The sequence below is a fragment of the Brevibacterium sp. FME37 genome, assembly GCF_014897485.1.
Taxonomy (GTDB): Bacteria; Actinomycetota; Actinomycetes; order Actinomycetales; family Brevibacteriaceae; genus Brevibacterium.
The window spans coordinates 1-57275 of record NZ_JABUYE010000014.1 but is presented as its reverse complement, the minus strand read 5'-3'; the positions used below and the strand labels follow the sequence as shown (position 1 = coordinate 57275).

At 63.1% G+C, this 57275-nt stretch carries 54 protein-coding genes, 1 tRNA gene and 1 riboswitch (1 of these 56 running past the window's edge); of the genes, 38 read left to right on the top strand and 17 right to left on the bottom strand.

Annotation, left to right across the window (positions count from 1 at the left end; genetic code table 11):
• The 4 genes from INT29_RS15270 to INT29_RS15255 form a co-directional block, all read right to left on the bottom strand.
• On the bottom strand, window positions 1–1224 hold the 5' portion of the coding sequence (locus tag INT29_RS15270; protein WP_193072218.1) for an ABC transporter ATP-binding protein. 273 nt of this gene lie to the left of the window's left edge; only the first 1224 of its 1497 coding nucleotides appear in the window; it begins with the start codon at window positions 1222–1224; its stop codon lies off the left edge, out of view.
• On the bottom strand, window positions 1224–1853 hold the full coding sequence (locus INT29_RS15265) for an ECF transporter S component (RefSeq protein ID WP_101570555.1): 630 nt from the start codon (window positions 1851–1853) through the stop codon (window positions 1224–1226). The genes INT29_RS15270 and INT29_RS15265 overlap by 1 nt, the downstream gene beginning before the upstream one ends.
• A gap of 23 nt (window positions 1854–1876) precedes the next feature.
• A riboswitch (TPP riboswitch) is annotated at window positions 1877–1985 on the bottom strand.
• 26 nt (window positions 1986–2011) lie between these two features.
• A complete protein-coding gene (locus INT29_RS15260) occupies window positions 2012–2920 on the bottom strand; it encodes a universal stress protein (protein ID WP_193072216.1) in 909 nt (302 codons plus the stop codon).
• A gap of 118 nt (window positions 2921–3038) precedes the next feature.
• Window positions 3039–3578 (bottom strand): DUF4916 domain-containing protein, encoded by a 540-nt coding sequence (locus INT29_RS15255; RefSeq protein ID WP_096162138.1) that lies wholly within the window; start codon window positions 3576–3578, stop codon window positions 3039–3041.
• Between the two features lie 202 nt (window positions 3579–3780).
• On the opposite strand from INT29_RS15255, the gene INT29_RS15250 reads away from it, so the two are divergent.
• From INT29_RS15250 to glpK, 8 genes are all read left to right on the top strand, one after another.
• The gene (locus INT29_RS15250) at window positions 3781–5277 is read left to right on the top strand and encodes an MmgE/PrpD family protein (RefSeq protein WP_101570550.1); all 1497 of its coding nucleotides are present in this window, start codon (window positions 3781–3783) and stop codon (window positions 5275–5277) included.
• Complete coding sequence (gene prpB / locus INT29_RS15245; protein ID WP_101570549.1) at window positions 5277–6182, top strand: methylisocitrate lyase; 906 nt, start codon at window positions 5277–5279, stop codon at window positions 6180–6182. The genes INT29_RS15250 and prpB overlap by 1 nt, the downstream gene beginning before the upstream one ends.
• Window positions 6179–7300 (top strand): bifunctional 2-methylcitrate synthase/citrate synthase, encoded by a 1122-nt coding sequence (locus tag INT29_RS15240; RefSeq protein WP_193072214.1) that lies wholly within the window; start codon window positions 6179–6181, stop codon window positions 7298–7300. Before prpB ends, INT29_RS15240 begins: the two co-directional genes overlap by 4 nt.
• Window positions 7301–7326: 26 nt before the next feature.
• Entirely contained in the window at window positions 7327–8118 is a 792-nt protein-coding gene (locus INT29_RS15235) for an enoyl-CoA hydratase/isomerase family protein (protein WP_101570545.1), read from the top strand.
• A 22-nt stretch (window positions 8119–8140) separates the two neighbouring features.
• Window positions 8141–9106, top strand: a complete 966-nt coding sequence (locus INT29_RS15230) for a Ppx/GppA phosphatase family protein (RefSeq protein WP_193072212.1) — start codon at window positions 8141–8143, stop codon at window positions 9104–9106.
• A gap of 143 nt (window positions 9107–9249) precedes the next feature.
• Window positions 9250–10971, top strand: coding sequence for a glycerol-3-phosphate dehydrogenase/oxidase (locus INT29_RS15225; protein ID WP_193072210.1), 1722 nt, complete (start codon window positions 9250–9252; stop codon window positions 10969–10971).
• 38 nt (window positions 10972–11009) lie between these two features.
• Complete coding sequence (locus INT29_RS15220; protein ID WP_101570539.1) at window positions 11010–11732, top strand: MIP/aquaporin family protein; 723 nt, start codon at window positions 11010–11012, stop codon at window positions 11730–11732.
• Between the two features lie 83 nt (window positions 11733–11815).
• Entirely contained in the window at window positions 11816–13348 is a 1533-nt protein-coding gene (gene glpK, locus INT29_RS15215; protein WP_193072208.1) for a glycerol kinase GlpK, read from the top strand.
• A gap of 35 nt (window positions 13349–13383) precedes the next feature.
• On the opposite strand, the gene INT29_RS15210 is transcribed toward glpK, so the two are convergent.
• Window positions 13384–13947, bottom strand: a complete 564-nt coding sequence (locus INT29_RS15210; protein ID WP_193072206.1) for a GNAT family N-acetyltransferase — start codon at window positions 13945–13947, stop codon at window positions 13384–13386.
• 74 nt (window positions 13948–14021) lie between these two features.
• Between INT29_RS15210 and INT29_RS15205 the strand changes: the two genes are divergently transcribed.
• The gene (locus INT29_RS15205) at window positions 14022–15035 is read left to right on the top strand and encodes a sugar phosphate isomerase/epimerase family protein (protein WP_193072204.1); all 1014 of its coding nucleotides are present in this window, start codon (window positions 14022–14024) and stop codon (window positions 15033–15035) included.
• 55 nt (window positions 15036–15090) lie between these two features.
• A complete protein-coding gene (gene proC, locus INT29_RS15200; protein ID WP_193072202.1) occupies window positions 15091–15927 on the top strand; it encodes a pyrroline-5-carboxylate reductase in 837 nt (278 codons plus the stop codon).
• A 6-nt stretch (window positions 15928–15933) separates the two neighbouring features.
• On the opposite strand, the gene INT29_RS15195 is transcribed toward proC, so the two are convergent.
• Complete coding sequence (locus tag INT29_RS15195) at window positions 15934–16815, bottom strand: helix-turn-helix transcriptional regulator (protein ID WP_193072200.1); 882 nt, start codon at window positions 16813–16815, stop codon at window positions 15934–15936.
• A 111-nt stretch (window positions 16816–16926) separates the two neighbouring features.
• On the opposite strand from INT29_RS15195, the gene INT29_RS15190 reads away from it, so the two are divergent.
• From INT29_RS15190 to INT29_RS15175, 4 genes are all read left to right on the top strand, one after another.
• A complete protein-coding gene (locus INT29_RS15190) occupies window positions 16927–17268 on the top strand; it encodes a DUF485 domain-containing protein (protein WP_101570527.1) in 342 nt (113 codons plus the stop codon).
• Window positions 17265–18911: a cation acetate symporter gene (locus INT29_RS15185; protein WP_180958929.1), complete on the top strand. Its 1647-nt coding sequence runs from the start codon at window positions 17265–17267 to the stop codon at window positions 18909–18911. The genes INT29_RS15190 and INT29_RS15185 overlap by 4 nt, the downstream gene beginning before the upstream one ends.
• A 215-nt stretch (window positions 18912–19126) precedes the next feature.
• Window positions 19127–19197 (top strand) — tRNA-Gly (locus INT29_RS15180).
• A 127-nt stretch (window positions 19198–19324) separates the two neighbouring features.
• A complete protein-coding gene (locus INT29_RS15175; protein ID WP_193072198.1) occupies window positions 19325–20050 on the top strand; it encodes a hypothetical protein in 726 nt (241 codons plus the stop codon).
• A gap of 35 nt (window positions 20051–20085) precedes the next feature.
• Here INT29_RS15175 and INT29_RS15170 read toward each other — a convergent pair whose 3' ends face one another.
• Together INT29_RS15170 and INT29_RS15165 are read right to left on the bottom strand one after the other, a co-directional pair.
• Window positions 20086–20748 (bottom strand): potassium channel family protein, encoded by a 663-nt coding sequence (locus tag INT29_RS15170; protein ID WP_193072196.1) that lies wholly within the window; start codon window positions 20746–20748, stop codon window positions 20086–20088.
• Window positions 20741–22159, bottom strand: coding sequence for a TrkH family potassium uptake protein (locus tag INT29_RS15165; protein ID WP_226830866.1), 1419 nt, complete (start codon window positions 22157–22159; stop codon window positions 20741–20743). Before INT29_RS15165 ends, INT29_RS15170 begins: the two co-directional genes overlap by 8 nt.
• Window positions 22160–22209: 50 nt before the next feature.
• Between INT29_RS15165 and INT29_RS15160 the strand changes: the two genes are divergently transcribed.
• From INT29_RS15160 to ccsB, 14 genes are all read left to right on the top strand, one after another.
• On the top strand, window positions 22210–23415 hold the full coding sequence (locus tag INT29_RS15160) for an acetoin utilization protein AcuC (RefSeq protein WP_193072277.1): 1206 nt from the start codon (window positions 22210–22212) through the stop codon (window positions 23413–23415).
• A 149-nt stretch (window positions 23416–23564) separates the two neighbouring features.
• Entirely contained in the window at window positions 23565–23663 is a 99-nt protein-coding gene (locus INT29_RS15155) for a 30S ribosomal protein bS22 (RefSeq protein ID WP_009882927.1), read from the top strand.
• A gap of 75 nt (window positions 23664–23738) precedes the next feature.
• Window positions 23739–23984: a glutaredoxin family protein gene (locus INT29_RS15150; protein ID WP_193072194.1), complete on the top strand. Its 246-nt coding sequence runs from the start codon at window positions 23739–23741 to the stop codon at window positions 23982–23984.
• 27 nt (window positions 23985–24011) lie between these two features.
• Window positions 24012–24707 carry a redox-sensing transcriptional repressor Rex gene (locus tag INT29_RS15145; protein WP_101570513.1) on the top strand — a complete coding sequence of 232 codons (696 nt, stop codon included), beginning with the start codon at window positions 24012–24014 and terminating at the stop codon, window positions 24705–24707.
• Complete coding sequence (gene hemA / locus INT29_RS15140) at window positions 24704–27181, top strand: glutamyl-tRNA reductase (RefSeq protein ID WP_193072192.1); 2478 nt, start codon at window positions 24704–24706, stop codon at window positions 27179–27181. The genes INT29_RS15145 and hemA overlap by 4 nt, the downstream gene beginning before the upstream one ends.
• Window positions 27178–28770: a uroporphyrinogen-III synthase gene (locus INT29_RS15135; RefSeq protein ID WP_193072190.1), complete on the top strand. Its 1593-nt coding sequence runs from the start codon at window positions 27178–27180 to the stop codon at window positions 28768–28770. The genes hemA and INT29_RS15135 overlap by 4 nt, the downstream gene beginning before the upstream one ends.
• A 1-nt stretch (window position 28771) precedes the next feature.
• Window positions 28772–29776 (top strand): porphobilinogen synthase, encoded by a 1005-nt coding sequence (gene hemB / locus INT29_RS15130; RefSeq protein WP_193072182.1) that lies wholly within the window; start codon window positions 28772–28774, stop codon window positions 29774–29776.
• Window positions 29776–30291 (top strand): MarR family winged helix-turn-helix transcriptional regulator, encoded by a 516-nt coding sequence (locus tag INT29_RS15125; RefSeq protein WP_193072179.1) that lies wholly within the window; start codon window positions 29776–29778, stop codon window positions 30289–30291. The genes hemB and INT29_RS15125 overlap by 1 nt, the downstream gene beginning before the upstream one ends.
• Before the next feature lie 100 nt (window positions 30292–30391).
• Window positions 30392–31729: a glutamate-1-semialdehyde 2,1-aminomutase gene (gene hemL / locus INT29_RS15120; protein ID WP_193072177.1), complete on the top strand. Its 1338-nt coding sequence runs from the start codon at window positions 30392–30394 to the stop codon at window positions 31727–31729.
• The gene (locus tag INT29_RS15115) at window positions 31729–32370 is read left to right on the top strand and encodes a histidine phosphatase family protein (protein WP_101570503.1); all 642 of its coding nucleotides are present in this window, start codon (window positions 31729–31731) and stop codon (window positions 32368–32370) included. Before hemL ends, INT29_RS15115 begins: the two co-directional genes overlap by 1 nt.
• Window positions 32367–32960, top strand: a complete 594-nt coding sequence (locus INT29_RS15110) for a TlpA family protein disulfide reductase (protein WP_193072175.1) — start codon at window positions 32367–32369, stop codon at window positions 32958–32960. The genes INT29_RS15115 and INT29_RS15110 overlap by 4 nt, the downstream gene beginning before the upstream one ends.
• A 5-nt stretch (window positions 32961–32965) precedes the next feature.
• A complete protein-coding gene (locus INT29_RS15105) occupies window positions 32966–33721 on the top strand; it encodes a cytochrome c biogenesis CcdA family protein (RefSeq protein ID WP_193072275.1) in 756 nt (251 codons plus the stop codon).
• A complete protein-coding gene (locus INT29_RS15100; protein ID WP_193072173.1) occupies window positions 33721–35337 on the top strand; it encodes a cytochrome c biogenesis protein ResB in 1617 nt (538 codons plus the stop codon). Before INT29_RS15105 ends, INT29_RS15100 begins: the two co-directional genes overlap by 1 nt.
• Before the next feature lie 122 nt (window positions 35338–35459).
• Window positions 35460–36467 (top strand): c-type cytochrome biogenesis protein CcsB, encoded by a 1008-nt coding sequence (ccsB, locus tag INT29_RS15095; RefSeq protein WP_193072171.1) that lies wholly within the window; start codon window positions 35460–35462, stop codon window positions 36465–36467.
• A 526-nt stretch (window positions 36468–36993) separates the two neighbouring features.
• Here ccsB and INT29_RS15090 read toward each other — a convergent pair.
• Window positions 36994–37425 carry a PLD nuclease N-terminal domain-containing protein gene (locus INT29_RS15090; RefSeq protein WP_193072169.1) on the bottom strand — a complete coding sequence of 144 codons (432 nt, stop codon included), beginning with the start codon at window positions 37423–37425 and terminating at the stop codon, window positions 36994–36996.
• 84 nt (window positions 37426–37509) lie between these two features.
• On the opposite strand from INT29_RS15090, the gene INT29_RS15085 reads away from it, so the two are divergent.
• The gene (locus INT29_RS15085; protein WP_101570498.1) at window positions 37510–37791 is read left to right on the top strand and encodes a DUF4229 domain-containing protein; all 282 of its coding nucleotides are present in this window, start codon (window positions 37510–37512) and stop codon (window positions 37789–37791) included.
• A gap of 6 nt (window positions 37792–37797) precedes the next feature.
• On the opposite strand, the gene INT29_RS15080 is transcribed toward INT29_RS15085, so the two are convergent.
• The 3 genes from INT29_RS15080 to INT29_RS15070 all read right to left on the bottom strand — a co-directional run bounded on the left by INT29_RS15080 (window position 37798) and on the right by INT29_RS15070 (window position 41003).
• The gene (locus INT29_RS15080) at window positions 37798–38730 is read right to left on the bottom strand and encodes a 1,4-dihydroxy-2-naphthoate polyprenyltransferase (protein ID WP_193072167.1); all 933 of its coding nucleotides are present in this window, start codon (window positions 38728–38730) and stop codon (window positions 37798–37800) included.
• A gap of 83 nt (window positions 38731–38813) precedes the next feature.
• Window positions 38814–40073 carry an AMP-binding protein gene (locus tag INT29_RS15075; RefSeq protein WP_193072165.1) on the bottom strand — a complete coding sequence of 420 codons (1260 nt, stop codon included), beginning with the start codon at window positions 40071–40073 and terminating at the stop codon, window positions 38814–38816.
• A gap of 12 nt (window positions 40074–40085) precedes the next feature.
• Entirely contained in the window at window positions 40086–41003 is a 918-nt protein-coding gene (locus INT29_RS15070; protein WP_193072163.1) for a 1,4-dihydroxy-2-naphthoyl-CoA synthase, read from the bottom strand.
• A 44-nt stretch (window positions 41004–41047) separates the two neighbouring features.
• On the opposite strand from INT29_RS15070, the gene INT29_RS15065 reads away from it, so the two are divergent.
• Window positions 41048–42157, top strand: a complete 1110-nt coding sequence (locus INT29_RS15065; RefSeq protein ID WP_193072161.1) for an o-succinylbenzoate synthase — start codon at window positions 41048–41050, stop codon at window positions 42155–42157.
• 29 nt (window positions 42158–42186) lie between these two features.
• Here INT29_RS15065 and INT29_RS15060 read toward each other — a convergent pair whose 3' ends face one another.
• The gene (locus INT29_RS15060; RefSeq protein WP_101570493.1) at window positions 42187–42909 is read right to left on the bottom strand and encodes a hypothetical protein; all 723 of its coding nucleotides are present in this window, start codon (window positions 42907–42909) and stop codon (window positions 42187–42189) included.
• A gap of 23 nt (window positions 42910–42932) precedes the next feature.
• Window positions 42933–44543 carry an alpha/beta hydrolase gene (locus INT29_RS15055; RefSeq protein ID WP_193072159.1) on the bottom strand — a complete coding sequence of 537 codons (1611 nt, stop codon included), beginning with the start codon at window positions 44541–44543 and terminating at the stop codon, window positions 42933–42935.
• 59 nt (window positions 44544–44602) lie between these two features.
• Between INT29_RS15055 and menD the strand changes: the two genes are divergently transcribed.
• Window positions 44603–46393 carry a 2-succinyl-5-enolpyruvyl-6-hydroxy-3-cyclohexene-1-carboxylic-acid synthase gene (gene menD, locus INT29_RS15050; protein ID WP_226830864.1) on the top strand — a complete coding sequence of 597 codons (1791 nt, stop codon included), beginning with the start codon at window positions 44603–44605 and terminating at the stop codon, window positions 46391–46393.
• A gap of 113 nt (window positions 46394–46506) precedes the next feature.
• Here the strand turns inward: menD and INT29_RS15045 are convergent, their stop codons facing one another.
• Both INT29_RS15045 and INT29_RS15040 read right to left on the bottom strand, forming a co-directional pair.
• Complete coding sequence (locus tag INT29_RS15045) at window positions 46507–47955, bottom strand: HNH endonuclease (protein WP_193072155.1); 1449 nt, start codon at window positions 47953–47955, stop codon at window positions 46507–46509.
• A gap of 91 nt (window positions 47956–48046) precedes the next feature.
• On the bottom strand, window positions 48047–49417 hold the full coding sequence (locus INT29_RS15040) for an isochorismate synthase MenF (RefSeq protein WP_101570489.1): 1371 nt from the start codon (window positions 49415–49417) through the stop codon (window positions 48047–48049).
• Between the two features lie 171 nt (window positions 49418–49588).
• Between INT29_RS15040 and INT29_RS15035 the strand changes: the two genes are divergently transcribed.
• The 7 genes from INT29_RS15035 (at window position 49589) to INT29_RS15005 (ending at window position 56147) form a co-directional block, all read left to right on the top strand.
• Window positions 49589–50281 carry a demethylmenaquinone methyltransferase gene (locus tag INT29_RS15035; RefSeq protein WP_101570488.1) on the top strand — a complete coding sequence of 231 codons (693 nt, stop codon included), beginning with the start codon at window positions 49589–49591 and terminating at the stop codon, window positions 50279–50281.
• The gene (locus tag INT29_RS15030; protein WP_193072153.1) at window positions 50278–51579 is read left to right on the top strand and encodes a geranylgeranyl reductase family protein; all 1302 of its coding nucleotides are present in this window, start codon (window positions 50278–50280) and stop codon (window positions 51577–51579) included. Before INT29_RS15035 ends, INT29_RS15030 begins: the two co-directional genes overlap by 4 nt.
• A gap of 29 nt (window positions 51580–51608) precedes the next feature.
• Entirely contained in the window at window positions 51609–52634 is a 1026-nt protein-coding gene (locus INT29_RS15025; protein ID WP_226830863.1) for a polyprenyl synthetase family protein, read from the top strand.
• 33 nt (window positions 52635–52667) lie between these two features.
• On the top strand, window positions 52668–53774 hold the full coding sequence (locus INT29_RS15020; RefSeq protein ID WP_193072151.1) for a permease: 1107 nt from the start codon (window positions 52668–52670) through the stop codon (window positions 53772–53774).
• A gap of 115 nt (window positions 53775–53889) precedes the next feature.
• Window positions 53890–54687, top strand: a complete 798-nt coding sequence (locus INT29_RS15015; protein ID WP_319020919.1) for a transporter substrate-binding domain-containing protein — start codon at window positions 53890–53892, stop codon at window positions 54685–54687.
• 69 nt (window positions 54688–54756) lie between these two features.
• Complete coding sequence (locus INT29_RS15010; RefSeq protein WP_101570484.1) at window positions 54757–55422, top strand: amino acid ABC transporter permease; 666 nt, start codon at window positions 54757–54759, stop codon at window positions 55420–55422.
• Window positions 55422–56147: an amino acid ABC transporter ATP-binding protein gene (locus INT29_RS15005; RefSeq protein ID WP_226830862.1), complete on the top strand. Its 726-nt coding sequence runs from the start codon at window positions 55422–55424 to the stop codon at window positions 56145–56147. The genes INT29_RS15010 and INT29_RS15005 overlap by 1 nt, the downstream gene beginning before the upstream one ends.
• Before the next feature lie 10 nt (window positions 56148–56157).
• Here INT29_RS15005 and rarD read toward each other — a convergent pair whose 3' ends face one another.
• On the bottom strand, window positions 56158–57072 hold the full coding sequence (gene rarD, locus INT29_RS15000) for an EamA family transporter RarD (protein WP_319020918.1): 915 nt from the start codon (window positions 57070–57072) through the stop codon (window positions 56158–56160).
• Between the last annotated feature and the right edge of the window lie 203 nt (window positions 57073–57275).

The following is a 57275-nucleotide window of genomic DNA, read 5'->3' as shown; positions in this document are numbered from 1 at the left end:
ACCACCGGAGAGCCCCTGCGGATGTGCATCAGCGAGACTTTCAAGGCCCAGCGCCTGCAGCAGTTCGGCGACACGCTCCTCAACCTGGACCGCTGACCATCCGGCCAGACGCGGACCCAGCGCCAGCTCCTCGGCGACGCTGGAGCGCAGGAACTGATGCTCAGGCTCCTGGAACACCATCCCAATGCGAGGAGCCAGGAGTGCTGAGGGCCAGCGGAAGGGCCTGGCATGCTTGGCCCCGGAGCGTAGGGAACCCAACGCATTGACCTCGCCACCGAACTCGGGAATGAGGCCGGCCAGGGTCAGTGCCAGCGTTGATTTTCCGGCACCATTGGCGCCGATGATGCCCACTGCTTCACCTGTACGGATGGACAGATCGAGGCCAGCCGCGGCCGCAGCCTTCGCCCGCGGACGAGCAACGTCGAGTCGTTCGGTCCTGAGGACGAGGTCGCCGTCCGGCCTGGATTCGGTGCGCAACGGTCCCGCACGCCCAGGCACCCAGATTCCACACTCAATCAGCGCCTCTGCGAGTTCCGGATCACCGAAGACCAGCCTCGGCGGGCCTTGTGTGAGCAGACCATCTGGGCCCAGGACGATCACGGTGTCCACATGATCGAGCCACAGATCGACCCGGTGTTCGACGATGATCATCGTCGCCGAGGTGGCCGCCTGGGTGCCGAGGACAGCATCACGAACGGAGACGGCCGAGTCCGGATCGATGTTCGCAGTCGGCTCGTCGAGGATGATCACCTGCGGTGCCATGGCATGGATTCCGGCCAGCGCCAGCCGCTGCTTCTGACCTCCGGACAGGGCCGCGGTGGGATGGTCGTGGGGCAGATCGAGGCCCAAGGCCGCCAGCGAAGTGGAGATCCGGTCTTCGATGACATCAGCGGGCAGCCCCAGATTCTCCATGCCGAAGGCGACATCGTCACCGGCGCGGGAGAAGATCACCTGCGAATCGGGATCCTGCAGAACCAGCCCGGCATCACCTCGGCGAGGGTCGGGTGGCCGGTCACCGATGCGCAGCTGGCCGGTGGCCTCACCGGACTCGGCAGGCAGAACCCCGGCGATCGCATGTAAGAGAGTGGTCTTGCCGGCCCCGGAGGGACCGAGCAGAAGCACCTTCTCACCCGCATCGATGCGCAGATCGAGCGGGCCCACCGCAGGTTCGTCACGATCTGCATGGCGCCACGAAAACCCCTGGGCGCGAATCGGCAGAGCCATCAGCGCAGGCGGCCGGAGGCGAAGGAGGACAGTGCCCCGGTCTTCGCGATCGCACGGTAGGCGAACCACGCGCCGATGCCGGAGATGACGACGCCGGAGATGATTGCGCACACCGTGTAGGCCGCCTGGAAGCCGAACTGCCATTCGGCGTTGTACATGATGTTCTCGCTCACGGACATGAACGCGGCCGCCAGCAATCCGGCCAGGCTCGTGACCCACAGATTGAACTTCCGATAGCCGAAGGCGGCGAAGATGAGCTCGGCGCCGAGGCCCTGGACGAGCCCGGAGAGCAGGACGGTGGCTCCGAAGTGGGAACCGAGGACCGCTTCGACGATGGCGGCGATCAGCTCGCACAGAAGGGCGGCACCTGGTTTGCGGATGATGGCCCCGGCCAGTGGACCGGCGAGAACCCACAGGCCGGCGATGAGGCCGATCGAGGGTGGAAAGGCCTGGAACCCGAGTTCGAGGACCTTCCAACTCAGGGCCAAGACCCAGAAGATGAGTCCGACGCCGATTCCGAGCACAGCGGTGACGACGTAGTCGACGACCCTCCACTGCTTCGACGCCGGTGCTTGGGAATAGGCTCGTGCGGTCTTCGCAGTGGATTGCGGCGCGGTTGTTTCTGGCATTGTGCCTCCTCATATCAAGGAGGGGTAGAAGAGTCTCGACTTCCTTCGGCGGTGCTAGCCGCATCAGGTTCGAGGGTCTGCAGCTTCATCTGCACTCTCAGCACCCATTTCGGCGCTCCCCTGTCGTGGCAACCACTGTACAGCAGGTAGGACGGGACTCAGCTCGGGACGACCATGACCGGACCCTCGGCATGGTGGAGGACTCTGCGTGAGGTGGAACCCAGAATGGCGCTTCGGATTGCTCCGCGGCCGCGAGTGCCCAGGACGGTCAGCTGCGCGGTCCGCGAGGCTTCGCCGAGCACCTCTGCAGGATCTCCGGTCGGCACCGTTGCACTCACTCGCAGATCGGTGAACTGCTGTGTCACCGTCGCGACCTCGGTCTCAAGCGCGGTCTCGAGCTCCAATCTTCTTCGGCCGGTGACCTCGGAGCTCAGCTCGAGCTCGGGATACCAGTAGAGCCATTCATCTCCAGAGGGCAGGACGGAGACGATCTCGAGGGCTGCTCCTCGTGAAGCAGCCACCTCGGCTGCGCTGAACATGGCCATCCGGCCGAACTCGGAGCCATCGACGGCGACGACGACCGCACCTGAATTCGAATCTGAGTGGTGGCCGGGAATGACTATCGTCGGGCAGTGCGAGTGCGCGGGCAGAGCCGTGGACACCGAACCGAGGATCCGTCCCATGAACCCGCCGCGACCGCGTGACCCCACGACAACCGTCCGGGCGTGAGCGCTCAGGTCTCGCAGGACGCCGGCGGCATCGCCTTCTTGGGCGCGGTAGGAGACAGGGCCCGGGTGGGCGCTCAGCTGCTCGGCCGCCTCGGTGAGGGTCTTCTCGACTCCTCGGTGCGCAGCTTCGAGCTCATTGTGCTCTGGCATGGACGCAATGTTCGGATAGATCATCGTGGGCACGGTGTAGGCGGAGACCACGGTGAGCGCGATGCGGCGGCGGGCGGCTTCGGCTGCTCCGTATTCGAGTGCGCGTACGGCGAGTTCTGAGCCGTCGTATCCGACGAGGATTCCGAGTTTCGTCGATGTCTGTTCAGGTGAGAGCTTCTCGGCAGTCATAGCAGACCTCCCAAAGGGGGCCGACGCTACCCTGACGAGGACGATGGCCCCGATCATCAGAACCGTTCTGGTCAGGACTATTCTACCAAGATTCTTCTACGGAATGTAGAGGAAAGCCTCAGATCGCGAAGCCCATATGGGCAAGCGCGTAGCGGAGGATGTGCTCCTGTCCGTGGCACATCTCGCCGACGATATCGGAGCGCAGAGTCTCTTCCGGGGTCAGCCAGTCGAGGCTCAGTGCATCGGCGCGGGGAGTGCACTCACCGCGGACTTCGAGGATGAAGCACATCGAGATCGCATGTTGGCGAGGGTCGTGGAGGAGCGAGGATCCCTCGGTGGGGAAGTACTCGGCGATGTGGAAGGGTGCGATCGCGGGCGGAATCACCGGCAGCGCCATCGGGCCGAGGTCGTTCTCCGCGTGGCGCATCAGCGCCGCACGGATGCTCTCATGAAAGCGAATGCGTCCGCCGACGACCTCTCGGCCCAGGGTTCCGTCGTCCAGGCTGCGCAGCAGCAGCCCGATCCGTTCGACGTCTCCGGACTCGCCCACCCGGACAGGGATCGCGTTGACATAGGGGATGGGCAGTCGCCGTCGCAGCTGAGCGAACTCGGCATCATCGAACCAGTTCTCGTCGAAGTCCAGAGCAGTGCGCGTCATGGCTCAATTGTGTCACAGTTCACCGGCGCGCTCGAGAGTTCCGATGGGTGGGACCGGGTGGTGGTTCTTCGTTGGAGTCGGGTAAAGTATCTTGATGTCGAGATAAAATTCTGGCCAGACCGTGACAGTGAAGTGACGTAGCCTACAGTTGTGTCAGCCACTGACAGACCTGAACGGTCAAGGATGTTTGAAGGGGTTAACCATGATCAATCATGAAGTCCGTACGCACAAGAGCTCAGAGAACCTGGCTCGCGAAGACCAACTCGCCTGGAAGATCGCCGAGGTCGCATCAGACCCGACTCCAGTGGATTCAGAGGTCACCGAAATGGTGATCAACCGCGTCATCGACAACGCCTCGGTGGCCGCAGCCTCGGTGCGCCGCTCGGCTCCGCTGCACGCACGCGAACAGGCGCAGACCCACCCGTACTCACCTGGTGCCACCGTCTTCGGTCTGCCCCTGGGTGAGCACTTCTCCCCGGAATGGGCAGCCTGGGCCAATGGAGTCGCCGTTCGTGAACTCGACTTCCATGACACCTTCCTCGCCGCCGAGTACTCACACCCCGGCGACAACATTCCACCGGTTCTCGCAGTCGCCCAGCACAAGGGCATCAGCGGCAAGGACCTCATCAACGGCATCGCGACCGGATACGAGATCCAGGTCGACCTGGTCAAGGGAATGTGCCTGCACGAGCACAAGATCGACCACGTCGCCCACCTCGGCCCATCTGCGGCTGCCGGTATCGGCGCCATGCTCGGCCTCGACACCGAGGTCACCTTCCAGGCGATCCAGCAGGCGCTGCACGTGACCACCGCGACCCGTCAGTCCCGCAAGGGCGAGATCTCGTCGTGGAAGGCACACGCCCCCGCATTCGCCGGCAAGATGGCTGTCGAATCAGTCGACCGTGCCATGCGCGGTGAGGGCGCACCCAACCCGATCTACGAAGGTGAAGACGGCTTCATCGCCTGGATCCTCTCCGGACCCGAGGCTCGATACACCATCCCTCTGCCAGGTGCAGGCGAAGCCAAGCGCGCGATCCTCGACACCTACACCAAGGAGCACTCGGCCGAGTACCAGGCGCAGGCGCTCATCGACCTCGCCCGCAAGCTCGGTGGCGAGATCGAGGATCTGAGCAAGATCAAGCGCATCGTCATCCACACCTCGCACCACACGCACAACGTCATCGGCACCGGCGCGAACGATCCGCAGAAGATGGATCCCAAGGCCAGCCGCGAGACCCTTGACCACTCGATCATGTACATCTTCGCTGTGGCTATGGAAGACCAGGGCTGGCACCACGAGCACTCCTACGCTCCCGAGCGTGCCGGACGTCCCGAAACGGTCCAGCTGTGGCACAAGATCGAGACCACCGAAGACAAGGAATGGACTCGCCGCTACCACTCGATCGATCCCAATGAGAAGGCCTTCGGCGGCCGCGTGGAGATCGAATTCGAAGACGGTTCGACTCTCGTCGACGAGATCGCAGTGGCCGACGCGCACCCCTTCGGTGCTCGTCCCTTCGCCCGCGCGAACTACGTCGAGAAGTTCAAGACCCTGTCCGAAGGCGTCCTCACCGGTGCCGAACAGACTCGCTTCCTCGACCTGGCCGAGAACCTCGAGAACCTCGACGCCAAGGGCGTGGCTGAGCTCAGCTTCACCGTTGACGGACTCGAGCACACCGGTTCGAAGGGCATCTTCTGATGTTGGGGGCAACCGCAACCCCGGCCGAGCGTCGGAAGAAGTTCCGTGAGCTCCTCGCCGGTGACCAGATCGTCCAGTTCCCCGGAGCCATCAACCCGATCAACGCTCAGATCATCGAGCAGACCGGGTTCGAGGGTGTCTACATCTCCGGCGGTGCCTTCTCCGCAGCCATGGGCCTGCCCGATATCGGACTCACCACGCTCACCGAGGTGGCCGATCACGGACGCAACATCGCCCGGGTGACGAACCTGCCGACCTTCATCGACGCCGACACCGGCTGGGGCGAGGCCATGAACGTGGCGCGCACCATCCAGGAATTCGAAGACGCCGGAATCTCGGGGATGCACCTCGAGGATCAGGTGAACCCGAAGCGCTGCGGCCACCTCGACGGCAAAGAGGTTGTCACCGCTGCCGAGATGTCCAAACGCATCGCCGCTGCGGTCAAGGGGCGCCGGGACGAGAACTTCGTCATCAGCGCCCGCACCGACTCCCGCGCAGGCGAAGGTCTCGACGCGGCGATCGATCGCGCGAAGGCCTATGTCGACGCGGGTGCGGACCTGATCTTCCCCGAAGCCATGCGCGATCTCGGCGAATTCGAGAAATTCGCAAGCAGCGTGGATGTTCCGATTTTGGCGAACATGACAGAATTCGGAAAGAGCGAACTGTTCACGACCGAGCAGTTGGCGAACGTCGGAGTGAAAATCGTGATCTACCCGGTCACAACTCTGCGTCTCGCCATGGGTGCGATCAAATCGGGCCTGCAGACCATTCGCGACCAGGGCACCCAGGTGGACCTGCTCGAGGGAATGCAGACTCGTGCGGACCTGTACGACACGATCGACTACGCTGCGTACAACGATTTTGATGCAGCCGTATTCAACTTTTCACAGGAGGGTCACAAGTGACCGAAGAAATCAAGAAGGGCCTCGCCGGCGTCGTCGTCGACACCACGGCCGTTTCGAAGGTAGTCCAGGAAACGAACTCGCTCACCTACCGCGGGTACCCCGTGCAGGAACTCGCTGCACAGCGCAACTTCGAAGACGTCGCCTACCTGATCTGGAACGGTGGACTTCCGAACCAGGCTCAGCTCGACGAGTTCAAGGCCCGCGAGCGTTCACAGCGCAAGATCGACGACAAGCTGATCCAGCTCATCCTCGATCTGCCCAAGGACTGCCACCCGATGCACGTGGTGCAGACGGCAGTGTCCTACCTCGGTGCCGTCGACCCTGAAGCAGACGTCGAAGGTGAAGAGGCCAACTTGGCCAAGGCCGAGCGTCTCTACGCGCAGCTGCCCACGATTGTGGCCGTCGACCACCGTCGCCGTCACGGCCTGGACCCGGTCGCTCCGACCGAGGACCTCGACTACGCCGCGAACTTCTTCAAGATGGTCTTCGACGAGGTTCCCGACGAAGCGGTCTTGCGCTGCTTCGACATCTCGATGATCCTCTACGCAGAGCACTCGTTCAACGCCTCGACGTTCACCACCCGCGTCATCACCTCGACTACGGCCGACCTGTATTCGGCAGTCGCCGGTGGCGTCGGCGCCCTCAAGGGCCCCCTGCACGGTGGCGCCAATGAGGCAGTCATGGCGATGCTCGAAGAGGTCGGCACCGCCGATAAAGCTGCGGAATGGATCGACAATGCTCTGGCCAACAAGGCCAAGATCATGGGCTTCGGTCACCGTGTCTACAAGAACGGCGACTCGCGCGTGCCGACCATGCGCAAGGCCTTCGAGAACATGGTCGCGGCCAAGGGCGCAACCGATCTCCTCGACCTCTACAACGCATTCGAAGAGGACTTCGTCGGACGCAAGGGCATCTACCCGAACCTCGACTACCCCTCAGGTCCGGCGTACCACCTGATGGGCTTCGACACCGATCAGTTCACACCCATGTTCGTCATGGCCCGCATCACCGGCTGGACCGCTCACATCATGGAGCAGCAGGCCAACAACGCTCTGATCCGTCCGCTGAGCGCCTACGACGGTCACGATCAGCGCGAGGTTCCCGAAAACCGGGGCTGAATCGCTACAGCTGAAAGGCTACGCACATGACCGTTGACGGCACATACCGTCCGGTCGATCTCGAGGGTTTCGACTTCACCGTCGCAGGTGGAGTCGGAACCCTCGTCATTGATCGGCCCGAAAAACGCAACGCTATCTCCCGTCCGATGTGGCGGGCGCTGCCTGACATCATCGCCGGCATCGATGCCGATGACTCCATCGGGGCGCTGGTGATCACAGGTGCGGCCGGGCATTTCTCCGCCGGGTCCGACATCGCAGACCTGAACGTCGCCCTCGCCGACTTCTGGGAACTCAATTCGACCGCCGAGGCGGCCGTTGCCAATTCCCGGACGACGACGATCGCTGCCATCACCGGCAACTGCGTGGGAGGCGGCACCGAGATCGCGGCAGCCTGCGACATCCGCATCGCCGCCCCCGGTTCGATCTTCGGTGTCACAGCCGCGAAGCTCGGCCTCGTCTACCCACCGGGACCGACACGTCGCCTGGCCACCGTGCTCGGAGACTCCTGGGCCAGGTACCTGCTGGTCACCGCCTCGATCATCACGTTCGAGACGATGCGCGAGCTCGGATTCTTCCATGAGGTCACCGAGACTCCGCTGGCCGCAGCACAGACGATGGGCGAGAAGATCGTCGGACTCTCCCGACTGTCCCAGATCGGGTCGAAGGCGGTCCTGGCCGGCGAACTCGGAGAGACCGTCAACCCACCGCAGTGGCTCGACGAGGCGTACCGGGAGGAGATCGCCGCGGGACAGAAGGCGTTCTTCGCCAAACGCGCGCCCGAGTTCGGCTTCGCTGCAACGGATTGGTCAGCCGAGTGATATCTGGCGCTAAACTGATCGAATGCGCCTAGCAGTCCTCGATATCGGGTCCAACAGCGTCCACCTCCTCGTGGTCGACGCTCATGTCGGTGCCCCGCCCTTGCCGGCCACCTCCCACAAAGAGGTCCTGCGCCTCGCCGAGTACCTCGGTGATGACGGGATGATCGATGCCGTCGGTCAGCAGCGACTGCACAACTTCATCGCCGAGGCGGTGGAGATCGCCGAAGACCAAGGATCGGAGCAGATCCTGGCCTTCGCCACCTCGGCGATCAGGGACGCACCGAACGGTGCCGAAGTCATCGACGCGATCAATTCGCAGCTCGGCGTCACCCTCAACGTGATGTCGGGCAAGGACGAAGCCCGCGTGACGTTCCTCGCGATCAGACGCTGGTTCGGCTGGTCGGCAGGGAAGATCCTGCTGCTCGACATCGGCGGCGGCTCGCTCGAGATCGCCGCCGGCCAGGACGAATACCCCGAAGCAGCCGTGTCCGTGCCCCTGGGCGCAGGACGCACCTACTCCGACTTCCTCTCCGATCCTCTGCCCAGTGCCGAGGACATCCACAGTCTGCAGAAGTATGCCCGGTCGCAGATCGGGCGCATCGCAGGCAAGATCAACCGAGTGGGCACCTCCGACCAGGTGGTGGGCTCATCGAAGACATTCCGTTCGCTGGCACGGATCGCCGGTGCGGCGCCCAGCGGCGACGGCATCTACGCCCCACGCAAACTCTTCCGCCGCGACCTCGCCGGAATCATCGAGACGCTGTCGTCCCGGACGCCTGAAGAACGCGCCACGCTGCCCGGGGTCTCCCAGGCTCGGGCTGGTCAGATCCTCGCCGGCGCCATCGTCGCCGATGCAGCCTTCGCCATCTTCGACGTCAACGTCATGAGCATCTCCCCATGGGCACTGCGCGAAGGCATCATCATGCGCAAACTCGACCTGCTCGACTCCGCAGAGACCTCCTCGGCGATGCGAGTGGAACTGGTCTGAGCACTTTCGCTTCTGTCCGTTGTGTTTCCCTTCTGCGCATTGCCTGTTAGATTTTTCCTAACTGCCGTGCACAGGCCACATGCCGAATCCCGGGCATGATAATGGTGGGAACGCACACGCTCTGAGAAGGAAACGAACTGTCAATGCGAACTGGCGAGCTGTCCCCATCGTTCCGCGATGAAGCCCTGCACACACTTGAGAACACCACTGCCGACAATCCGCTCGACGTCTTCGTCGTGGGTGGAGGCGTCACCGGAGCGGGCTCCGCATTCGATGCGGCTACCCGCGGACTGAAGGTCGGCGTCGTCGATGCGAAGGACTGGGCCTCGGGCACATCCTCACGGTCCTCGAAACTTATGCACGGTGGTCTGCGCTACCTCGAGATGCTCGACTTCAAACTCGTGGCCGAAGCATTGAAGGAACGAGACCTCCTCCTCCAGCACACGGCCCCGCACCTGGTCGAACCCGTCGCTTTCGTCTTCCCCTTCGAACACCGTCTCATCGACCGGGCCTTCATCGGCTCCGGCGTCCTGCTCTACGACACGATGGCGACCAGGCCAGGCCGCAAACGCGCGCTGCCGATGCACCGACATCTGGGCAAGAAGGCCCTGAGCGCTCACTTCCCCGGCCTGGCCGATGAGGCTGCGGTCGGTGCCCTCGAATATTACGATGCGAAGGTCGATGACGCCCGATTCGTCATGACCCTCGTCCGCTCCGCTGTGGGCTACGGCGCTGCCGCAGCCAACCACGTGTCCGTCATCGGCTACCTTCACGACGGGGACCGAGTCTCCGGCGTCCGCGCACGCGATGAGATGACCGGTCGCGAGTTCGACATCCATTCCCGCCGCACGATCCTCGCCGGGGGTGTCTGGACCGAGGAGCAGCAGGACCTGGCCAAGGCCGATGCCGGCCTCAAAGTGCTGGCTTCCAAGGGCGTGCACATCACGGTCGATCAGGACAAGATCAAGGCCGATCCCGGCACCGGCATCATCTCGAAGACGGAGAAGTCCGTGCTCTTCGTGATCCCATGGGAAGGGTACTGGGTCATCGGCACCACCGACACCCCCTGGGACCAAGACGTCGACTCGCCGGTGGCCAACTCCGACGACATCGACTACTTGCTCAAGCACGCGAACGCGATCCTCACGGAGAAGCTGACTCGCAACGACGTCATCGGCGTCTACTCCGGACTCCGGCCGCTGCTCCAACCCGTGGTCAAGGAGGGCCAGGCCTCGACGAAGGTCTCCCGGGAGCACACGGTGATGGAGGTCGAGCCCGCGCTGGCCGCGATCGCCGGCGGCAAATTCACGACCTACCGTGTGATGGCCGAGGACGCCGTCGACTTCGTCCTCGGAGACGATGCGAAAGACCGGCGTTCACTGACCGAATCGGTTCCGCTGCTCGGCGCTCAGGGCGTCGGTGCTGTGCGACGCGGTCAGGCCGGCATCGCTGAGAAGTACGGCTGGGACGAGGAGCGGGTCAAGAGGCTCATCCGCCGCTACGGCACTCTGCTCGAGGCGATCCTCGACCTCGTCGACGAGGATCCCGACTTGGGTCGTCCGCTGCCTGGAGCCGACCGCTACCTGCGCGTCGAAGCACACTACGCGGCGTCCTCGGAAGGTGCCGTTCACCTCGGCGACATTCTCGAGCGCCGGATGCGGCTCAACTACGAGATCAAGGATCGGGGCAAGGCAGCCGCCGAGGCGGTCGCCGCTATCGTCGCCCCGATCCTCGGATGGGACGCGGAGCGAGAAGCGAACGAAATCGCGGACTTCAACAGGCACGTCGAAGCACAGATCGCTGCGGAGTCCACCCACGACGATGCTGCGGCTGCGGCACTCGTCGAAGAATCCCTGAAACCTTAATACCCGCAAGCAAGACAAACAATAGGAGTTTGTGAGATATGGGTACTATATTCCTCTATGAGATCGGCGGCACCGCCATGCTCATGCTGCTCGGCGTCGGAGTTGTCGCCAACGTGGTGTTGGGCAAGACGAAGGGCAACGGGGGAGGCTGGCTCCTCATCTCGTTCGGCTGGGGCCTCGCGGTCTTCGCCGGTGTCTTCGTCGCCTACAAGACCGGTGCGCATCTCAACCCGGCAGTGACCCTCGGCATCTGGTCCAGCGGAGCTGGAGAATACGCCGACGGCATCCCAGTGACCTTCGGAAACACCGTCGCCTACTTGGCCGCTGAGATGATCGGTGCCATGATCGGTGCCTTCCTCGCCTGGGCCGTGTACAAGAAGCACTACGACGAGGAGAAGGAAGCCGGCAACATCCTCGGCACCTTCTCCACCGGTCCGGAGATCCGCAGCTACGGCTGGAACTTCGTCACCGAGGTCATCGCCACCTTCGTCCTCGTCTTCGTGATCCTGCTCTTCGGTGGCACCCCGGACAAACTGGGACCATTGGCTGTTGCCCTCATCGTCGTCGCCATCGGCGCTTCACTGGGCGGACCCACCGGCTATGCGATCAACCCGGCCCGTGACCTCGGACCTCGTATCGTCCACGCCCTGCTGCCGATCCCGAACAAGGGCGGATCTGACTGGGCGTACTCGTGGGTACCGATCGCCGGACCGCTGACGGGAGCGATCCTTGCCGGCCTGCTGTCCCGCGCCTTCACCTAAGGTCAGCGGCCGTATAAGGCTAGTAGAACTTCGCCAGAACAGAATCACCTGTCAACCAGCACAACCTCGACATAGGAGTCAGAATGAGTCAGGAAAAGTTCATCCTCGCCGTCGATCAGGGCACCACCTCCTCGCGGGCCATCATCTTCAACCATGACGGGCAGGTCGTGTCCTCGGGCCAGCTCGAGCACGAACAGATCTTCCCCCGTGCCGGCTGGGTCGAACACGACCCGATGGAGATCATCCGCAACACGAACGAAGCCATCGGCCAGGCCCTGACCCGTGCCGACATCAACCGCCACCAGCTCGAAGGCGTCGGCATCACGAACCAGCGTGAGACCACGGTCATCTGGAACAAGAACACCGGTAAGCCCGTCTACAACGCGATCGTCTGGCAGGACACCAGAACTCAGAAGATCTGCGACGAACTCGCCGGCGACGAAGGCCCCGACAAGTACAAGGACCGCGTCGGCCTGCCCCTGGCCACCTACTTCGCTGGACCGAAGGCCAAATGGATCTTCGACAACGTCGACGGAGTCAAAGAGTCCGCCGAAGCCGGTGAACTGCTCTTCGGCACCATGGACACCTGGGTTCTCTGGAACCTCACCGGCGGCGTCAACGGCGGAGTCCACGTCACCGACGTCACGAACGCCTCGCGCACGATGCTTATGAACGTCAAGAGCCTTGACTGGAACGAGGAGATCGCCGGCGAGATGGGCATTCCCGTCTCGATGCTGCCGGAGATCAAATCCTGCTCGGAGGTGTACGGCTACGGAGCCAAGAACGGCCTCATCATCGACACTCCGGTCTGCGGCATTCTCGGTGACCAGCAGGCGGCGACCTTCGGCCAGGCTTGCTTCGAGACGGGCCAGGCCAAGAACACCTACGGCACCGGCAACTTCATGCTGATCAACACGGGCACCGAGCCTGTGGCCAGCAAGAACGGTCTGCTGACGACGGTGGCCTACAAGATCGGCGACGACGATGCGGTCTACGCACTCGAAGGCTCCATCGCCGTTACAGGTTCCCTCGTGCAGTGGCTGCGCGACAACCTCGGAATCATCTCCGATGCCCCCGAAGTGGAAACTCTGGCGAAGCAGGTCGAAGACAACGGCGGCTGCTACATCGTGCCGGCCTTCTCCGGGCTCTTCGCCCCGCACTGGGAGTCCGACGCCCGTGGCGTGATGGTGGGTCTGACCCGCTACGTCAACAAGAACCACATAGCTCGCGCGGCTCTCGAATCGGTGGCGTTCCAGTCCCGCGAGGTCCTCGACGCGATGGACCTCGACTCGGGTGTCGCACTCACCGAGCTCAAGGTCGACGGCGGCATGGTCGCCAACGAAACGCTCATGCAGTTCCAGGCCGACATCCTCGGCGTGCCCGTCATCCGTCCCGAGGTCGTCGAGACCACGGCTCTCGGTGCGGCCTATGCAGCGGGCATCGCGGTGAAGTTCTGGAACGGCGAGGAAGATGTGAAGGCCAACTGGCGTGAGGGCAAACGCTGGCAGCCGTCGATGGACGGTGACAAAGTCGATCGCGTCTACCGGCTGTGGAACAAGGCCGTCGAGAAGTCGAAGACTTGGGTAGACGAGGACGTCGAAGAACTCTACGGCTGACCTTCAGCCGAGTTCGAACCTCGCCGAGGTCGGCCTCAGCCGAGGTCGATCGTGTACATGCGCTCTGGCACCGCCGGGGACACTCCGTCGAAGACGTGGGTGATCTCCGTGCGGTGCCAGCCGTGTTTGGCATAGAACCGCATCGCCCGGTCGTTGCCTTCGGCGACCATGAGATAGGCGCGGGTGAAGCCCAGATTCCGCAGCTCGTCCTCCAAAGCGTGGAGGAGAACGGCGCCGGCACCGGTGCCGAACGCGTCTGGATGGAGGTTGATCGCAGCCAGCTGCCCCAGCCCAGAGCTGTCGGGGAGCCCGCCGAGCACCTCGGCGGTGTCCCGGGGCGGGCAGACCCCACCGAAACCTAGAATTCGGTCCTCGAGGGACGGGTCGTGGACCTCAGGTAACACGACCAATGACGACATCTGATTCGCTTCGGCGCTGAGGTTCTTCGACCACCTGTCGGTCTGTCGGTCAAGGTCGAGGGAGTCAAGAACCTCATCGGACATGATGCCGCGGTAGGTCGCCTGCCAGGCTGCGATGTGGACTGCGGCAATCTGGGCGGCATCATCGACGCGGGCCCGGCGAGCTTCGAAATCGGCCATTGATCCAGCTTAGCGCCCTCGGGGCTTATGCTTTCTGAGGGAATATGGAATCTTCGAGGACTAAACTGGGTGAGATGAGCAGGGCGAAACGGTCGAAGTCAGCACGCAAGGTGTACACCGCGAAGAATTCCGCGCGGTCCAATTCCCGACGCCACCGGGAGTACTTCGACAGCCACGAAGTCTATGATCACGAGACCCAGCACAGTTCGGAACACCGGATCCGGGTCGGACTCTCCAGCTCCTCGGTGTCGCCGATGACCGTGGCCGAGACTTTCGCTCAGGCAGCCAAGCACGGCTACGACGGTGTCGAGATCATGGTCACCCACAATGCCGAAACACGCGATATCGACCTCATCAACGGCCTCGCCGCGGAGACGGGACTCGAGGTCATGTCGCTGCACGCACCGACCCTGCTGTTCCTGCCCCGTGTCCTGCACAAAGACCACTGGGAGAAGCTGCGCATCACCGCCAACCTCGCCAAGGCCGTCGGTGCGAAGACCGTGGTCCTGCACCCGCCGTTCAGGTGGCAGGGAGAGTACGCGCTGGGCTTCGTCGACGGGGTGCGGCAGGTATCGGAGGAGACTGGGGTCGTCCTCGCGGTGGAGAACATGTACCCCTGGCGGGCAGGCGTGCGCGAGATCCTCGTCTACTATCCCGACTGGAACCCCCTCGATGAGGACTACGACGCCCTCACCTTCGATTTCTCCCACGCCTCGACAGCGGGAATGAACGCCCTTGAGACCGTTTCGGAGATCTTCGACAGACTCCGCCACGTCCACCTCACCGACGGTTCCGGATCGCTCAAGGACGAACACCTCATCCCCGGTGCGGGCACCATGCCTGTGGCCGAGACCCTGCAACATCTGGCCAAGCATGATTGGGCCGGCGACGTCGTCGTCGAAGTCAACACACGCTTCGTGACGAAGAAATCCACCCGCGAACAGATGCTCGCCGACTCCCTCGCCTTCGCCCGCACCCACCTGGGGCTGGAAGCCGAAGATGGCCATCGCAACTCCTTGAGCCACGTGCACACGAGTGAGATACGCGTCAGCGATGCACCTGCGAGCGATGACAACTCGAATTCCTGAACGCACAACGAACACCTGCACGAGCACCAACCGAACATAGAAAGGCAGGTCTGATTTGGCCTCCATCGCCTCCATCGGCACAGGAAACATGGGCACGGCACTGATCAAGGGGATCTTGAGCGCCGACGAGAAGCTCGAGGTTCGCGCGACGACCAATTCGGCCGCCTCGGCGAAGCGACTCGCTGAGGACCTCCCGAACGCCACCGTCACCTCGCTGGAAGACGATGCCGAGGCCAACAGCAAGGCCGCCGATGGTGCGGACTTCGTCTTCCTCGGCGTCAAACCGTGGATGATGGCCGAGACACTGCGGGACCTGGCCCCGAGCCTGAACTCGACCACCGTGCTCGTCTCGATGGCGGCCGGCGTCGCGATGACCGACTTGGCCACGCTGGCTCCGCAGAACCCGATCGTGCGGATCATGCCCAACACCCCCAGCTCCATCGGGCACGGCGTCATCGCACTGGCACCCTCTGCCGAGGTGGACGAGACCACAGTGGACACACTGCGGACCCTGCTCTCGGGTGCCGGTCTCGTCGTGGCCCTGGACGAATCCGAGATCCCCGCCATGACCGGAATCTCCGGCTCGGGAGTGGCCTACTTCTTCCTCCTCGCCGAGACGATGATCGCCGCCGGCGTGAAGATGGGGCTGAACGAGGAGACCGCTAAGCAGATGGTCGTGGCCACCGCGGACGGAGCCGGTCGGCTCCTGACTGAGAACCCGGACCCGAGCGCACAGCGTCAGGCAGTGAGCAGCAAGGGCGGAACCACACTGGCCGGACTGCAGGCCTTCCTCGACGCAGGACTCTTCGACACCGCCGAGGCGGCTGTGCAGGCTGCAGGCAACCGCTCGCTTGAAATGGAGAAGGAGAACTCCGAAGTCATCAACGGCTGAGGAGCATCACGGCAGGGCCCCTGCCGACCTCGCGACGGACACCGCCTCGTGCCGGGTTCCGGCCGAGAGTTTGACCATGGCCGTGTTCAGGTAGGACTTTACGGTCGACTCCCGCAGACCCAGCGCTTCGGCGATCCGGGCATTCGACCATCCCAGCGCCACATGCGAAAGGATGTCGGTCTCCCTGGGGGAGAGGCTGACGGAGGGCGCCGGGTTCGGGAACAGATCCGAATTGTGGCCGGAGAGGATATCGGCCAGTCGATTCTCCACAACGGTCAGTCGCTGCCGCATCTCATCCTCATCGACCCCTGAGCGGATCGAGCGCAGTTCCGCATAGGTGCGGCGCAGAGCCTCCCTGCTCGAGGACTCGAGGTCGGAATACAGACGTTCCGGCTCCACGGGTTCCTCGGGCGGACGGGGCTGACCGAGCCGACCCAGATCCACCGACAACTGCCTGACGCGTTTGACCAGGTCACTCGTCTGCGGGGCCGCCGCATCGTAGTTCTTGCGGTGACCGCAGTAGATCATCCCCGTGACGTCACCGCCGCGCAGGGTCGGCACAGCGATGAGAACCTGGATCCCCTCGCCGAGGACCTGTTCGTCATAGTGGTGGGTGATAAAGGGATCGAGTCCGTAGTCTTTGGTCAGCTGCGGGGTGCCTTCGGTCAGCGCCCGTCCACCGAGTCCACGTCCGGTGCTGACGATGAGCGAGGACAGACGATCTTTGGCGCCTCCGGCCACCGCTTGCACGCAGACCTCACCCTCTTCGACCATGCCGCCGAAGACGACGTCACCGGTCCCGCTCCGATGTAGGGAGTCGATGGCCTCGACATAGAGTCGACGAGATTCGGCCTTGAGAGCCCGAGATTCCTTGGCTTTGACATCCATGTGAACAAGCTACCAACTTTCGGTGGTATTCCCCAGCGCCAGCTGAGAGTTAGTTTGAGGGTGTGTGATTCAGACCACTGATGCTCGACGCACGTTTCGAATGGAGAAGCAATGACCGATCCCGTGAGTACTCGGGTCGATTTCCTCGCCGAAGAGGAGAATCCCGATTTCAAAGCACTTAAGCGTAAAAGGTTCTCAGTGGTGATACCGCTGTCGATCGGATTCATGGCGTGGTACTTCTTCTACGTCATCCTCAGCACCTACGCGCACGATTTCATGTCCACAAAGGTCATAGGTGAGATCAACCTCGGGCTGATCCTCGGACTCCTGCAGTTCGTGACGACCTTTGCGATCACGATGTTCTACGTCTCGTTCGCAAACAAGAAGCTCGATCCGCCAGCATCGGCGATCCGTGAACGACTCCAGCAGCAGTCGGAAGGAACCACCCCATGAGCGCCATCGCCATCGGAGACCTGTTCGCCTCCGGCCTCGATAAAGTGTCCCAAGGCGTAACCGAGGTCGAGAACAACCCGATCCTCAACATCACGATCTTCGCAGCCTTCGTCGCGGTGACGATGTTCATCGTTCTGCGGGCCAGCAAGAACAACAAATCCGCCTCCGACTACTATGCGGGCGGTCGATCCTTCACCGGGCCACAGAACGGATTCGCGATCTCGGGCGACTATCTGTCCGCTGCTTCCTTCCTCGGCATCTGCGGAGCCATCGCGGTCAACGGCTACGACGGCTTCCTGTACTCCATCGGCTTCCTCGTCGCCTGGCTCGTCGCCCTGCTCATCGTGGCAGAGCTGATGCGCAACACCGGTAAGTTCACGATGGCTGACGTCCTCTCGTTCCGCCTCAAACAGCGCCCCGTGCGCATGGCCGCTGCGCTCTCAACCCTGGCAGTGTGCTTCTTCTACCTCCTGGCACAGATGGCCGGAGCAGGTGGCCTCGTGTCGTTGCTGATGGGCATCGACGGCAAGGTCGGCCAATCTCTCGTCATCGCCGTCGTCGGTGCTCTCATGATCATCTACGTGCTGGTCGGAGGCATGAAGGGAACCACCTGGGTCCAGATCGTCAAGGCGATCCTGCTGATCCTCGGAGCCTTCGCCATGACCATCTGGGTGCTCGCGCTCAACGGGTTCAACCTCTCGACGCTGCTTGCTTCAGCTGTTGAGAGCTCAAGCGTGGGAGAGGAGATCCTCAGTCCCGGTCAGCAGTACGGTGAGAACCCGCTGGACTTCATTTCCCTGGCCCTGGCCCTGGTGCTCGGCACCGCTGGCCTGCCACACGTCCTGATGCGCTTCTACACGGTGCCCTCGGCGAAGGAAGCTCGTCGTTCGGTAGTCTGGGCGATCTGGCTCATCGGCGCCTTCTACCTGTTCACCCTCATCCTCGGATACGGTGCGGCAGCACTCGTCGGTTCCGACGCGATTGAGAATGCACCGGGCGGAGTGAATTCCGCGGCACCGCTGCTGGCGCTCCACCTCGGCGGGCCCATCCTCATGGGCTTCATCTCGGCAGTGGCCTTCGCCACGATCCTCGCGGTGGTCGCCGGTCTCGCAATCACTGCGGCCGCGTCCTTCGCTCACGACATCTATGCGAGCGTCATCAAGAAGGGCAAGGTCGAAGACACCGAAGCCGAGGTCAAGATCGCGCGTCGCACGGTCGTCGTCATCGGTGCCGTCGCCATCATCGGCGGCATCGGAGTGCAAGGGCAGAACATCGCCTTCCTCGTGGCGCTCGCCTTCGCCGTCGCTGCCAGTGCGAACCTCCCGACGATCATCTACTCGCTGTTCTGGAAGCGCTTCACCACTCGCGGAGCGGTGTGGTCGATCTACGGCGGTCTGGGATCGGCGCTGGTGCTGATCGCGTTCTCGCCAGTCGTATCCGGTTCCGAGACGGCAATGATCCCGGGAGCCGACTTCGTGCTCTTCCCACTGTCCAACCCTGGAATCATCTCGATCCCACTCGGCTTCATCCTCGGCTGGATCGCGTCGATCACCGACAAGACCGTTGAGAACCCCGAGCTGGCAGCAGAGATGTCAGTCCGGGCCCACACCGGCTTCGGAGCAGAGGAGGCTGTCGAACACTGAGTATGGCGGCGTAAGCACGCCGTATGAGAGATATTCTTCTGAGGGGGTGGCTTCGGCCGCCCCCTCAGTCGTTGGTGCTGGCGCCCCTGCACATGCTGTGTGGCACCACCGTGTAAGAACCACATGCGAGACGATATACACTGGGGGAGTCGCCGGCAGAAACTGGCCTCCGGCGGATCATCTGCGCTGGTGAGAGCGAGTTGCGGTGACGATATGCGGGCGTAGCTTAATGGTAGAGCCTCGGCTTCCCAAGCCGATGACGCGGGTTCGATTCCCGTCGCCCGCTCTCTGTGACGTGTCGCGGCACCGGCCCGGCAATGCGTTGCCTGCTCTCTTATGGAAACTGCGCGGCCCGGCTGGTCCATCCGCGACATCCGGCGTTCGTGTCAGTGCCCGAAAGTACGCTGTCTCCCATGATGGTCAATGACGATGAGCAGTTCTTTCGCGTTGCGCGAATGCATTCAGAACTTACCGGCCTCGACTCGCAGCTTGAATCGATCGAGCGCAGGCATGCCGTCGGTGTGGCGGTGACTCGGCTGGAAATGAGCCTGCCGATAGAAGCCGAGGACCGCACCGCCCTTGAGGAAGAGGCGAGCGAGCTTCGAGCACGTGCCGCCGAACTCCAGCACGAACGAACCGCAGTGCAATGGCAGATGGTTCCTGAGTTTCTCACGCTGGTCGAGCTCGAGTTCTCACGGCTCGATTCGATCATCGGTCCCAGCGGCTGGGCCGACCTGCCCGAGCGGTGCTCTGACACTCTGGAGACTGTGACCCGGTCGTTCGTGGACCGACTGACCAATGCTGTCGACCAATGGAACCACGTCGGTGAGACCCTCACACAGTTCTCGTCGGGACTGCCAGTGACTGACAGCCAGCGGTCGACTCACGACGCAGACGCGTCAGCCGATTCGATTGCCACACGTATCGGTCCCAATGAACGCGGCAACTATCAAGGAATCGAAGTCGGCGGACGATCGGTGGAATTGGTCAGCAGACGTCGGGAGGCCGAGGGGTTCCTGGCCGGACTTGAGACCAGATTCCACGCCTTGATGAGCGAGGTCCGCACCCAGCTGCAGAGACAGGACGACAGCTCAACGGAAGTCGAACTCGAGCTCTCCTCAGCGCACGAGCGCCTTTGAAAGTCCGGCATAAGCCCGCCCTACGGCCGCCCGCCCTACGGCCGCCCGGCGAAGCGGCCCAGCAGCTCTACATGGCCGGCGACGATGAGGAGGTCCTGCTTCCCCACGCGCGTTGTAGGTTCGGCGTAGGTGAAGTCGCGGCCGGGGCTCTTGATGCCCACGATGGTGACCCCGTACTTGTCACGAACACCCGACTCGCTGAGGGTGAAGCCCTGAATCTCACGCGGTGGCCGCATCTTCACGACCGCAAAGTGGCCTTCGTCGAATTCGATGTACTCCATCATCCGCGAGCTCACCAGGTGCGCCACGCGTCGGCCGGCATCCGACTCGGGGTAGAGCACATGGTGGGCGCCGATGCGGTGGAGGATCTTGCCGTGCGAAGGGGAGATGGCCTTCGCCCACACCTGCCCCACGCCCAGATCGACGAGGTTGGCCGTCGTCAGCACGCTGTCTTCGATCGAGGTGCCGATGCCGACCACGGCCGTGGAGAAGTCACCTGCGCCCACCTGCCGCAGAGCATCGATGTTCGTAGCATCGGCCTCGACGACGTGGGTGAGCTTTCCGCTCCAGTCCTTGACCAGCTCGGCACTGTGCTCGATCGCCATGACCTCACGACCCAGCTTCGCCAGGGTGGCAGCGGTCGACGACCCGAAGCGTCCGAGTCCGATGACCAGGATTGAGGTGTGTTCGTTAGCCAACGACGGGCCTTTCTTCGGGATAGCGGTACAGGCGCACCGAGTCCTGCATGGACAGGGCTGCCGCCAGTGTAATCGTACCGAGACGACCGATGAGCATGATCACGGACAGACAGTACAGACCCGCATCATTGACAGTCGCTGACACCCCGGAGCTCAATCCGACCGTGCCGAAGGCCGAGATCACCTCGAACAGCACCTTGTCCAAGGGCTGGGCGCTGATCTGGAGCATCGTCAGAGAACCGATGAAGACGATGATCGCGCCGGTGAGCAGAACCGAGATCGAAAGCTTGATCGTCGATGAGGTCAGCCGTCGTCCGAAGACGTGCACGTCCTGCAGGCCGCGGGCCTCGGCGAACGCGGCAAGCACCAGCACAGCCACGGTCGTGACCTTGATGCCGCCGGCCGTCGACGACGAGCCGCCTCCGATGAACATCATCAGGTCCATGAGCAGGTGCGAGGACTGATTCATGTCCGCGATGTCAATGGTCGAGAACCCGCCCGAACGCGGCATCACCGCCATGAACAGGATCTCGACGAACGTGTGGCCCGCGTTCTTGTCACCCAGAGTGTCCGGGTTGGCTGATTCGAAGATGAGGAGGAACAGGAGGCCGATAGCCAAGACCGCGGTTGTCGTAGTCAACGTCAGCTTCGTGTGCAGATCCCACTTCTTCGGGTGGTTCCACTGGATCGCGATCATGAGGACGACGGGGAAGCCCAGGGCGCCGACGAAGACTCCGAGCATGAGCAGCGAGAGGATCCACGGGTCGGACGCGAAATAGGCACCGCCGCCGGGGTGGATGGTGAAGCCCGCGTTGTTGAACGACGAGATCGAGTAGAACACCGAGTACCACGCCGCATCGCCGATGCTCTCCCCACGAATGAGGAACCGGGGGAACATCAGCACAGCAAGAATCGACTCGGCGGTGAAGATGGTGATGACGACGGTCTTCAGCAGTGTGCCGACCTGACCCAGATTGAGCGCCGAGGTGGCCTGCTGGGCGATGAGGCGCTGCCTGACTCCCAGCCTCCGCGAGACCGCCATGCCCAGCACCGAGGCGAGAGTGAGGATGCCCAGGCCGCCGACCTGGATGCCGGCAGTGATGACCGAAATCCCGAAGTCAGACCAGTAGTTCTCCGTCACCACCGGAGTCAGTCCGGTCACGCAGACAGAGGAGACAGCTACGAACACGGCATTGGCAATGTGCTGGGCCTGCGACACCGAACCGGGGTCGCGCATGCTCGCCGGCAGCATCAGGATGATCGCGAAGAATGCCACCACAGCAATGAATGAGCCGATCGCCAGTCGTGCAGGCGAGGCGACGGCGAGGTCGTCGACGAAGTCGCGGACCCATCGACCCGGGCGCAGGAGCAGGTCGAGACGCTGCGTGGAGTTCTTGGACACAAGATCCATGGTAGATCCCGCAGCATGCGAATCTCCGTAGGTGAGCCGTGCCATATAGCATGGTCTTCATGGCCGATAGCGATGTGTATGTCGTCTGGGACGATGCGGTGACCGGATACAACTTCGGTCCCAGCCATCCCATGCACCCCCTCAGACTTGATCTGACTGCGAAACTGGCCATGGACTTCGGCCTCTTCGACGCCGAGAACGTCCACGTCCACGGCGTGGGCGAGGTCGAAGAGGACACGTTGGCGAACCTCCACGACGCGGACTTCATCGCGGCGGTGAAGAAGGTCGGCGACGGAACCGGTCTGAGCGACGAGGAAGCCGAGAAGTTCGGCATCGGCACCGAAGACGTTCCCGGATTCGAAAACATGCATGCCGCCTCGGCGATGCTGTTCCAGGGTTCGGTCGACTCGGCGCGGGCGATCATCTCCGGCGATTACCGCCACGCCGTGAACTTCACCGGCGGGATGCACCATGCGATGCCCGATCACGCGAGCGGATTCTGCGTGTACAACGACATCGCCGGATCCGTCACAGAATTCCTCAATGCAGGATACGAACGCATCGCTTACATCGACCTCGACGCCCACCACGGCGACGGTGTGGAGAAATTCTTCTGGGACGATCCGCGCGTGCTCACGATCTCGATGCACGAATCGGGGAAGTTCCTGTTTCCCGGCTCCGGCTATCCCGCCGACATCGGCGGACTGCGCGCGGCCGCCTCGGCGGCGAACATCGCGCTGCCGCCGCGCACACTCGACGCGGACTGGCTGCGTGCCTTCGACGCCGTGATCCCCGCGATCATCGGCGGATTCGAACCGCAGATCATCGTCTCCCAGCACGGCTGCGACGGACACCGCAGCGACCCGCTGACGCACATGCGTCTGAGTGTCGACGCGATGAGAGTGGCCACCGAATGGGTGCGGGACCTCGCCGCCGAACACACGGACGGAAAATGGCTGGCGACCGGGGGAGGGGGCTACGCGATCATCGACGTGGTGCCTCGCGTCTGGACCAACGTGCTTGCGATCTCCGCAGGACTCGACATCGACCCCGGCGCCCGCATTCCCGGCCGTTGGGCCCACTATGCGCAGACGAAGACCGGGCGGGAAGCGCCACTGTCGATGACCGATGGCTTCGACGGCTCATTCACCCGCTGGACGAACGGTTTCGACCCCGAATCCGAACTCGACCGTGCCGTGATGGGCACTCGAAAGAGCCTGTTCCCATTCTTCGGGCTCGACGCCTACTTCGACTGAAGCCCGCGTCCTCGGGGATCATGGAAGCGACGCTGTGGATCTGGACACAGTTTTGGGAAAGCAGAGGCCCAAGCGATAGAATTGCACGGTTAGTTCAAAGGGTGGGCACCAGATGTTCACCTCCACCGACGATTACAAGGGGTACCCGCGTGGGCTCAGTCATCAAGAAGCGCCGCAAGCGTATGTCAAAGAAGAAGCACCGTAAGCAGCTTCGTAAGACACGCCACCAGCGTCGCAACAAGAAGTAAGACCGGCAGCGGTCCTACGCCCCCGCTCGAATTCGAATTCGGCGGGGTTTGTTGTCGCCCGATGAGGAGTGTGCAGTGGTCACATTGACCTTCCTGACACGCGCCGACTGCCACCTGTGCGAAACCGCCAGGGATGCCATCGCCGAGGCTGTGGCCGGCAGGGACGTAAGCGTGAGTGAAATCGACATCGACACCGATGACGATCTTGCCGGACAGTACGGCTGGGATGTCCCGGTCGTGTTGCTCAACGGTCGGCAGCACAGTTTCCATCGGGTCGATTCGGACCGGCTGTCCAAGGCCATTGAGGCTTTGGGCGCATGAGATCGATTGAAGGAGTGACGCGTTTTCGTGGGCGAGATTCTGTCCGCCAACAGCATTGAGGGTGTCGTCCGCAAGGACGTCCCCGAACGCGTCATCTCCCGACTCCCGATCTATCTGCAGACGGTTGAGACGATCGCCGCAACAGGCCAGTCAACGATCTCTTCGGAGGCGTTGGCGGCCCGCAGTGGTGTGTCGTCATCGATTCTGCGCAAGGACCTGTCCCAGCTGGGACGCTCTGGTCGGCGCGGAGTCGGATACTCCTGCGAGGACCTCGCCTCGACTCTGCGCACCTTCCTCGGTCTCGACCGGGCGCGCACCGTTGCCATCATCGGCGCCGGTCGGCTGGGCTCAGCTCTGGCCGATTACGCAGGATTCAAACGCCGCGGACTCTCACTCACCGCAATCTTCGACACCGATGAGGCCAAGATCGGAACCGTGATCGGCACTCTTCCGGTCTCCGACCTCACCGAACTTGCCACCTGGCCCGAGGGCATCGACCTCGTGGTCATGGCAGTACCAGCATCCGCGGCACCAGCTGCGGCACGCATCGCCGCTGAGGCAGGCGTGCGCGGCATCCTGAACTTCGCACCCACCGTGCTCGACGCCCCGGATTCTATTCGTGTGCATCAAGTCGATCTGGCCAGTGAGCTGCAAGTACTCGCATACTATTCGGCGCTTGATTCGGCACCGCTCAACCCAGGTTTTGAGGAGCACAGGAATTGACTCTCTTGGTTCTCGGCATTTCCCATCAGTCGGCACCGATCGACATGTTGGACGCTCTCGCATTCGGCGCCGGTGAGGTAGGAGCATTACGCACCGACGCATTGGCCGGAGACAATGTGGAGGGACTCGCGGTTCTCTCGACGTGCAACCGCCTTGAGCTCATCGCCGACGTCACCGCCTTCCACGGAGGCCTCGCCGACTTGGGCAATGCCCTCGTGTCCTCCATCGACAAAGAATGGCAGGACATCGCTGGGCACTTCTACGCCCACTACGACACCCAGGCCATGGAGCATCTGCTCAAGGTCTCCTGCGGTCTCGACTCAATGGCGATCGGCGAAGCCCAGATCCTGGGTCAGCTGCGCGCGACATTCACCGAGTCGCTTTCGGCCGGGGCACTGACCTCCGACCTCTCCCATGCCCTGCAACAGGCCCTGCGAGTGGGCAAACGGGCCCACTCGGAGACCGGCCTCGACGAAGTTGCACGCTCTCTTTTCAGCGCCGCACTCGAAGGCGCCCAGGCGCACATCGGATCCCTGCGCGCAGCGAACGCGTTGGTCATCGGCGCCGGTGCCATGTCCGGACTGGTCGTGTCGGGCCTGCACAAGGAGGGCGTAGCTCAGACCACGGTGCTCAACAGGACGGTGGACAAGGCAGAGCGCCTCGTCGCCGAGGTGGGCGGACGCGCCCGCGAACTGACCTCCCGGATCCTGGCCGAGGAGATCGCCGACGCCGATCTCATCGTCTCCTGCACCGGTGCCCGCGAAGTCGTCGTCACCCGCGAAGACATCCAGGCCGGTCTGTCGCAGAACCCCAAGGGTGCGGCGAACAAGGCATTCGTCGACCTCGCCCTGCCGCACGACATCGATCCGTCGGTGCGCGAGTTCGAGCACGTGGCACTGTTCGGTCTCGGCGAGATCCGGACCATGCTCACCAGTTCCGCGAACCAGCGGGACACCGCGGTCGTCGAAACTGTCGAAGCGGTGCGCGCGATCATCGCGGAGGAGCTGACCAAACTCGAGTCCGGTGCCAAGGAACGATCGGTCGCCCCCACCGTCACGGCACTGCGCACCCACGCCAAGGACGTGCTCGCCGCTGAGACGAAGCGTCTGGAGAAGAAGATCGGTGCCGAGGTTGACGACAAGGCCTTCGCCGAGATCCGCAAGTCCCTGCACCGAGTGGCAGAGAAGCTCATCCACACGCCGACGGTCAAGGTCAAGGAACTGGCCGTCACCAACTCGGACATCGACTACGCGCAGGCGCTCATGCAGCTCTTCGACTTGCCGACGAACAAGGTCGCCCACTCGATCACGAAGCCGGAGACCAAGGTGGCCACGGCCTCCAGCGCGAATCACGTCGAAGCCGACGGTGTGCGGCCGGTGGCCGACCATACCCTCGACATCGTCGAACCCGAGCACTACTCCGGTCGCACGATCCGCCTGGGCACGCGCCGCTCGAAGCTGGCACGTTCCCAGTCCACAGCGATCGCCCACCAGCTCGCGGCATTGACCGGCTGGCGCATTGAGATCGTCGAGGTCGTGACCGAAGGCGATGTCAACATGTCGCCGCTGACCGGTTTCGGCGGCACAGGCGTCTTCGTCTCCGCCGTCCGTCAGGCCCTGCACCAGGGCAAGATCGATATTGCCGTGCACTCGCTCAAGGACCTGCCCACCACTCCGGAGGCGGGTATCCAAATGGCCGCCATCCCACCGCGGGTCGATCCTGCCGATGTCCTCATCGGCCGTGACGGTCTGAGCTTCGCACAGCTGCCGGCCGGCAGCGTCGTGGGCACCGGATCGCCACGTCGTGCCGTGCAGCTGCGTGCAGCAAGACCCGATATCGAGGTCCGCGGAGTGCGCGGAAACGTCGACACCCGCATCGCACATGTTCGCGACGGACGACTCGACGCCGTCGTTCTGGCCGCAGCCGGAGTCCGTCGCATCGGCCGCTTGGCCGAGGCCACCGATTCCCTCGACTTCACCACGATGCTCCCTGCCCCGGGTCAGGGAGCCTTGGCTATTGAGACAAGGGGCGCCGACAGCCCTTATGCCCTCGACAACGAGGTCATGGCTGCCGACGCCGAGGTCCGCGATCAGCTCAAGCAGCTCCACGATGAGACCACCGACCTGGCCGTGACCTGCGAGAGGGCGATCCTGTCCCGCGCAGAGGCAGGCTGCTCGGCCCCCATCGGTGCGCTGGCCACGATCGAGGGCTCGGAATTCGTCGTCGAAGCCGTCATGGCCGATGATGACGGAAACCTCGCCCGCACCAGGCAGAGCGCCCCACTGCCCGTGACTCCAGATGTGGATCTGGGCTCGAGCAGTGCCAACCAACTGTCGATCACCGGCAAGGAGCTGGCTCGGCTGGCCGACGAACTCGGCACCGCAGCGGCAGAGAACCTGCTGGGGCAGCTCGGCATCGATCCCGCGCAGTCCGCGGATCACCTCACCCCTGTCAAAGTCCAGGAGCAGGTATGACAACAGGCCAGGTCCAGCCCCGACGTCTTCTGCCCGCCTCACCTCGCGTCGTCTTCATCGGCAGCGGTCCCGGTGAGTCGGGTCTGATGACGATCCGGGGCGCCGACATCCTCGCGAACGCCGAGATCGTCGTCTACGACACCCACGTCCATTCGGAGATCGTCACCGCCTACGTGCCTCAGGCCACGGAGATCATCGAAGCCGCTCAGCTCGGTGCGACCGCCTCCACGCGGGGGCGCAAGCTCGCCGAACTGGCACGCCCAGACAAGACCGTCGTGCGGTTGAGCTCCGATGACGGAATCATCTTCACCCCGACCACGGCCGAAGCCGCCGTGTGCCGCAAGGCCGACGTCGAGGTTGAGATCGTCCCCGGCGTCGGACTCTCTGCAGCCACCTCGGCGTTCACAGGCACCGCGCTGACGACGAACCGTGTGCGCTCTGTCCGGTTCATCGAGGCCGGCCCGCAGACACATGTCGACGTGTCCCGGCACCGCAACACCACCCATGTGCTCACAGGCACCACGTCCGACCACGAACAGGCGATCCGCTCCCTGCTCGACGACGGTTGGGACGAGGGCACGAAGGTGCTCCTGGGATGGGGCATCTCCACGACCGATCAGACGAGCGTGGAGACCACGTTGGGGCAGGCCCTGACAATGGCACAGACCGGCGGAGATCGTATGGTGGTCATCATGGGACAGGGTGTGGAATCACGAGGCGAACTCAGCTGGTTCGAGACCAAACCGCTCTTCGGCTGGCAGGTCCTCATCCCGCGGACGAAGGAACAGGGCACTTCCACCGCCGAGGCGCTGGGTGAGCTGGGTGCTGTGGGCACAGTTGTCCCCACCATCGCCGTCCAACCCCCGCGCACTCCGACTCAGATGGAGAAGGCGATCCGTGGCCTCGTCGACGGATCCTACGAATGGGTCGGCTTCACCTCCGTCAACGCTGTCCGCGCAGTGCGCATGTGGTTCGAGGACTTCGGCCTCGATTCCCGTTCGCTCTCCGGCGTCAAGGTTGCCGCCGTCGGCGGCCGCACCGCTGCCGCACTCATCGACTGGGGCATCACCCCCGACCTCGTTCCCGACGGCGAACACTCGGCACGCGGCCTGGCCGCAGCCTGGCCGGACTACGTCGACGACATCGACCCCATGAACACAGTCCTGCTGCCGCGCGCCGACATCGCCACCGAGGTGCTCGTCGCCGGACTGCTAGAGAAGGGCTGGGACCCGGACGACGTCACGGCCTACCGGACTGTGCGGGCTTCACCGCCTCCCGCTCCCATCAGGGAAGCCATCAAGGCTGGAGACTTCGACGCATTCCTCTTCACCTCTTCATCCACGGTGCGCAACCTCGTCGGGATCGCCGGAAAGCCTGCAGCCACCTCGGTGATCTGCTGCATCGGACCGGCCACGGCGAACACCGCGGCCGAGCACGGACTGCGTGTCGACGTCCTTGCCGAGGAAGCCAACCTCACCTCACTCATCGACGGATTGGTCGAATTCGCGATGTCCTCACGCGAGGACGACTTGGCGGCGGGAACCACCCCGACGCGCCCCAGCCAGAAGCGTCGCAGAAAGAAGGCCTGACATGACATTGGTCCCTGGAACTGTTCGGCCCCGTCGTCTGCGGACGACTCCGGCCCTGCGTCGGCTTGTCTCGGAGACGCGCCTGGACCCGGCCGATCTCATCCTGCCCATGTTCGTCAAGGAGACCCTGAGCGAACCGGCGCCTCTGAACTCCATGCCCGGAGTCGTCCAGCACACCCTGGACTCACTGCTCGAGGCGGCCAATGAGGCTGTGGACTCCGGAGTCGGCGGGCTGATGCTCTTCGGAATTCCGGAACACAAGGACAATGAGGGTTCTCAGGCCAATGATCCCGAGGGCATCCTCAACCGCGCATTGACGCTGCTGCGGGACAACCTCGGCGATACGACGGTCATCATGGCCGATCTGTGCCTCGACGAGTTCACCTCCCACGGACACTGCGGAGTCCTAGATTCCGAGGGCGGCGTCGATAACGACGCAACGTTGGAGCGCTACGCCGCTATGGCTGTGGCGCAGGCCAAGGCCGGAGCCCACGTGGTGGGACTCTCCGGAATGATGGACGGACAGGTTGGCGCCTGCCGGGAGGCTTTGGACCTCGAGGGCTTCATCGACGTCGTCGTGATGGCCTACTCCGCAAAATACGCCTCCGCGTTCTTCGGACCTTTCCGCGAGGCCGTGGATTCGGAGCTCCAGGGCGACCGGAAGACCTACCAGCAGGACCCCGCGAACGGTCGTGAGGCCATGCGTGAACTCGACCTCGACCTGGCCGAAGGTGCCGACATCGTCATGGTCAAGCCCGGACTGCCCTATCTCGATGTCCTCGCCGAGGTGGCCTGTGAGTCACCGGTGCCCGTGTGGGCATACCAGGTGTCGGGGGAGTACGCGATGATCGAGTTCGCGGCCGCGGCCGGAGCCATTGAACGCGAACGCGCGATCGACGAATCACTCATCGCCTTCAAGCGTGCCGGTGCCGACGCTATCCTCACCTACTGGGCCACAGAAGTTGCGCAGCGACTCAACTCAGACACACCAGGCGGGGCACACTGATGAGCGAGCCACGTTGGCTGAGCGAACCTGATCAGAAGGCCTGGAGAAGCTATCTCACCGGTTCACAGCTGCTGACGGTGCAGCTGGACAAGGAGCTGCGGGACAGTCACGGAATCGGCCTGCCCGAATACGAGATCATGGTCCGGCTGAGCGAACATGAAGACCGGACGATGCGGATGGCTCTGCTCGCGATGGACACGACCATGTCACGCTCCCGTCTGACCCACAGCGTGGCCCGGATGGAGAAGAAGGGGCTCCTCGAGCGCTTCTCGATCGCCGAAGACGGACGCGGAGTCAACTGCCAGATGACCGAGGCTGGCTGGAATCTCCTCGTCACCATGGCACCCTCGCATGTGGAAAGCGTCCGCGATCACCTCGTCGATCTGCTCGACCCGGAGGAGATGGCGACGCTGGGACGTGTCTTCGGCAAGGTCACGGCTCATATGCGTGAGATCGGGAAGGGACCAGTGGATACACCACCGATCGATTCCGAACCTTCGACCCCTGGCAGCTGACCGGACCCCTTCCACCTGAGCACGACCTGCGCGGCCGAGCGAACCGACTCTACTAATATCTGAACCGACCATCGATCCGGCGACTTCTTCAGGAGAACCCATGAAACACGAGACTGCGAAGTCGGCCGCGCTGTTCGAGCGCGCCGAACATGTCATCCCCGGTGGAGTGAACTCCCCGGTGCGGGCCTTCAAAGCCGTCGGAGGCACCCCGCGCTTCATCACCTCGGCGACCGGAGCCTGGCTGCGCGATGCCGATGGCAACGACTATATCGACCTCATCGGTTCGTGGGGGCCCATGATTATGGGCCACTCCCGACCCGAGGTGGTTGCCGCTGTGCAGGAAGCCGCCGTCAAGGGCTTCTCATTCGGAACCCCGTCGACCGGTGAGGTCGAACTCGCCGAGGAGATCGTCGCCCGCGTCGAACCCGTCGAACAGGTGCGGCTCGTGTCTTCGGGCACCGAGGCGACCATGAGCGCCATCCGGCTGGCCCGTGGATACACAGGCCGGGCGAAGATCGTGAAGTTCGCCGGCTGCTACCACGGGCACGTCGACGCGCTTCTGGCCCAAGCCGGATCCGGTCTGGCCACCTTCTCCCTTCCCGATACCCCGGGCGTGACCGGTGCCCAGGCTTCGGACACGATCGTCGTCGACTACAACGACGCGGCCGGCCTGGAGGCGGTCTTTAACGAACACGGTGATGAGATCGCCTGCGTCATCACAGAAGCCAGCCCCGGAAACATGGGCGTCGTGCCTCCCCGAGACGGCTTCACCAACACCATCCGCCGCCTGACCAAGGCCCACGGAGCACTGATGATCAGCGATGAGGTGATGACCGGCTTCCGCGTCTCGGCCGCGGGCTGGTACGGCCATGAAGCTGAAACACTCGGTTACCCGGATGGACCTGCCGACCTGTTCACATTCGGCAAGGTCATGGGCGGCGGCTTCCCGGCCGCGGCCTTCGGCGGACGAGCCGACGTGATGGAGCATCTGGCACCGACGGGCCCGGTGTACCAGGCGGGAACCCTGTCCGGAAACCCCGTGGCCACCGCCGCCGGACTGACTACACTCCAACTGACAACAGAACTCGATGTGTACTCACACATCTCACGCGCCGCGGACATTCTGCGGCCCGCAGTCGCTGCCAGCCTCGAGGCCGAAGGGGTCGAGCACACCATCCAGTCTGCGAACTCGATGTTCTCCGTCTTCTTCACCGACCGTGAGGTCACCAACTACGACGATGCCAAGACGCAGAACGTCGACCGTTACTCTGCGTTCTTCAATTCGATGCTCGAGTCGGGCATCCACATGCCGCCGAGCGCCTTCGAAGCCTGGTTCCTGTCCTACGCACACACCGATGAGATCCTCGATCGGATCGTCTCGGCACTGCCTGCCGCAGCCAAGGCCGCAGCCGGTGTGCCCAACGCGCAGGGGAACTGATGACGAAGATCCACCTGGTCAGGCATGGGGAGGTCGACAACCCCGAGGGAATCCTCTATGGTCGGTTGCCGAACTTCGGTCTGACCGACCGTGGTCATGAGATGGCCCGTCGCGTCGGCGAGCACTTCGCCGCCGCCTCGGTGACCCCGGACGAACTCGTGTGCTCCCCGCTGCTGCGGGCACAGCAGACGATCACCCCGCTGCGTGAGCGACTGGACATGCCGGTCTTCACCGATGACCGTGTGATCGAGGCCGCGAACTCCTTCGAAGGGCAGAAGGTCAACGCCCGACGCATGGCCGAGCCGCGCAACCTGGTGCGTCTGTACAACCCGCTGACCCCGTCCTGGGGTGAACCCTACAAACAGATCGTGCTGCGGATGCAGGCAGCCATGGCCAGCCTGCGTGCCAAGCTCGACAAGCACGGGCTCGAGGCCGAGGGAGTCATCGTCTCCCACCAGCTTCCGATCTGGATGACACGCCTGGCGGGGGAACACCGTTCGCTCGTCCATGACCCGCGGAGACGGGAATGTGACCTGGCTTCTATCACCAGTTTCACATTCGAATCGTCCACACTTGTATCCGTGAGTTACGAGAGCATCTGTGCAGATCTGCAGCCAAAGCAATCGGTGGCCGGAGCATGAATGCCCGCAATCCGCTGAACCGCCGCACCCTCCTGACCGGCCTGATCGCCGGCACCGCTGTGGTGCTCAGCGCCTGCAGCGAAAATGACGAACTGGCCGATCAGGCCGGGTCCGATCAAGGATATGTGTCCGGGTCCGGTGTCGTGTCACAGGTGGCCAAGGACAAGAGGGGCGACCCACTCGAGCTCAGCTTCGAGACACTCGACGGAAAGTCGATGTCGCTGGCCGGCCTTCGACCCACGCCGGTCGTCATCAACCTCTGGTACGCGGCCTGCCCGCCGTGCCGGAAGGAAGCCCCGGCCCTGAAATCCCTGTCCGAGGAATTCGGCGACGAGGTTCAGTTCCTCGGCGTCAACGTCCGCGACCAGGAGGCCGCTGCCAACGCCTTCGTCTCGAACTACCAGGTGCCCTACGCCAACATGCTCGACACCAACGGAGACATGGTGGCTCTGCTCTCGGGAGTCCTCCCGCCGCAGGCCACACCCTCGACCGTCGTACTCGATGCGAAGGGCCGTGCCGCGGCCCGAGTCGTCGGAGAGGTCGATGAGTCGACGCTCAAGGGCCTCATCGAGGACGTGCAGGCGGAGTGAGTGGAATCGGGGCGGACTTCGCCCAAACGGTTCTCGACGGGCCGCTGCTTCTGGCCGCCGGCGCGGCCGCACTGGCCGGACTCGTCTCCTTCGTCTCACCCTGCGTACTCCCGTTGGTCCCCGGCTACGTCGGCTATGTCACGGGACTGAGCGGATCCTCGCTCAAGGACAAAGAATCTTGGCGGGTGGTCGTCGGGATCGCGTTGTTCGTCCTCGGATTCACCGTCGTCTTCGTTCTGCTGGGAACCGGTTTCTCGGCCCTCGGCGCACTGTTCTCACAGTGGCAGGGCGTGCTCATCAGGATCCTCGGCGTCATCGTCATCATCGCCGGTTTCGTCTTCATGGGCGGTTTCGGACTGCTCCAGAGGGAACACCGGATCCGGGCCCGGCCCAAGGCGGGACTGTGGGGTGCGCCCGTGCTCGGCGCGACCTTCGCACTCGGCTGGGCACCATGTGTCGGACCGACCCTCTCAGCTGTTCTGTCGATGTCGGTGAGCTTCGGCGGCGACGGAGCCATCTGGCGCGGCGCGATTCTGGCATTCGTGTACTGCCTGGGACTGGGCATCCCGTTCATCCTCCTGGCAGTGGCGATCCACAAAGGCGCCGGACGGCTGACCTGGGTGCGCAGACACCAGGCGGCAATCGTCCGTGCCGGCGGCATCATGCTCATCGTGTTGGGCGTTCTCATGGCCTCCGGGCTGTGGAACGCGTGGATGACCTCTCTGCAGGGTCTGATCTATGATTTCGAAGTGGTGATCTAGTGGCGAAGAAGACCGCCGACAAACAGGCTGTGACGCAGCCGCAGCTGGGATTCATCGGCATGTGCCGGTGGGCTTGGCGTCAGCTGACGACGATGCGGGTGGCTCTGATCCTCCTCCTCGTTCTCGCCATGGCCGCAATCCCAGGTTCCCTGTTGCCTCAGCGCATCCAGGACCCGGGCCGGGTCACCACGTTCCTCGAATCCAATGGCGCCTGGGGCCAGTTCCTCGACACGATCCAGATGTTCGACGTGTACTCCTCGATCTGGTTCTCCGCGATCTATCTGCTGCTGATGATCTCGCTCATCGGCTGCGTGATTCCACGCTCGGCCCAGCATTGGAAGGCCATGCGTTCGGCCCCTCCAAAGGCGCCGAGGCGGTTGGGTCGGATGCCCGGATACGAAACCTTCGCCTCGGCGACCGGATCTGCCGAATCCCGCGAAGCCGCGGATCAGGACTTCCTCACCACCGCTCAGGCTCGGCTCAAAAGGCTCGGCTACCGCACGGTGCGCCACGATGACCATGTGTCTGCCGAACGCGGCTACCTGCGCGAGACCGGCAACCTGGTCTTCCATATCGCACTCCTCGTTGCCACCCTGACGATGGCGATCGGATCCCTGTTCGGCTACCAGGGCCAGCGCATCCTCGTCGAGGGGGAGACTTTCACGAACTCACTGGTCGCCTACGACTCATTCGAGCCCGGCTCCTATTACAACGCGGACTACTTGCCGGACTTCCGGCTCAAACTCGACAGCTTCGAATCCACCTTCGACGATGAGGCCCCTGGCAGCCAATTCGGTCAGCCCCGCACCTTCGACGCAAAAGTGACGGCCACCGCGGACGGGAAGAGCGAGAAGCACACGCTGCGCGTCAATGAGCCCGTGCGCGTAGGCGGAACGGGCGTCTACCTGACCGGAAACGGCTACGCGCCGGAAGTCACGGTCAAGGACGCGAAGGGAAAGGTCGTGCATTCGGGGCCGCAGGTATTCATCCCCGATGGCGGCGACCCGGGATATACCTCCGAAGGCGTCATCAAGGTCCCTGACTCCGCCGGAACCCAGATGGGCTTCGTCGGCGTCTTCCTGCCGACAGCGACTCAGGACGAGAACGGCGAACTGGTCTCCAGCTTCGCCGAACTGCGCAACCCCTACCTCGTGATGAGCGGATACACCGGTGACCTGGGCCTCGACAACGGAACCCCGCAGTCGGTGTACACGATCGATGCCGAGAACATGACGGAGATGACCGACTCCGCGGGCAACCCTCTGCTCATCCAACTCGCCGAGGGTGAGACCCAGAAACTGCCCGACGGCGGCTCGGTGACCTTCGACGGGGTCAAACGCTATATCGCCGTCGACATCTCCCAGGACCCGACGCAGGGTCTGATGCTGGCCGGCGCGATCGCAGTGCTGCTGGGACTCGGCCTGTCCCTGTTCATCCCACGCCGACGCATGTGGGTGCGCATCAAGGACGGTCAGGTCGAAATTGCGGCTCTTGCCCGCGGTGAAGACCAGATGGTCGAACGGGCGGCGCAGGATCTGGCGAAGGACCTTGCCGACAAACCAGATGCTGATCCCGAGTCCCATCCGGGGAGCCGGATTGCCAGTGACGACGAATGATTAGCTTTAGGTACTACGCGGAGTAGAATTGTCGCGGGTCGACCCCGATGCGGGCGGCTCGAACACAGCAACAGCACAGCAACCCAACACAAATGGAAGAGCACCGCTGGTGCGGAGGATGTATGGACGTCAACACTGACCTCGCAATGTGGTCGAACCAGCTCATCATCTCGGCGATGATCGTCTACGCCGTCGCCATGATCTTCTATGCCTTCGACCTGTTCGGCGGGCGCGAACTCAAACAGAGCGAAGTCAGCGCGACGAGTGCAGCCAAACCTTCGAACGTGCGACGCACGAACAGGAAGACCACGACGGCCCTCCTCGATCCGCCGGAGACGGGCGTTTCGGCCGAGAACACGACCGGTTCGCGCAAACAGAGGCCTCGGCGCGGTGCCCGGATCGGCACATCGCTCCTCGTCCTTGCCGGGCTCCTACATGTGGCAGCTGTGCTCACCCGTGCGCTGTCCGTGATGCGTGTGCCGTGGGGCAACATGATGGAGTACGTCCTCACCGCCACCGCGATCACCGTGATCGTCTTCCTCATCGTCAACGTGAAGAAGGACATCCGCTACCTGGGAACCATCGTCGCAGGGGGAGTGCTCCTGTGCCTGGGGCTGGCCATCACTGTGTTCTACACGCCGGCCGCGAAGCTCATCCCAGCGCTCGACTCATACTGGATCGCCATCCATGTGCCTATTGCGATCCTGTCGACGTCGCTGCTCTACATCTCCGCGATCCTGGCCCTGTTCCAGATCCTCAAGGACAGGTACGAGACCAAGAACCCGAAGTGGCTGCAGTTCATGCGCCGCATGCCTGCGAGCATCGATCTGGAACGCTTCTCCTACACGATCGCAGCGGTCGGCTTCATCACCTGGACGTTCACCCTCATCGCCGGTGCCATCTGGGCCGAGGTGGCCTGGAGCCGCTACTGGGGCTGGGACTCGAAGGAGATCTGGACGTTCGTCGTCTGGGTCGTCTACGCTGCCTACCTGCATGCCCGCGCCACTCGCGGCTGGGGACCGACGAAGGTGGCCGTACTCAACCTCATCGGCATCGCCACCGTGATCTTCAACTTCACCGTCGTCAACATGTACTTCAACGGCCTGCACTCCTACTCAGGCCTCAGCTGATCAGCAGCCGCGGCCGAACAGTAGTCACGGCCGATCAGTAGTCAGCGGTGATCCGCTGCCAGCGCTGAGCGATTGATGCTCAGCGCTGAACTGTTTCCAATGTTGAGCGACGACGCTTGACTGTTGGGCCGGCGCCGGAGGAGTATCTCAGCCGTAACGTGATGATGGGTCCTCGGCCACTGGATAGCCGCCTTCCGCCTTGCAGGGCTATTTATGAAGAGTCCAATCAGGCGGATGTCTGCGTCGCGTGGCGCCTCCAGCAGCGGGTGACGAGCGCTGGATCGAGTCTGAACACGTTCGTGCGCCGTAGTTCTGTTCTCTGTGCTGACATCCTGAAGGGGGAGATATCTAGCTCCCGCGCAAGCCTCGTCTGCAGTCAACAAGCGTTCGTCTTAGACGGGCGACGGACAGCGGTGCTCAGTGGGCAACAAGAGCCTCAGACCAGCGCTCAGACAGACCAGCGGAGCTTAGGATCCAAAGGGATCAAGCCCGCCAAGCAGCATCAGCAAAGCTTCAGCCCGCGAACTCAGTTCGAGCGGCCGCGACCTTCGCCGGTGGAGCCGCCTGAACCATGATCGTCGGTGTCGGCAGAGTGAGTGTCGGAATCGGTGGAGGAAGGCTTGTCATCAGCGTCGGGAGTCTTGTCCGCGGGGTTCTGCGCCTCAGGAGCGTGCTTTCCGAGCTTGACGTCGCGATCGATCTTCCGCAGATAGTCCTCGTCATCGTCTGGGGCGCTGGGGCCGCGACGGCGAGGTGCAGCTGTGGGCTTGTCCTCGGATCCGCGTCCGAAGGCGTACCAGAGGATGAAGCCGATCACCGGGATGCACAGAATGATGATTGCCCAGACGGGTTTGGGCAAGACTCGGATCAGACCACGATCGCGCAGAAGGCAATCGAAGAGTCCGTACAGTGTGACCGCCGCCGCAAGGACGATCGCGGCAATGAGTATTCGAGCCATGCACCCAGGATAGTCCACTAACCTGAACACCGGCCCACACCGGCGGTGATGAATCACTGATGTGGACGGACTAAAATAGGTGCAATGCGCAACTTCTGGATCTATACATTGGCCCGTCTGGGCATCATCGTCGCCGTCGGACTGATTCTGCAGCCATTCCTCGGGTTCAACCTCGTGATGGCGATGGCGGCAATCGTCATCGGAGCCATCCTCAGCTACCTCTTCCTGGGCAGCATGCGGGCCAAAGTGGCAGACGACATCGAGAAGCGTGTGGCGAAGCGAGCCACGAGCCCCAAGCGGAAGAGCGCTGACGAGGACACAGAAGACCGCATCGTCGACGCAGAGAACGTCGACGAAGAGAACTGAGCCGGGTTACAGAGCCAGTCCCAGTCCCATCAGAGCGGCGAAGGCCAGAGCCGTGAGGCCCGTAGATTTGATCGGCGGGATGAGACCGGGGCCTGTGGTCCCACGCAGCACCGTCTTCAGCGGGCTGAGCGCGAGCACCAGTGCGAGGATGGCCAGTGCGACGGCTGGATGCCCATCGAGGATGGCCAGGACCAGCAGCGCGAAGGGTACGAGTACGAGGCTGGCATATGCGATCCGAGCCCGGTTGTCGCCGAAGCGCACGGCCAGAGTGATCTTATCGGCCTCGATGTCGGTCGGGATGTCGCGCAGGTTGTTGACCATGAGCACCGCCGAGGCGAGTGAACCGATGGCAATCGCACCTGCCCAGCCGCTGAGGCTGAGTCCGCCGACCTGCATCCACATCGTGCCCAGCGTGGCCACAAGGCCGAAGAAGACGAAGACGAAGACTTCACCCAGCCCCATGTACCCGTAGGGCTTCTTGCCGCCCGTATAGAACCAGGCGGCGGCCACAGCGGCGGCGCCGACGATGAGGAACCACCATGCCTGTGCGATGAGCACGAGAGCGATTCCGGTGACCCCGGCGATGCCGAAGAATAAGAACGCCGCCCTTTTGACCGCGCTGGGTTCGGCGAGTCCGGTCGCTGTGAGGCGGACTGGGCCGACGCGGACATCATCTGTGCCGCGGACGCCGTCGGAGTAGTCGTTGGCGAAGTTCGACCCGATCTGCAGGCAGAGCGAGACGATGAGGGCCAGTACGGCACGGAGGAAGATCTGCGGCAGCGAATAGTCGTGGCCGTTGCGCGTGTAGTCACCGATGATGAATGAGGTGAAGCCGCCGACAGAGCCGATTGCGGCACCGGTGCCGATGAGAACAGGGGCCACAGCCAGCGGCAATGTTCGTAATCGGGCTCCGGAGATCCACTGCGCTGCAGTTGCCATTGGGCTGGATGCCTTCCTCATGAGAATTGGAACCGTCTCATATTACCGACAGTTCACTTAATAGGGTATTCGGGTGCTGGGCCTCAGCTGTTATCTGTCTCAGCCGACTCAGCCAGCTCAGCCGACTCAGCCAGCTCAGCCGACTCAGCCAGCTCGGCCGCAAGCCGGGCGGCAGCCTGCCGGTCGGGCTTACCGATCGAGCGACTGGGGATCTCTGGGACGCAGAAGACCAGCCGCGGCAGAAGTTGGCCCTGCATTCCGTGGTCGAGTCTGGCCAGCCTTCGCGCGAACTCACGTGGTGAACCCATCGTCTCGGTCAGGTCAGCGGGCGTCTGACCATCGATGCGGACGAGGGCGACAAGCAGTTTCCCCCACTCCTCATCGGGCACCCAGGTCACGAGCACCTCGGCGATTCCATGGTGCTGCCAGGTGGGCAGGAGCCCGGTCTCGAGGGCATGTGGTGAGACGTTCGTGCCGCCGGAGACGATGATGTCATCGGCACGGCCGAGCACCGTGAGTACCCCATCGTCCAGCCGACCCAGATCGCTCGTGTGCATGGTCCGACCACCGTTGGCGCCGGTGGTCAGGCCGGGGCTGTCGACGGGGACGATGTTCCCCTCGGCTGTGATCTCGACGTAGGAATCGGCGACGACGCCTCCACTCAGGTTGATCGTCGAGGACTCGGTGATCGTGATTTCGACACCGTCGAAGGGAACCCCGTTGTACACGCACCCACCTGCGGTTTCGCTCATCCCGTAGGTGCGCATGATGTGCAGGCCTCGCGCATCGGCGCGCTCGAGCAGCGCCGGTGAGATTGCGGAACCGCCGAGGAGGATGGCGTCGAATTTCGCTGCCGCAAGTGTGGCTCGTTCGCCTGCAAGTACCCGGTGCAATTGGGTGGGCACCAGCGACGTGTAGGTCGGCCGTTGGCCGGCACGGGCGAACAGACGCTGCGCCTCGTCGGCGAAGGAGCCGGCGGTGAAGGTCGCCGAAGTGGTCCTGATCGGTTCCCGTCCCGCGAGCCGGGCGCGCAGCTCCACTTGGAACCCCGCAATGTGGTTGATGGGCAGGCTCAGATGCCAATCGCCGGGCCCGGCAAGGGACCGTTCTGTGGCCCTCGCCGAGGTGGTCAGGGCCTCGGCGGACAGGGCGACGGCCTTGGCCGTGCCCGTCGAACCCGAGGTGAAGAGCACCAGCGCCGGCGCCCGGCCTGCACCTCTCCACTGTCTGGGAGCCACCTCGGTGATGGCGGCATCACGGGTGCGGGGCAGGACGAGGATCGACCGGCCGTCCAAGGCACGATCGATTGCACTGGGCAGATCCTCAACGGACTGTGCGTTCATCAAGGGGAGTGCTCAGTAGTACCAGGGGTAGGGGGACCAGTCGGGGTCGCGCTTCTCCAGGAAGGAGTCACGGCCTTCGACGGCTTCGTCGGTCATATACCCCAGACGGGTGGCCTCACCTGCGAAGACCTGCTGACCCATGAGGCCGTCATCGAGGAGGTTGAACGCGAACTTCAGCATCCTCTGGGCGTTGGGGGACTTGCCGAGGATCTCCTTGGCCATGGTCAGCGCCGCGGTCTCCAGGTCCTCGTGGTCGACGACCTCGTTGACGGCGCCCATGTCTGCCATGTCCTGGGCCGAGTAGGTGCGACCGAGGAAGAAGATCTCGCGGGCCTTCTTCTGTCCGACCATCTTCGCCAGGTAGGCAGACCCGTAGCCGGCATCATAGGAGCCGACATCGGCGTCGGTCTGTTTGAACTTCGCATGCTGGCGGGATGCGATGGTCATGTCGCAGACGACGTGGAGGCTGTGACCGCCGCCGGCAGCCCAGCCGGGGACGACGGCGATGACGATCTTGGGCATGGTGCGGATGAGCCGTTGGACCTCGAGGATGTGGAGGCGACCGGCGCGGACCGGGTCCACGGACTCGCGGGTCTCCCCGGAGGCGTACTGGTAGCCCGAACGGCCGCGGATGCGCTGGTCGCCGCCGGAGCAGAATGCCCAACCGCCGTCGCGTGAGCTGGGGCCATTGCCCGTGAGCAGGACCGCGCCGACGTCCGAGGTCTGGCGGGCGTGGTCGAGGGCCCGGAAGAGCTCGTCGACGGTGTGGGGGCGGAAGGCGTTGCGGATATCGGGACGGTCGAAGGCAATGCGCACGCATCCCAGGTCGGTGCCGTCGGGTTTGACCGCGCGGTGGTAGGTGATGTCGGTGAAGTCGAATCCGGAGACTTCACGCCACTGAGAGGGGTCAAAGATTTCAGAAACCGTCATGACCCTAACCCTATCGTCTGTCGCCTGACAGATAGGGTTGCTCCATGGCTGATATGCAGCAGGTTCCCGAGTCGATCACTGAGCTCGTGCCGAATTTCCACGTTCTCTCCCTCCCCATGGTGACCCGATTTCGCGGTATCACCGAGCGCGAGGTCATGCTCTTCGAAGGACCTGATGGGTGGGCGGAGTTCTCCCCGTTCACCGAATACGAGGCAGTCGAATCCTCTCGTTGGCTGGGGGCCGCACTCGAGTTCGCGGGACTGCTGCCCGGAGTCGCACGGCCAGGAGCGACCAAGGCTGGGCCCTCGGGATCTGGTGCCCAGTCCGGAGCTGCCCAATCCGTTGCCGTCAATGCGACCCTGCCTGCGTGCGCGACCTCCGAGGTTGAGCCGATCATGGCGCACTACGGACCCGTCGGCACGGTCAAGGCGAAGGTGGCCGAATACGGAATCGACTCCCTGCCCGCTGACCTCGAGCGACTGCGCGAATTCCGGCGGCTGTTCCCCACGACGACTCTGCGCCTCGATGCCAATGCCGGCTATACGCTGACCGAGGCGCTCGTCGCCTGTGCCGAGTTTGCGGCCTTCGACCTGCAGTACTTCGAACAGCCCGTCACGGCTGTCGAGGAGATGGCGAAGTTGCGCGAACAACTCGCTGACCAGGGACTTCCCGTGGTCCTGGCCGCGGATGAGTCGATCCGCAAGGCCGATGATCCGTTGCGCGTGGCAGAGCTGGGAGCCGCCGAGGTTGTCATCGTCAAAGTCCAGCCCTTGGGTGGGATCGCTGCAGCGCGCGCCGTCCTCGAAGCCTGTGGCCTGCCCGCTGTGGTGTCATCGGCATTGGAATCATCCGTCGGGTTGGCTGCCGGTGCTCAGCTGGCGGCAACGTTGCCGCGCACACCCCGGAGCCGTGAGCTCCTGGGCGAACACCCTGCCTGCGGTCTGGGCACAGGGCGGCTGCTTGCTCAGGACGTTGTAGGCCCTGAGCTGAGCCTGAACCCGGTCGACGGTCAGATCCCAGTGACGCGAATCGTCCCGGACCCACAGCGTTTGGAGAGGCTGGCGGTGGATCCGGGACGATTCGACTGGTGGTCGACGCGACTGCAGGAGACCTGGAGCGCTCTGCGAGCGTCGCTGCTCAGTTCGGGGTCGTGAGGTTGGTCAGCTCATTGTCGTGAGGTTGGTCAGCCCGCGTTCTTGACGGCTTCGACGAATGTCTTTGCGGTCTTGGTGACCGAGTCTGCATCCCCTGCATCGGCGATATTGGCGGCGGTGACGAGGTTGTTGCCGACGCGGCTGGTGACGGTGTCGGTGTCGAGGACCGTCTGACCGCCGGAAGAGATCTTGGCACGGACTCCGACGGTCTCGTCGGCACCATCGACAACGGCATCGAAGGTCTCGTAGTTCATTTTCATATCGATGCCTTGGGTCTTGACAGTCACGTCGCTGCACTTCTCGGCGACCCTGGTCGAGTTCTGCAGTTGTGAGCCGGCAGCCTTCTCATCGGCCAGGCTCATCAGTGAGACGCTCATGGTGTTGTCCGCAGAGGTTCCCGCGAGCGTGGTGCCGTTGCCTGCCTCGCTGGCGTTGAGAGCCGACAGTGCGAGGTCCTTGCATTCAGCAGGTTCGTATTCCGCTTTTTCGAGGGCCTTGATTGCTTCGCTGCCGGAGGCTGCGCCGAGGTCGACGGGTTTGTATGACTGGCCATCGACATCTGTGGATTCGATGATCTGTTTGAGCTGATCCTCGTCAAGCTGCACTGCCTCTGGTGTCTCTTCTGTCGCGGGCTGGGCAGCACTGCCTGAGTCCTCTGCCTGATCGTTTTTGGAGTCTTTGGAGTCCGTTCCCGAACAGCCGGTCAGGGCCAATCCGGCGATGAGAGCGATGGCTGGGAGTACGCGTTTCATGGGTGACCTCTCGAAGTCAACGTTCAATCAGGTGGGCGAAAGCCGGTCGCATTGCTGCGACCGTTATAACCATAAACACTCGCCGTCTGAGATTCACCATCGACATGTGCCGAATCCGAAACATCTGTCGCTTCGCCAGGCGGGGAGTCTGTCGCTTCGCCAGGCGGGGCAACTGGATCTGCTGCACGCTCGGCCTGTAGGGGTGCGGAAGAGTCACCCGAGGCCGAGGCGATGTGCACGGTCGTGACCTCGGACTGTCCCACAGCAGTGAAGTGCTGGGTGCGCTTGCCCGGGATGTTCGGATCGTGCATGGCCGCAGCCAGCCGTCCTGTGAACGTCAGACGCCCCTTGTTGTCGGCGCGCTGCGGATAGTCATTCGCTCCTGTTGGCCCGACGACGGAAATGTCGTATCGGCGACCGGGTTCATACAGGTCCGGTGTGCGCACTCGGAAGCTTCCGATTCCGGTAAGGGAGAAGCCGGTCGCACTGACGCAGCCGAAGCATACGATCTGAGGCCTTCGCCGTGAGATTTCGACCCTCCATCCGTAGATATCGAAAAGGGCGTGGCCTGTCAGATACGAGAACTCGCCACCGTCCGCAACACGGGAACCACCTCGATGCTCACCCCGGCGCTCGAGGCTGCAGTGATCGGAACTGGCGTAGTCGCGTTGACGGTGCAGAGTCTTCAGCCACGCGCCCAGCTCCCGTTCCCAGCTGGTCCAATTGTGCAGGCCGGTGGTGCGGGGAAACCAGGAGTGACGGATGCCCAGCACATTCAATCGTGCGGAGAAGCGCTCGCCCTGCTGGTTGACCATCGACTCGAGGAGGTCGCGGTCCTTTGACTCTTCGAGACTGCCGGAGCCGGCGCTGAGCCACACGTTCAGGCCGTGCAGGTTCTCCGCCAGCCCGTAGGGGGAGTTCGCGATCCATTCGCTGCGGTCGGTGACGGGATCGCCGAACAGCGTCATCGACTTTGCACCTTCTCGCATGGCGATGATGTCGAAGGCAGGGATCGCAGACAAAGGGTCGAGTGGGGACGAGAACGCGGCTGCCCAGCTGTAGCGGTCCGGGTGCCAGGCGGCGTACTTCATCGCCCCGTACCCACCCATAGACAGTCCGGCGAGGAGTTGGTTCTCCGGCGCGAAATCCACAGAGAAGTTCTTGCGCAGGAATTCCGGGATCTCCTTGGTGTGGAAGGTCGGCCAGTCGTGGACCTCGCTGCCGACTGCCACCCGCGAGTAGGTGCCGGCTCCGGCATCCGGCATGACGATCAGGTAGGGGGAGTCGAGTGTGAGTTCCTCGGCGGACCCGAAGTCTGTCCAAGATCGGAAGTCGTCACCGCCACCGTGATAGAGGTGGATGACCGGGCTGACCTCCTGCGGAATGCCCGGCAGCAGTACCCGTACACCGACGGTGCGGCCGAGCGCGGGGGAGTAGATGAAGAATTCGCGCAGTCGGTTCGAGAGTTTGCGTTTGTCTCGGATGTGCCACTTCTTGGCATCCTTGCCGCGTGGTTCGGGGCCGAGGAACGAGCTGTTCTGGTCGTGGGTTGGGAAGCGTCCTCTGTGGGAGCGGGCGGCGGTCAGCGAACGGATTGCGCGCGCCCCAACCGCGAAGAGAATCGATCGACGCATGGGTCAACCGTAGGGAGCCAATGTGAACCGCAGGTGGGTTAGTGGTTGAATATCAGGTGATGTTGAATTCGAGCGCAGTGGCGCAGCAGATTGCCCGTGAGTTGGCTTCGTCCGGAGTCACCGAGGTCGTCATCGCGCCCGGATCCCGATCCGCACCGTTGATCTATGCGCTCGCCCCCCTCGCCGAGGCGGGGGTGATCCGTACGCATGTACGCATCGATGAGCGTGATGCCGGATTCCTGGCCTTGGGTCTGGCACGGGGTCTGCGCAGTAGGCAGGATGATGCTGGATCTGGTGCCGTTGCCTTGGTGACGACCTCGGGTTCGGCTGTGGCCAACCTGCATCCCGCGGTGCTCGAAGCTTCCTATGGACATCTTCCGCTGGTTGCGATCACGGCAGATCGACCCGCTCGGCTGAGGGCAACCGGTGCAAATCAGACGATCGATGATCAGTCGCAGGTACTCAGCGATGTGCGTGCCCGGGTCGATGTGCCTGCTGGCAGCGCCGATGCTGGCCCTTTGCTCGCCGAGGCGGTCGCGCACTCGCTCGGCGAGACCAGTGGTGATTCCGGCCCCGTCCAGTTCAATGTGCAATTCGATGTGCCGCTGGTGCCGACGGTGACGGAACTCAGCGAGTGGAAGGCAGCAGCGCAGACACTCGGAACGAGTGGGTCCCGGGGGACGTCGAATCCTGCCCACTCGGATCCGTTATCGTCGAATGCACCAGAGGCGGCGCGAAGCGTCTCAGTCCGCATCCTTCCGGGCACGGTCGTCGTCGCCGGAGATGCAGGCGGTCACTCGGCTCGGGCGCTGGAGTCGCTGGTCGAGACCTATGCACTCCCAGTCCTGGCTGAGCCCTCAAGTCCCCTCACTTCCACGCTGCGAGACTCGCGCGCTGCCGTTCCAGCTCATGCGCGCGTACTCAGTGAACGTGAGGATCTGCGCACGGCGATCCGTACGGTGATCGTACATGGGAAGCCGACTCTGACTAGGCCTGTTGCCGCACTGCTTGCCAACCCAGATGTGCTGGTTCAGCGGTTGCCCGATGATGTCGATGCGGTGACGCTCTCGGTATCGTTCTTGCGGCTCGATTCGCTTTCGACCCCTGAGTCGTTGGCAGCGTCAAAGTCGCCTGAAACGCCAGAGGACGCAGGTGCAAGCATCGACACAGCTTGGCGCGACGAGTGGCGTAGTGCCGGCGAGACGATTGTCGCCGCATCTCGGCGGGAGCGTGAAGCCGAGTCGACGCCGTTAACCGCACGTGCGATCACGGAACATCTGGCTGGCCTCGCGATCAATCTCTTCGCAGCGAGCTCAAATACGATCCGCTATCTCAGTGAAACCACCGATGTTCGCGCACGAATCCACGCGTCACGCGGGCTGGCCGGCATCGACGGTCTGATCTCGACGGCCACGGGGCTCTCTCTCGCCCTCGACGAGCAGGTTGTGCTGGTCATCGGTGACGTTGCAATGCTGCATGATGTGGGCGGCCTGCTCGTGCCGAGCGCCGAAGAGGCCGGCAACGTGCTCATCGTCGTCTTCAACGATGATGGCGGTGCGATCTTCTCCGGACTCGAACACTCGCAGAACCATGTAGCGCCGTATCTCGAGAGATACTTCACCGTTCCACACGGCCGGGACTTCAGAGATCTCGCGACAGCCTATGGGTGGGAGTACTCGAGAGTGGGACCACACGACGAGTCCCAGCAAATAACCGCGGAGTCCAGCCAGCTCGACGACTTCATCGCAGAATTTGAGAAGTCTGTGGACATTGTCGACAGCGTCACAGAAGAACGAAACTCGGAACAGGCGACGCTCGGCCGTCGGATCATCGAAGTGAACCTCACCTGATCAGAAGGCTGTACAGCCTGTGCCGCAGAGGATCGAGAGACAGAGGGTAAAGACTAGGCGAGTCCGGGCAAAGCAACGGCGAGAGCTGGCGGCACTGTCGCCGCGACTGCGAATCAGCCGGTGTCCCTCAGGATCAGCTCCTCGAAGAGTTTCTCTGCTGAGCTCAGTGTGGAGAAGTCGACGATCTCGTCTTGCGTATCCGCCGTGGGCGAACTGCCGGAACCATTCGGCTGGCTAGGAGTCGGGTTCTTCTTCGGCGGTGGGTGACTGAACTTCGTGACGAATGGTGGAGTGGCGGTTTCGTATTCTTCCCCGGTGGGGGTGGAGACGGTGAGGTCGTCGGCAGTCGCTTCGTGTTTCCAGCCGGGGTGCTCCTTGGCGTAGTTGCAGCCCGCGCACAGTCCGGAGGCGTTGGACCACTGAGTCTCGCCTCCCTCGGCAACAGGAGTCGCGTGATCGGCGTGCCTGATCGGAGCATCACACCACGGGGTCCGGCACACGTCATCGCGGAAGACCACCATGCGTCGCAGCAGACCGCCGAACGTTCGCCTGCGCGAGTCCATGCCGACCAGTTGTCCGGTATCCGGAGACGTGAACATGCGGCGGATGAATGAGCGGGCCTGATTCGCCGCCAGGAAGTTCCGTGCCGTCTTCGTGGGCAACGGACCATAGCTCGGAATCCATGCAGGAACCTGCCCGTCCGAGAACAGGCTCTCGGCCTCCATCACGATATGCACCTCGGTGGGCACATCGCTGGCAGCCTCTTGCCCCGTGAGCCGTTCGACGAATATGTCGGCCATCAATTGGTTGCGGGTGCGGTCGAAGTCCAGGCCGGCGACCTTGCAATCGGTAGCGGCGGCGTCCAGACTCTCATGCGCAGCGACGGCCTGCTGCAGGGGCAGAGTGGCACTGAGCTTCGCCATCCCATTGCCGAGTACGCTCAAGGACACATGTCGATCCGCGCTCGCTGCCTCGGTCCTCTCATGCGCATTGTCCGAGGACACATTGGCCGCCAGCGAACGAACCTCGGTGCGTAAGCGGCGGCTGCCGGCCTTCGCGGCCCGACCTTTGAGTTCTTCGTCGACGAAGAGCCGTTCGTCGGAAGTCAGCCATGCCGTCTCATCGGCGATGATGCGAGCCTTTGCCTCGGAGATGGAACCTTCGGCCAGAGCCGCGAAGGTGCGGGGCAGGTCGTTGACCACAGCCTTGGAGGTGGAGAGGAACTTGCGGCCGGCCGAGGGGGAGACCCGTTTGGCCAACGCAATCTCGTTGCCGGCGTACTTGCCCTGTTCGCGAGTGGGCACGTCATTGGCGGCGTCTTCTCGCTGGCGGTGTGAGTGGAAGGCTACAGCCTCACGTGCTTGAGCAGCCGAGGCGGCGGAGATGAGCTCCTCGAGAGCCCGGATGCGTGTCTGGGCCTCCCAGGCATCAGGTGCTGGTTCGAGGTCACGCAGAGTCTGGCACCACCGATCGATGTCGGTGGTGATGCCCGGAAGTCGGGCCCACGAACCAGGTCCCCTATAAGCGGGATGGTCCGGGTCATCCGCAGGATGCGTGAACATGCCAACAGACTATGTGGAGGCACTGACACAGACCCTGACACGAGGCGCCAAAACCTTGTCACGGTGTCAAGGTTCTGACCCAGCAAACGCCCTATTCCAATTCCAAACCCAGCGCACGGCGCATCGGAGCGAACTTGGCTTCGGTCTCGGCCACCTCGGCGAGGGGATCCGAATCGGGCATGATGCCCGCCCCAGCGAACAGACGGATCCGATTGCGGTCCTCGAGCTGACCACAGCGCAGGGCGATGCCGAACTGACCGTTGCCGCGATCGTCCATCCAACCAACAGGGCCCGAATACCGGCCGCGATCCAGCGGCTCCAGCTCGTCCACGTGGGCGACAGCACTGGCCTGCGGATACCCGCCGACAGCCGCGGTGGGATGCACGGCGGCCGCGATGTCGAGGGCGTTGAGACCCGAGTCCATCGGCAGATGGGCCGAAGCATCCGAGGCAGAGTGGATGACATTGGCCAAAGGCAGCAGGTGCGGTCGCTCATCGACGCTCACATCATCAGCGACGGTTCCGAGACTGCGCTGCAGGGAAGCGATCGCGAAGGCATGTTCGGTGCTGTCCTTGTGCGCGCTCAGCAGTTTCCTGGCGGCGGGCATCTCGGCGGTCGGGTTGTCCTCCACCCGATAGGTGCCCGCGAGCACGCGCGAGGTCACGCGGTTGTTCTCGACACCGATGAGCAGCTCTGGGGTGGAACCGATCAGGCCGGCGACATCGAAGGTCCAGCAGCTGGGGTAGCTGCGGTTGAGCGCACCCAGCACGGACCGGACGTCGATGTCATCGTCGGTGGTGACCAGCTCATCACGGGCCAGCACGATCTTTCGCAGGGTGGCATCGTCGGCGAAGGCGTCCACCTCGGCGGAATCTCCGACGGGCGTGAGCATGTGCGAGACCTTCGCGACCAGATCTGCCCAGGACGTGCTGTCGAGGTCACCGGGCGAGGACTTCGCCGAGGTGACCTGGCGCAGCGGTTCGGACTTCAGCAGGGGTGGGGTGGGGGTGGCGCCTTCGGCGATGATCGATGTCATCCAGACGCGACCACCTCGGCGTCCGAGAACGAATTCGGGGACGTGGATGAGGGAGTCGACCTCGGATTCGCCCGAGTAGGCGACGGTGGCGAAGCACATGAGGCCCGAGCCGAGCAGGTCGACCTCGTCCTCGATGGTCGCAGCACACGTGATGGCCTTCCACGCGTCGGAGAGCTCGGTGAAGCGATTGGGGCCGCGGGCGCGGATGCGCAGAGTTCGGCCGAACCCGATGAGGCCAGAAGTGTCGCGGACCCAGCAGGAGAACGCCGAGGTGGGCAGCAGCTCCAGCGTCTCTTCGACGGTCGTGGGCAGTCCGGATTCGAAGGGGAAACCGGGCCCCGGTTCGACGTCGTCGACAAAACGTGAGCGCACGTGCAGGCGCGGGGGTGCCGTGCAGATGTCAGAGGTACTGAAGGTCGTAGTCATTTCAGGTCCACTCTAGTCGAGAAATTCGGCTTCCCAACGCGCGCGAATCCACTATCGAGCGCGAGCCAATACGGAAGCGAACAATGTCTGTGGCCAGTTCCACACTGCAAAGAGCGTGGAAACAGGTCCGCGAATTCGCCCCCTGGGTTCAGGTGTTGAGAGAATGGTGGCATGAACCGTGCTCAGCTGGACAAGCAGCCCGACGACGTCGCATCGATGTTCGATGACGTCGCGTCCCGTTACGACCTCACCAACGATGTGCTCACCTTCGGCCTGGCGCGCACCTGGCGTCGGACGGTGGCACACTCGGTGGCTGCCGGACCTGGTGAGCGCGTCCTCGATCTCGCGGCCGGAACCGGAACGTCGTCGATGACGTTCACCCATCACGGCGCCGAGGTGGTCGCCGGCGACATCTCGCAGGGCATGCTCGCCGAGGGGCGTCGCAGGCACCCGAAGATCGACTTCATCTACGCTGACGCGATGGATCTCCCGTTCTCCGATGCCAGCTTCGACGTCGTCACGATCTCCTTCGGCATCCGCAACGTCAACGATGTGGATGCTGCGCTGTCGGAGATGCTGCGCGTGCTACGGCCCGGCGGTCGTCTCATCATCTGCGAATTCTCGACCCCGACATTCGATCCGTTCAGCCTCGTCTACAAGGAATACCTGATGCGGGCACTGCCCGCCGTGGCGAAGGCTGTGTCCTCGAACCCCGAGGCCTACGTCTACCTTGCCGAATCGATCCGCGCCTGGCCTGACCAGGACGAATTCGCTCAGCAGATCCTCGACGCCGGCTTCGACCAGGTCAAGCACCGCAACCTCACCGGCGGGATCGTCGCCGTCCACCACGCACTCAAACCGTGAATAACTTCTCCGCCGAGGTCATCGTCGTCGGGGCAGGCCCTGCCGGTTCGGCCATCGGCACCTACCTCGCGCAGGCCGGCCATGAGGTCATCATCCTGGAGAAATCCGGGTTTCCACGTGACAAGATCTGCGGCGATGCCCTGACCCCACGCGCGGTCAAAGAGGTCGGCTTCTTGGGGATGGACACCCCCGAATCCGAGGGTTGGCACAAGAACAGGGGACTGCGTCTCATCGGCGGCGGTCACCGTCTGGAACTCGACTGGCCGGATATCGAGGGCACCCCGAACTATGGGCTGACGAAGCCGCGGATGGGCATGGACGAGGCCTTCGCCCGCCACGCCCAGCGCAGCGGTGCAAGACTGTTCGAACAGGTCAAAGCCATGTCCCCGGACATCGGCGAGGACGGCTGGATCAGGGGCATCCACGCCTCCGGCACCGACCATCGTGGTCGTCGGGTCGGACCTGAAGCTCATTTCAGCGCCCCGATCGTCATCGCCGCAGACGGTGTGTCATCGCGCTTGGCCGTGTCCATGGGGTTGGAGAAGCGTGATGACCGCCCGATGGGTGTGGCCGTGCGGGCCTATCACACCTCGCCGAGGCATGCCGATGACTACATCGAGAGCTGGGTCGAGATGCGTTCGCGCAATTCGGCGGGCGAGTCCGAGGCTCTGCCCGGGTACGGCTGGCTCTTTCCGCTCGGCGACGGCACGATCAACATCGGGGCTGGTCTGCTGGACTCCTCACCCCAGTTCGGTTCCGTGGACTTCCGCACCATGATGGAACAGTGGATCGCGGACATGGGACTCGAATGGGGCATCGATGAGTCCACCTCGTTGGGCCCGATCAAGTCCGCGGCACTGCCGATGGCCTTCAACCGCACCCCGCATTTCCACAAGGGGCTCCTCCTCGTCGGCGATTCGGGCGGGATGGTCAACCCCTTCAATGGCGAGGGCATCGACTATGCCCTCGAATCCGCTCGATTGGCCGCCGAGGTGATCTCCACCTATTCCCGCTACCCGCAGCATGTGATGCGGGAGAAACTGCAGGAATACCCGGCGCTGGTGGGCGATTCCTTGGGCGGCTATTTCACCCTGGGGCGCGTTTTTTCCGCCATTATCGGCCACCCTGCACTCATGCAGTTCGGAATCAAGTACGGTATGGGTGTTGACGTTGTGATGGAGTTCGTCGTGAAATTGTTGGCGAACCTCTACCGCGACCCGAAGGTTTCTGAGGCCGATCTTATCGACCGGGTGATTTCAGCTCTCACCCGAATCGTGCCGGCTACCAGCAATGTCTGAGCTCACCAGCGACTACAACACTGACTACGATGAATGACGAGGACATGAGCCACCTAGCCTCTCCGGCGACTTTTATCGGTGCCGATGCCCAGCTTGCGGCGGATATCTCCACACAGTTGGAAGCCGTCGAGCGCAGGCTCTACGAAGTGACCGAGCAGACGCGTAAGCTGCCGGACACCACGTCCAAACATCTCCTCGCTGCCGGCGGAAAGCGGGCCCGTCCCAACCTTCTGCTGCTCACGGCCCGCCTCGGCGAGGCCGATTGTGAGGCGATCATCGACGCGGCTGTCGCAGTGGAGCTCATCCACCTGGCCTCCCTCTATCACGATGATGTGATGGACGATGCTCCCGTGCGCCGAGGTGCTCCGGCCGCACATGAGGTGTGGGGCAACTCCGTGGCCATCCTCACCGGCGACCTCCTGTTCTCGAAGGCCTCTGGTGTGACGGCGAAGCTCGGCCCCGAGGCCGTCGCCATCCAGGCTGAGACCTTCGAACGCCTCGTCCTGGGCCAGCTCAACGAATTCGCGGGCCCGCCGGAGGATGCGGATGCGATTGAGCACTACATTCAGGTGCTCGGGGACAAGACCGGATCCCTCATCGCCACCTCGGCGCAGTTCGGTGTCATGTTCTCGCAGGCGGACCAGGCACTGGCCGAGCCCGTGCGGGTGTTCGGTGAACGCGTCGGAATCGCCTTCCAGCTCGCCGATGACATCATCGACCTGACGACCACCTCATCGGTGTCGGGCAAGACCCCAGGTACCGACCTGCGTGAACGGGTTCCGACCCTTCCGGTGCTCTACGTTCGAGCTGCCGCAGCCGCCGGCGACGAAGCCGCCGCCGAAGTGGTCGAGCTGCTCGACGCGGACCTGAATTCGGATGAAGCCCTGGAGTCGGCTCGGGTCGCACTCGCGGCTCACTCGGTGACCGAGAAGGCTCGCGCCGAGGCGGTTCGCTGGGCCGATGACGCGAAGTCGGCGCTTGCGCCCTTGCCCGACGGGCTCGTCAAGGAGTCGCTGTTCTCATTCGCTGATTCCGTGGTCTCGCGCAGCGCCTGACCACCCTGCAGGCACGATTGCGAGGTGGGAATCATGTCAGGTGCAGCACAGGCTCAGCCCGATGAGGCTGAGCCGGTTGAGGCTCAGACCGAACATCGGTCGAGCGTTCGGCGACGGCTGACCCCGGTCGATCGGATCGGATTGGGCGTGCTCCTGCTGTTCCTCGTCGTGGGTCTGAGCTGGTCGAAGTGGATGCCCTATTGGGGCAAGGCGCGGACGATGAGCCAGACCTCGGTCTGGGACGGCAGTCCGCTTTTCGAAGCTGCTGGGGAGACGTTCTCGCTGGCCGGAGCCTGGGACTTCACTCTCGTGTACTTCACTGCGGTGTGGAAGGCGCTGCTCGTGGCGCTGCTCGTGGCGGCGGCCATCGATGCGCTGGTGCCGCGCGATTGGCTGCTGCGCGTGATGAATCGGCCCAGTCACACCGGCCAGTCGCTCGTCGGCGCGGTACTGTCGCTGCCGTCCATGATGTGCACCTGCTGCGCGGCCCCGGTGGCCGCCGGATTGCGGAGCACAGGGGTCAAACGAAGCGCCGCCCTCGCCTATTGGGTGGGCAACCCGCTCCTCAACCCCGCCGTGCTGATATTCCTCGGACTCGTCCTGCCCTGGCAGTATGTGGTGACGCGCCTGGTGTTCGCCGTCCTCATCGCGGTCGGGGCCAGCGCGCTCATCGGTCGTTGGATCAAGGGCCGCACCGAGGTGGTTCCCGCGCAGAGTCCCGAACCGCCGAGGCTGTCGTCGCTTCCGCTGCGTTATCTGCGGTCGCTGGCGCGGTTCACGCTCATCCTCGTGCCCGAGCACCTGGTTCTGGTCTTCGTCGTCGGGCTCATCAGCCCCTGGCTGACCGGCGTCTATGGACTCGAAGCCCAGGTGGGCGCGATTGCGGTCCTCATCGCCGCGGTGGTGGGCACGCTCCTGGTGATCCCCACCGGAGGTGAGATCCCCATCATCATCGCACTGCTCGCCGTCGGAGTGGGTGCAGGCATCACCGGAGCTCTGCTGATCGTCCTTCCTGCACTGAGTATCCCGTCGAAGGTGATGGTCGGAAAGTCCCTTGGCTGGCGCACCACGACTGCGATGGGCATTGCCGTCGCTCTCGGCGGGGTGCTCTCCGGGGTCGTTCTCATGCTCGTGAGCTGAGCCAGCTGTCCCTGCAGATTTTCAGCTCACTATCATACTTTTGACAATGTGTGAGGTGAACCATAGCCTGGAAGCTCTTAGATAACTACAGATGAGCTTTATTTGAGGGGTTCGCGTGAGCTACAGAAAACCATTGTTCGCTGGTCTGGCTATGATCGGGTCCTTGGCCATGGTGGCAGGACTTTCCGCGTGTTCCAGCGGTGAGGACGACGCCGACGCGCCTCTCGAGGACTCATATACCTACGCCACGGACACTTCCTTCGTCCCCTTCGAATTCAAGAAAGATGGAAAGTACGTCGGGTTCGACATCGATATCATCAACGCCGTCGCCGATGAGGCCGGATTCGAGTTGAAGCAGGAAGTCACCAATTTCGACGGCATCATTCCAGGTCTGCAGACCGGCTCCTTCGATCTCGCCGTTGCCGGTATCAGCATCACCGACGAGCGCAAGCAGACGATTGACTTCTCGGCTCCCTATTACAAATCGGGCCTGATCGTGGGCGTTCCAGAGGACAACGACGATATCAAGAGCGTGGACGACCTGGATGGCAAGAAGGTTGCCACTCGCCTGGGTTCGACCAGCGCGGCCTACATCGATGAGAACATCAAGGGTGCGAAGGCCAAGACCTACGAGCAGTTGGATCAGGCCTATCTCGCAGTCGAGTCCGGCAGCGCCGACGCGGTGCTCTACGACCAGCCGAACGTCGCCTACTACATCCGCACCGAGGGCGAGAGCAAACTGAAGACTGTCGGTGACCTCCTGGAAGCTCAGGACTACGGCATCGCGATCTCCAAAGACAACGAGAACCTCGTCACCGCGGTGGATGAGGGACTCGCGACGATCAAGGAGAACGGCACATACGACAAGCTGTACAAGGAATGGTTCGGGGAAGATCCTCCCAGCGAAAACTGACCGCAGCAACTCAGACTCTCATGCGGGCACGGGGCATCTCCCGTGCCCGCTGTTCTGTGGAAGGAACATATGTCCCGGTTAACCCAATTCAACTGGCTCGGCGTCGTCGACTACCTGCCTGCCCTTGCGCTGGGCCTGTACTACACGCTGCTGGTGTCGGTGATAGGTCTGATCATCGGCTTCGTCCTCGGTGCCGTATTCGGCCTCGGTCGGCTCTCACATAAGAAGATCATCTATGGGCTCTCGACCGCCTATGTCGAGCTGCTGAGAGGAACCCCGGTCCTGGTCCAGGCCATCTGGGTGTACTTCGCGCTGCCGCTGATCGTCGGATTCAACATTCCGTCCCTGGTCGCAGGCATCCTGGTGATCGGGCTGAACTCCGGTGCCTACATTGCTGAGATCGTCCGCGGTGCCGTTCAATCAGTGGAGAAGGGACAGTCTGAGGCGGGGCGCTCCCTCGGCCTCTCACAGCATCTGACGATGCGCTATGTGATCTGGCCGCAGGCTTTCAAGAGGATGATCCCACCGCTGGGCAACCAGTTCATCATCAGCATCAAGGACACCTCTCTGCTGTCGGTGATCTTGGTCCCCGAGCTGATCTTCCAGGGCCGACTGGTCGCATCGAATCATTTCAACGCGGTAGAGATCTACACAACCGTGGCGGTGTTCTATCTGGTAGTCACCCTCACTCTGTCCAAAGTCCTTAGCGTTGTGGAGAAGAGGTTGACTCACTGATGATCATCCACGTATCAGACCTGCATAAATCGTTCGGTGACAATGAAGTGCTCAAGGGCATCGACTGTGACGTAGAGGCCAAGGAAGTCGTGTGCGTGATCGGACCCAGCGGTTCGGGCAAAAGCACCTTTCTGCGTTGCCTGAATATGCTCGAGGACATCACCAGCGGAGACGTCGTCATTGACGGGCAGAGCCTGACGGCCCGCGAGACCGACATCAACGCTGTCCGCACAGAGATCGGCATGGTCTTCCAGCAGTTCAACCTCTTCCCTCATATGAGCGTCATCGATAACATCTCACTGGCTCCACGGAAGGTCCGCGGACTCAGCGACGCGGCTGTGCGCGATAGGGCCCTGAAACTCTTGGACAAAGTGGGACTGAGGGAGAAGGCTAATTCCTATCCGAATCAGCTCTCCGGTGGCCAGCAGCAGCGGGTGGCGATTGCCCGTGCCCTGGCCATGGAGCCGAAGATGCTGCTCTTCGACGAGCCCACAAGCGCCCTCGACCCAGAGCTGGTCGGAGAGGTCCTGGCTGTGATGAAGCAGTTGGCTCTTGAAGGAATGACGATGGTCGTCGTCACGCATGAGATGGGCTTCGCGAGCGAAGTCGGGGATCGTGTGCTGTTCATGGACGATGGCGTCATCGTAGAGGAGGGCACTCCCGATCGCATCTTCAAAAATCCGCAGTCGGCGCGGACTGAGGAATTCCTCAACAAGGTGCTCTGAGCACGGCAGGCTAGAGTTTGCGGCGGCTCTGCCGGATGAGATCGGTGCAGAGCAGGAGCACGGCGATCCAGATGACGAAGAAGCCGATCCACCTCGTCGTCGACATCACTTCTCCGAGGATGAAGACGCCAGTGATGAACTGCATCGTCGGCGTGATGTACTGCAGCATGCCCACCCAGGACAGGGGGATGCGCCTGGCTGCGGCGCTGAAGAGGATCAGCGGAATCGCGGTTGCCGGTCCGGTGACGAGGATGATGATGACATGGCTGGCACCGAAACCTGTGAACGTGGACAGGCCCTGGGCTCCGAGGACGAGGAGATAGATGGCGCTGGGCACGGCCAGCACAGCGGACTCGATCGTCATCCCCTCGAGTGCACCGACTCGATTGCCCACCTTGTTCTTGACGAGTCCGTAGAGTCCGAACGACAGCGCCACAGTGAACGAGAGATACGGCATCCGACCGAGGCCGACACCGACGATGATGACGGCGATCAGGCCGAATCCTGCAGCGGTCCACTGCAGAGGCCGCAGCTTTTCGCCGAGGAAGATGACGCCGAGGCCGATGGAGATGAGCGGGTTGAGATAGTAGCCCAGAGACACCTCGACGAGGTGGCCGGTTTCGACTCCGTAGACGAACGCTGTCCAGTTTATGGCGATGAGGACAGCGGCCAAAGTCAGCAGCCAGAATGTGCGACCGGACTTGATGACCTGCCACGTGCGTGCGACTCCGCCGGTGAAGAGCAGGAGAATGGCGCAGAAGAGCAGTGACCAGATGACGCGATGTGAAACGAGTTCAAGGGCTCCGGTGGGTGCCGCGGCTGCGAAGAGCAGGGGGATGAGGCCCCACAGCAGGTAGGCGGAGAGTCCATTGGCCAATCCGGTTTTGCGAATGGCGTTCATGTCGGGGGTTGGATCTGGGTTCACATACAGAGTCTAATGATGCCGAGACACGGCGCGGCCGCCGGTCTGTCAGCTGGGATATGAGTGCGAGTTTCGTCACGTGTTTGTTAGGAGGACCTTCATTGCCGATACAATTGGTGATGACTTACTAGAGAGGTGTGAGAATGACGCGTCCCTTCCGTGTGGCTATTGTGGGTGCCGGTCCTGCCGGGATCTATGCGGCCGAT

Bases quoted from the DNA above. Each gene is read 5' to 3' on its own strand.
- INT29_RS15110 (WP_193072175.1), top strand. From the start codon at position 32,367: ATGAATGCCCGCAATCCGCTGAACCGCCGCACCCTCCTGACCGGCCTG.
- INT29_RS15165 (WP_226830866.1), bottom strand. From the start codon at position 22,159: ATGGATCTTGTGTCCAAGAACTCCACGCAGCGTCTCGACCTGCTCCTG.
- INT29_RS15265 (WP_101570555.1), bottom strand. From the start codon at position 1,853: ATGCCAGAAACAACCGCGCCGCAATCCACTGCGAAGACCGCACGAGCC.
- INT29_RS15160 (WP_193072277.1), top strand. From the start codon at position 22,210: ATGGTCTTCATGGCCGATAGCGATGTGTATGTCGTCTGGGACGATGCG.
- hemB (WP_193072182.1), top strand. From the start codon at position 28,772: ATGACATTGGTCCCTGGAACTGTTCGGCCCCGTCGTCTGCGGACGACT.
- INT29_RS15080 (WP_193072167.1), bottom strand. From the start codon at position 38,730: ATGGCAACTGCAGCGCAGTGGATCTCCGGAGCCCGATTACGAACATTG.
- INT29_RS15260 (WP_193072216.1), bottom strand. From the start codon at position 2,920: ATGACTGCCGAGAAGCTCTCACCTGAACAGACATCGACGAAACTCGGA.
- INT29_RS15220 (WP_101570539.1), top strand. From the start codon at position 11,010: ATGGGTACTATATTCCTCTATGAGATCGGCGGCACCGCCATGCTCATG.
- INT29_RS15070 (WP_193072163.1), bottom strand. From the start codon at position 41,003: ATGACGGTTTCTGAAATCTTTGACCCCTCTCAGTGGCGTGAAGTCTCC.
- INT29_RS15185 (WP_180958929.1), top strand. From the start codon at position 17,265: ATGAGCGCCATCGCCATCGGAGACCTGTTCGCCTCCGGCCTCGATAAA.
- INT29_RS15075 (WP_193072165.1), bottom strand. From the start codon at position 40,073: ATGAACGCACAGTCCGTTGAGGATCTGCCCAGTGCAATCGATCGTGCC.
- INT29_RS15255 (WP_096162138.1), bottom strand. From the start codon at position 3,578: ATGACGCGCACTGCTCTGGACTTCGACGAGAACTGGTTCGATGATGCC.
- INT29_RS15025 (WP_226830863.1), top strand. From the start codon at position 51,609: ATGAATGACGAGGACATGAGCCACCTAGCCTCTCCGGCGACTTTTATC.
- INT29_RS15005 (WP_226830862.1), top strand. From the start codon at position 55,422: ATGATCATCCACGTATCAGACCTGCATAAATCGTTCGGTGACAATGAA.
- menD (WP_226830864.1), top strand. From the start codon at position 44,603: ATGTTGAATTCGAGCGCAGTGGCGCAGCAGATTGCCCGTGAGTTGGCT.
- INT29_RS15045 (WP_193072155.1), bottom strand. From the start codon at position 47,955: ATGTTCACGCATCCTGCGGATGACCCGGACCATCCCGCTTATAGGGGA.
- INT29_RS15230 (WP_193072212.1), top strand. From the start codon at position 8,141: ATGCGCCTAGCAGTCCTCGATATCGGGTCCAACAGCGTCCACCTCCTC.
- prpB (WP_101570549.1), top strand. From the start codon at position 5,277: ATGTTGGGGGCAACCGCAACCCCGGCCGAGCGTCGGAAGAAGTTCCGT.
- INT29_RS15205 (WP_193072204.1), top strand. From the start codon at position 14,022: ATGAGCAGGGCGAAACGGTCGAAGTCAGCACGCAAGGTGTACACCGCG.
- INT29_RS15225 (WP_193072210.1), top strand. From the start codon at position 9,250: ATGCGAACTGGCGAGCTGTCCCCATCGTTCCGCGATGAAGCCCTGCAC.
- INT29_RS15020 (WP_193072151.1), top strand. From the start codon at position 52,668: ATGTCAGGTGCAGCACAGGCTCAGCCCGATGAGGCTGAGCCGGTTGAG.
- INT29_RS15135 (WP_193072190.1), top strand. From the start codon at position 27,178: ATGACAACAGGCCAGGTCCAGCCCCGACGTCTTCTGCCCGCCTCACCT.
- INT29_RS15125 (WP_193072179.1), top strand. From the start codon at position 29,776: ATGAGCGAGCCACGTTGGCTGAGCGAACCTGATCAGAAGGCCTGGAGA.
- ccsB (WP_193072171.1), top strand. From the start codon at position 35,460: ATGGACGTCAACACTGACCTCGCAATGTGGTCGAACCAGCTCATCATC.
- hemL (WP_193072177.1), top strand. From the start codon at position 30,392: ATGAAACACGAGACTGCGAAGTCGGCCGCGCTGTTCGAGCGCGCCGAA.
- INT29_RS15065 (WP_193072161.1), top strand. From the start codon at position 41,048: ATGGCTGATATGCAGCAGGTTCCCGAGTCGATCACTGAGCTCGTGCCG.
- INT29_RS15195 (WP_193072200.1), bottom strand. From the start codon at position 16,815: ATGGATGTCAAAGCCAAGGAATCTCGGGCTCTCAAGGCCGAATCTCGT.
- INT29_RS15055 (WP_193072159.1), bottom strand. From the start codon at position 44,543: ATGCGTCGATCGATTCTCTTCGCGGTTGGGGCGCGCGCAATCCGTTCG.
- INT29_RS15175 (WP_193072198.1), top strand. From the start codon at position 19,325: ATGATGGTCAATGACGATGAGCAGTTCTTTCGCGTTGCGCGAATGCAT.
- INT29_RS15035 (WP_101570488.1), top strand. From the start codon at position 49,589: ATGAACCGTGCTCAGCTGGACAAGCAGCCCGACGACGTCGCATCGATG.
- INT29_RS15250 (WP_101570550.1), top strand. From the start codon at position 3,781: ATGATCAATCATGAAGTCCGTACGCACAAGAGCTCAGAGAACCTGGCT.
- INT29_RS15085 (WP_101570498.1), top strand. From the start codon at position 37,510: ATGCGCAACTTCTGGATCTATACATTGGCCCGTCTGGGCATCATCGTC.
- glpK (WP_193072208.1), top strand. From the start codon at position 11,816: ATGAGTCAGGAAAAGTTCATCCTCGCCGTCGATCAGGGCACCACCTCC.
- INT29_RS15060 (WP_101570493.1), bottom strand. From the start codon at position 42,909: ATGAAACGCGTACTCCCAGCCATCGCTCTCATCGCCGGATTGGCCCTG.
- INT29_RS15040 (WP_101570489.1), bottom strand. From the start codon at position 49,417: ATGACTACGACCTTCAGTACCTCTGACATCTGCACGGCACCCCCGCGC.
- INT29_RS15190 (WP_101570527.1), top strand. From the start codon at position 16,927: ATGACCGATCCCGTGAGTACTCGGGTCGATTTCCTCGCCGAAGAGGAG.
- INT29_RS15235 (WP_101570545.1), top strand. From the start codon at position 7,327: ATGACCGTTGACGGCACATACCGTCCGGTCGATCTCGAGGGTTTCGAC.
- INT29_RS15210 (WP_193072206.1), bottom strand. From the start codon at position 13,947: ATGGCCGATTTCGAAGCTCGCCGGGCCCGCGTCGATGATGCCGCCCAG.
- INT29_RS15115 (WP_101570503.1), top strand. From the start codon at position 31,729: ATGACGAAGATCCACCTGGTCAGGCATGGGGAGGTCGACAACCCCGAG.
- INT29_RS15090 (WP_193072169.1), bottom strand. From the start codon at position 37,425: ATGGCTCGAATACTCATTGCCGCGATCGTCCTTGCGGCGGCGGTCACA.
- INT29_RS15010 (WP_101570484.1), top strand. From the start codon at position 54,757: ATGTCCCGGTTAACCCAATTCAACTGGCTCGGCGTCGTCGACTACCTG.